Here is a 57,671-nt window from a genome sequence, read left to right as displayed (position 1 = left end):
CTCATCGCTTCCCGATTTTAGGCGTAGATTTTGGCATTTTAGGGGCTGATTGCATCTCGGATGAAGCCGTATGAATGGCTTTCCGAATACGGTCGTAGGTGCCACAGCGGCAGATATTTCCCTGCATAGCGATGTCGATATCTTCGTCGGTTGGTTTGGGCGTTTGTTTCAGCAATGCTGCCGCCGACATGATTTGTCCCGACTGGCAATAGCCGCATTGGGGTACCTGATGTTCAATCCATGCTTTCTGTACCGGATGGTCGCCGTTTTTAGAGAGTCCTTCGATCGTCGTTATTTTCTGCCCAACAACTGCCGATACCGGAACGCTGCACGAGCGAGTTGGATTACCATCTAAATGGACGGTACAAGCGCCACATTGTGCAATACCACAACCGAACTTGGTGCCTGTCAGGCCAACCACATCACGAATAGCCCATAGCAATGGCATCTCCGGATCTGCGTCAATGGTATGTGGCTGATTATTAATTGTCAATTTTAGGGATGCCATCGCCAATTACGGATAAGGATTGAATGAAATCTAGAACGCTGATTTTTATAATTTTTATGAGTAGTTATGATCTTTGGATCATTCTTGATCACACAGATTTTGAAAATCTGCGGTCCATTCTATTAGGAAAGATACGATTTTTACTAAATCAACAGACAAGCTAATTTATTAAGTAGCTTGCTCTGATAGTGACAAGTAAAAATAATGCAGCGAAAGTTTTACTATTCTGTATGACTTACATTGACCAATTACGGACTTACTATGAACGAGTAACCGAAGAGTGCGTATCTGGCCTATCGCTCGATTGCGTTATTTTCGGATTTCACGATACCCGGCTTAAAGTGCTGCTGTTGAAGTGGAAAGACACAAACGAGTGGAGTCTACCGGGGGGATTTATATACAAAAATGAGTCGGTCGATACGGCCGCCGGGCGGGTACTGCGCGAGCGAACGGGTCTGGATCAACTATTTCTGCAACAGTTTCACCTATTCGGTGATGCGGTTCGGTATGATATTGAGGATACCTGGCAACGGTTAAAAATGCCCATGAAATACGGCATTAACTGGCCCGACCGGACAATTTCGATGGGCTACTACGCGCTGGTCGACTATACGAAGGTGATGCCGACCGCCGATTTTATGTCGGACGAATGCTGTTGGTGGGATATTAGTGAACTGCCGTCGTTGCTGTATGACCATCAACATATTATTGAGGTAGCCCTGAAAACGCTTCGCCTTCAATTGAACTGGCAGCCCATTGGGCTCAATCTGATGCCCGAAAAATTCACCATACCTGAGTTGCAGCGACTCTATGAAGCCGTTTTAGGGCGCCCTTTGGATGCCCGAAATTTTCATAAAAAAATAACCGGGTTGAGTGTTCTAACCCGCTTAGACGAACGGCGGACGGGCGGAGCGCATAAGTCTCCCTATCTATATCAGTTCGATACGGTGAACTACCAGAAAGCGCTGATCAACGGCAATCTGAATTTTGTTTGAGTTCTTCTTTTGATCTCCCTGCCTCTGTGGTTAATACTTATCTTTGCCAAAAACGCTTTTTATGACTGCTCTCGATACTGTTTCACGCTATTACGACGCTTTTAATCGCAAAGATTGGGAAACCATGCTCAGCCTGCTTCACCCAGAAGTTCGCCACGACAGCAATCAGGGAGCCACACGCATCGGTAAAGACGTATTTAGCCAGTTTCTTCAACATATGGACGACTGCTACGACGAAACCCTGACCGATATCGTTGTTATGACCGAACCCACCGGAACACGGGCTGCCTGCGAATTTGTTGTGAATGGGGTCTATAAAAAAACGGACGGCGATTTGCCCGCAGCTACCGGTCAAACTTATGTATTGCCCGCTGGCTCGTTCCTTGAAGTTGCCGATGGCCTAATTACCCGCGTTACAACTTACTACAATCTACCCCTCTGGGAGTCATTGGTACTTGGGTAATAAGTTGACACTGGCGCGAGTATTTACCGCTCGGGCGGCCCCGTCGTGCCTGTTCATATAGCCAGTATTCACTGGCGTTCTATCTATAACACGTCAGCGAATGCTGACTTCATGAACAGGCACGACGGGGCCGCCCGAGCGGTAAATACTCGCGCCAGACGCACCTAGTCTCTATCTTCCATTGCCAAATAACAACCTAACCTTCCGCCGATTAACAGGCCCAGATTTCCGAACTGTCTTCGACGACTTAGCGGCCTTGCGGATCGCTGTTTTTTACGACTTCCCGTATTTGTATAAGGGAACGGTCGAGTATGAGAAAACCTATCTGGAAACCTATACTCGTGCTGAACGGTCATTTCTGTTTGCGGTTTACGATGGAGATCAGATGGTTGGCGCCACCACAGCTTTGCCCTTACGAGACGAAACTGCCGACGTACAAGCTCCTTTTCTGAAAGCAGGTTACGATCTTGATACGGTATTCTATTTCGGAGAAAGTATTCTGTTGCCTGCTTACCGGGGTCTTGGCTTAGGTAAGAAGTTTTTTGATGAGCGCGAAGCCCACGCCCGACAGTTTGGCCACTATACAATGACTTGCTTTTGCGCCGTACACCGCCCTGCGGATCATCCACTTCGTCCGGCAAACTACCAGCCCCTTGATAATTTCTGGACAAAACGGGGGTATCAGCGGGATGAAAGCCTACAAAGTGAATTCGTTTGGCCCGACCGAAACGAGACAATTGAAACTGCCAAGCCGATGATCTATTGGAGACGAGTGCTCGACTAATTTAAGCGATGAGCGAGCTCGAAAGTCTTCTTTTCCTAACATAAACCCGTTTTGGCAGTTGTTTTTGTGAATACAACACACAATATCATGAAAACAACTGCATCGGAAGACCGCACAATTGGGCTTGGCGTTATTGGTATGGGGGGCTTCGGATTGTTCGCCGTTCAGCAATTTTTACAGACTCCACATACAAAATTAGTTGCCATTGCTGGCTCAAAACGAGAGGAGTCTATTGTGGCTGCTAAACGGTTTGGTGCCGAGACCTTGGCGAGTATCGACGAATTGGTCAATCATCCTGACGTCGATCTGGTCTATATTGCTACCCCTCCGTTTATGCATTACGAGCAGGCTATGCTGGCCCTGAATGCCGGAAAACACGTCATTTGCGAGAAACCGCTGGCCATGAATCCGGAGCAAGGTCGAGAAATGATCGAGACGGCGCGGGAAAAAGGGTTGCTGATGGTAACCAACCTGATGCAGCGCTATAACCCGATGTTCGCTAGGGTCAAGCATCTGATTGATAAAAACTTGTTAGGCGATTTCCTGCATGGCTATTTTGAAAACTATGCAGGCGATGAAGGCCTTTCGCCCGAACACTGGTTCTGGGATCGCACGAAATCGGGAGGCATTTTCATCGAACACGGTGTTCACTTCTTCGACATGTTTACGGGTTGGTTGGGTGATGGAACCCTTAAAGCGTCGCAGGTTGTAAAACGCCCGAACAGCAAAGATATTGAAGATCAGGTGCAGGCAACGGTCGAATATGGCAATGAGGAAACGGGTAAGAAGCTGGTTAATTTTTATCACGGTTTCACCCAAACTGGCCGGATGGATCGTCAGGAAATGCGGCTGCTGTTTGAACGGGGCGATATTACCCTATTCGAATGGGTTCCAACCCGGATGATTATGCGCTGTGTAGTCGATGAAGAAACAACGCGGGCATTGATGGAACTCTTTCCGGGCGCTCAACTAAATGTAACGGCCAATATTGGCGGGAAAGATCGGCCGTTACGTGGTCGGCATAAAGAGTTCGATGCCTACCAGCAAATTGAACTTCGATTCGGCTTTGGCGATGAGAAGCAACACATTTACAGCGAATTACTGCGTCTGATGTTTCAAGATCAGGTCAGAGCCATTCATTATCCTGAAGCGCACCGGATCATTACAGAGCAGAATGGGCTTAACTCGCTGATCATTGCAACCGAGGCCGATACGCTGGCGCGGAGTTAAGAATTGTACGGAGAAGGGGAGTTTATAAAAAAATTTAAAATATTGAGCTTAGTCCGTAAAATACCTGAAAACTAGCCGAATTTTTTCGACCTTTGTGGCGTCTCATCTTTTCTCCGCATAGCGCATCATGATTACGGAGTCCACTCTGCTTGACAATCCGGACGGCCAATTGCCAGGAACAACCCCTACCGGTGGCCCCATTCAGGCCGCCATCACTTACGAAAAAATTCCAACTCACATCTACGCTGATGCTAAGGATGCATCGCGGGCTGTGGCTCAGGAAATTGCTGATTTGATTCGCCAGAAACAAAGCGAAGGAAAGCCTTGTGTTCTGGGGTTGGCAACGGGTTCTTCGCCCAAAACGGTTTATGCTGAACTGATTCGCATGCACCGGGAAGAAGGCCTGAGTTTTCACAATGTGGTATCGTTCAATCTGGACGAATATTACCCGATGGAGCCCGACTCCCTGCAAAGCTACTGGCGTTTTATGCGGGAGCAACTGTTCGACCATGTCGATATTCCTGCCGGAAATTACCATGTTCCAGACGGAACGCTTCGGACTGATAAGGTCGCGGAGTTTACGAAGGAATATGAAGCTGAAATTGAAGCCGCTGGTGGCCTGGATTTCCAACTGCTGGGTATTGGTGGTAATGGCCACATTGGCTTTAACGAACCGGGCTCATTGATCAATTCGCACACGCGATTGATGATGCTCGATAACTCGACACGGGCTGCCGCTTCAGTTGATTTTGGTGGTCTGCCTAAAACACCTCGTAAAGCTATTACGATGGGTGTTTCGAGTATTCTGGGTGCCCGGCGAGTGGTTTTGCTGGCCTGGGGTGAGCGGAAAGCACCCGTTATTCGGGGGGCTGTAGAAGGTCTGGTGACTGAACTAAATCCGGCATCGTATCTGCAAACGCACCCGAATGCCTTATTTGTAATTGATGAGGCTGCTGCTTCGGAGTTGACCCGCATGAAAACGCCCTGGTTGGTGGATTCGGTTGTTTGGGACAACAAGATGAAGAAAAAGGCAGTCACTTATTTGTCGCTAACGCTCGGGAAACCCGTTCTGAAGCTAACCGACCGCGATTATAACGACAATGGTATGAGCGATCTGCTTGCCCAATATGGTCAGGCATATGATATCAACATCGACGTTTTCAACCAGCTTCAGCACACCATTACCGGTTGGCCAGGTGGTAAACCCAATGCTGATGACACCAACCGTCCTGAACGGGCGTTGCCTGCTCACAAACGCTGCCTGATTTTCAGCCCTCACCCCGATGATGATATTATCTCGATGGGCGGAACCTTCCAGCGCCTGCGCGATCAGGGGCATGAGGTGCATATTGGCTATCAGACGTCTGGGAACATTGCCGTTGCCGATGATGAAGCACTCCGTTTCGCGGATTATGTCGTGGATTTTAACACGAAATTCGGGATTAAAAGCCCCGAAGCAACCCGAATTTTCCAGGATGCCGCAGCGTCGTTACGGGAGAAAAAAGACTCCGAAATGGACACCGCTGAGGTGCGCTATGTGAAAGGCCTGATTCGGATGGGCGAGGCTAAATCGACTTGCCGGTTTGTAGGTATCCCGGTTGAGAATGCACACTTTATGAATATGCCGTTCTACGAAACGGGAAAAGTGGCCAAAAAGCCGCTTAGCGAAGAAGATATCAAGATTACGATGGCGCTGATTGAGGAAGTGAAACCGCATCAGATCTATGCCGCGGGTGATCTTGCCGATCCACACGGAACGCATAAAGTTTGTTTAGATGCTATCCTGGAATCGGTTCGTCGGTTAAAACATAAGAATTTCATGAAAGACTGCTGGGTTTGGCTCTATCGCGGTGCCTGGGCCGAGTGGGATATTCACGAAATTGAAATGGCTGTACCAATGTCGCCGGATCAGGTCATGAAAAAGCGATTGGGTATTTTCAAACACCAGTCGCAGAAAGATGGCGTTGTGTATCAGGGCACCGATTCGCGGGAGTTCTGGCAACGGGCCGAAGAGCGAAACAGTGCTACGGCCGGTTTGTACAACCGACTCGGTTTAGCTGAGTACGAAGCCATGGAAGCATTTGTACGCTGGCGGTTTTAGGTAGAAAAGTTAATTAGTAAACACCCTACAAATTGTCTTCTAGCAATTTATAGGGTGTTTTTTTATGGCTATATCTTGCTGAATCTATAGTAACTAAAGTCTCGTGGGAAAGAATAAGTCGTTAAAAAATTAGAGTGTAGATAAGTTGTAATACAAAAATTGAATATACTTGCATATTTATATTGTAGTTGTATTATAATTCAAACACCAACGACCTCCTTTTTAGTGATATGACCAGACAGAATAGCCAGAGAACATTTCGACTTTTTGCGCTGCATGAATTTATCCAGGATCACTTCACTAAGTCGGACTGGATCAAGGTTGGTTATTTGACGGATAGTCTCGAAATAATCGAAGATCATCCCCGACTATTTCGTAGTCTGGATTTTAAGGATGATGATTATGAGGGAAATAGTTTACAGGTTTTATCGAAACTGATTAGCGAAAGCACCAGTAATCTGTACGAGATCGAACGATTTGTTGAAGCCAAAAAATCGACGATGCATCGGTCAATTCGGGAATTGCCGGAGTTTATCTCGACGGTTCAAACCGTTGTGCCCGAGCGAGTCATTACGTTTGCGCCTGATGTGTTTCGCGTGCCCGTGAAATCAGTTGAGTCGAATCTGTTATCAGTAATGATGCCGTTTGAGAGCCGGTTTTTGGGTACCTATGTGGCCATTCAGAATGTATGCGCCCGACTTGGTATCGAATGCAAACGGGCCGACAGTATTTGGGACAATAGTATTCTGATTCAGGACGTATTTGATCTGATTTTTACGTCAAAAGCGGTTATCACCGATTTCACCGACCGAAACCCGAATGTGTTTTACGAAACCGGCGTCGCACATACACTTGGTAAACTGGTCATTCCAATCACGCAATCGACTGGTGACATTCCGTTCGATCTCCGGCACCATCGGGCGTTGACCTATCTCTCGAATACAGAGGGCTTGTTGAAACTGGAGAAAGATTTAGAGAAAAAGCTGGAGAAGGTTTTTGGTTGATAACGTACCTACGGGCTGCAGCCCGTGATTTTATTTATAAAATATCTTTTTTACAACATTCACGGGCTGCAGCCCGTGGGTACGTTCAACGTTACATATTTTTCTTTGTTCGTCAGAGTCAGGAAGTTGGGACTAAACTCGTAACTTGATGATGAAGATAGAATATGCGCGTAATCTGCCCCATCTTCAATATGTTGGGGCTTCTTTTTTTGTGACTTTCTGTTTGAAAGGCTCGCTTCCGGCTGCTGTTGTTCGGGAGTTTATCGCCGAACGGGATCGAGTGATAAAAGCCATGAAGGAGAAAAATGCAGATGGGATTTCAGACGAAGTTTATCGGGAGCAAAAAAAGTACTTTGCCCGTATTGAGCGAACATTAGATGCTTGCCAGTATGGTTATGACTGGCTTAAGAATCCACTTGTTGCTGATGCGCTGGCTAAGCGAATTAAAGACATTGACGGAAAAGGGTATGAATTACTCGCCTATTGCATCATGCCAAATCATATACATTTGGTAGTTGATACCGCCAATCAACTGGATACGCTAGAACCAGATGAGGCCATCACAACAGACAACTATCGCCAATTGTATCAGACCCTGAGGTTAATTAAGGGCGGTTCAGCGTTTGAGGCTAATCGCCTATTGGGTCGTTCAGGTGCATTCTGGCAACCAGAAAGTTATGATCATTATGTACGTGATGCCGCAGAGTTAAAGCGGATCATAAATTATACGTTGCAGAATCCTGTTAAAGCTGGTTTAGTGAATGACTGGAAGGAGTGGCCGTATACGTATCTTAGCGAAGGATTTTGATCTGGGGATGCTATATGAAAACGACGGAATTTGAAATTAGTGCAGATAAATACGGGCTAAAGCCCGTAGGTACAATCCCAACCGCTTCATCACGGTTGCTCTCACTTGATTTCTTTCGGGGGCTGACTGTCGCAGCTATGGTTACAGTCAATAATCCTGGTGATTGGGGGAATATTTATGCACCTCTTGAGCATGCATCCTGGAATGGCTGGACGCCCACCGATTTAATTTTTCCGTTCTTTTTGTTCATTGTTGGCGTGTCGATCACTTTTGCGCTGGGGCGAACTGGTGGAATGGAAAAGGGTGTAATCGGGAAGATTGTCAAACGGAGCGTGACGCTGTTTTTGCTGGGTCTGTTTCTGAATTTCTTCCCGAAGTTTGATATCACAATCGTTCGGATTCCGGGTGTTTTACAGCGGATTGCCGTGGTTTATCTGGCCTGTTCGCTTATTTTACTGAAGACAACTCCTCGTCAGCAAGTCTATATTTTTTGCGGCATTGTTTTGGGATACTGGTTCCTGATGACGGTTATTCCGGTGCCGGGCGTAGGGTATGCCAATCTCGAACCCGAAACTAATTTGGCTGCCTGGTTCGACCGAATCATTCTAACCCCTGCGCACGTATACAAACCCGCGAAAGTTTGGGACCCTGAGGGGTTGCTAAGTACACTACCCGCCATTGGAACGGGCTTACTGGGTCTGCTAACCGGAACGTGGTTACGAAGCAATCGGGTGGCGGCCGAGAAAGTAGCCTGGCTTTTTGCCACAGGCTGTCTACTTACATTGCTTGGGCTACTCTGGGATGGCCTTTTTCCGATTAACAAAGCCCTCTGGACCAGTTCATACGTGCTTTTAGCGGGCGGCCTCGCCATGCTTGGTTTGGCTTTGTGCTACTGGCTGATCGATGTACAGCACTATAAGCGGGGCGTGTTGCCGTTTGTCGCTTTTGGTGTCAATGCTATTACAGTGTTCTTTTTGTCAGGGCTTATTCCGCGTATCATGAACCTGATTCATGTAACTCAGCCCGATGGTACCGAAGTCGGGTCGAAAGAGTATCTGTACCGAACCTTTATTGCCCCACATTTTGCTGACCCGAAAAATGCATCGCTGGCAGGGGCACTGACATTTGTACTGATCTGGTTCGGTATTCTTTGGTGGATGTACCGAAAAAATGTGATTATCAAGGTCTAGTACCTGCTTTTCTCTTCCAGCGCGATACGAATTAAATCGACGGTATTTTTGACGCCCGCTTTACGGATAATACTCGCTCGTTGATTGGCAACCGTATTCGGACTGATACCGAATCGATTGGCAATTTCGGGACTGCTCATCCCGTCGATCAGGCAGGTTAGGATCTGAGCCTCGCGGGAGGTGATTTTATTCCAGACCGATCCGCGCAAAGGCTCTGTCGCTCCGCCCTCTTTGCGCTGGGTTGCACCTGGTAATACTAAATGCTGAATGATTACAGACGAAGCGCTGGGCGGATAGTATAAATCTCCCGTGTGCACCGTCCGGACGGCGTGCAGGATTTCTTCCAGCCCCGTATCTTTTAATAGATAACCTGCGGCTCCGTGTTGGACGGCTTTTATAATGTAATCCGGGTTATTATGCATACTAAACATAATTGTTTTAACCCTGGGGTATTGCTGTGTAATGACTTTGAGCGCTTCAATACCCGACATACGAGGCATGGTTATATCGAGTAACAAGACATCCGTCTGAATGCTGGAAAGCAACTCGACTGCCTCGTCGCCATCTGAGGCTTCGCCAACAATCTGGATGTCGGCTTCATCTTCAAGTAGCATCCGAATTCCTTTTCGGACCACAGAATGATCATCGGTTATAAGAATTCGTATCGACATAGTTAGGTGAGATTTTCGGATAGGTTGACACTGACACGGATTTTCGTTCCTTTTTTGAGTTTCGAGCTAATGCTAAAATCGCCATTGAGCAAACGGGTTCGAGTGCGCATGTTCTCAAGACCATTCGTTGTTGATCGTCGCTTATCGTCGGTGGGTGATGCGTTTAGAACAAACCCTTTTCCGTCGTCGTCTATGGTTAGCAGCAGTTTTTGCGGACTCTGTTGCAAGTTAATTTTTATACTGTGTGCATCCGCATATTTCAGGGCATTATGTAGAGCTTCCTGAACAATACGGTACAACCCGATTTCCATAGCTGGGCTAAGCCGTTTGGCATCAGTAGTACCCGTAAAAACGACAGAAACGCCCGAAGATCGGGTTGTTTGTTCGGCCAGGAGCTGCAACGTTGATCCCAGTCCGAAATCACTTAGTGTCGATGGCATTAGGTTGTAAGAAACCTGCCGGGTTGTTTGAATCGTATCACCAATCAGCTCGCAAAGTTCGGCGAACCGGGCTCGTTGCTTTTCATCAGTAAAGGAAGTCGCCTTTAGTTTTTCGGCATGGAGTTTCAGGCCCGTAAGCATCTGGCCAATACCATCATGCAGCTCACGGGCAAAACGCCGTCGCTCTTCTTCCTGGCCTTCGAGCAGTGCAGCCGACCGAACCGTGTCTTCGGCTAGCTGCAATTGGTATTTTTCTTCGGTAGTACGAAGCAGTTCCTGTTGAGTTTCAACGAGTTTTCGGTTCGAGGCTGCCAGATTCTGATTTGTTGATTCCAGCTCCCGGTTGGCGATTTCCAGATGATTATTGGCTAACTGTAACGCTTTCTCTGATCGGGCCAGCCGACGAACCACGTGCCTGGTATGATTAACTACCGGCCTGAAAATAAATAGCCCTTCAATCAGTAGCGTTAGTAAGGTAGCGAGGGTGAGCAGCCATTCAATTTGTTCAAGACGTTTTACCTGATCAAAGCTTTCTGTATCGAACTGAAAAACAATGTCGTTCATCTGCTGGATGAACGAAAACTCATCGCGCAGAATAATTTGAAGCGATGCCTTCTTCTCTTCAATCGTACGTTTTGGGTCGTTGATACGGGAAAAGCTCTGGTAAATGGATTCGAATACGGGAGCAACACGCGTAAACATGCTGTCGAGTCGACTACTCTTTCGGACGACATACTTTTTTTCCATGTGCAGCATGCCGTTTCGTAACTGAATATGACTCTGGCTCCAGGAGTTAAGCAACGAATCGAAGGAAACCGTATCGGCCGTCGTAATGCCCTCAATGCGTAACATAGCCAGTTTGGTCAGGCGCTGACTCAACATCCGCTGCCGTCCGGCTACGTTCAGAATACGACTATCGTCATAATGTGTGCTGATCGTATGCTTGATGAACAGTAGCCCGCTCAACGATAGCACCGCTATGACAGCGAGTGCCAGCATATAAAACCGGGTTAGTCGACTAGCTACCTGTTGATCGAGTTGAGTCATGAATCCGTTTTTGGTTTTTGGTATCTGGTTTTCAGTTTACGGTAGCTGACGCATCCTAGGTTGCTCTCGCGTCAGCCACTGTAAACCGAAAACCAAATACCGAAAACGTTTACACCCCAATATACACCATGTCGTCGACTACTTTTATCGGGAAAGTCGCAATCTTATAGCCGTCGTCATTCAGGCAGTCGCCCGTTTTCAGTGAAAATGTCTTTTTATGAAATGGGCAGGCCACCTTCGGTTCATCGCTTTGTGTACCGATCATACCGCGCGACAAAACCATTTGCTGACGGTGCGGACACTCATTCTCCGTCGCATACCATTCGCCCCGACGGGAAAAATTAAAAATGGCGATTTGTCGCCCACCCAGTAGCACGCAAGCGCCCCCATCTTCAGGAATGTGGGCCGTGTTGCAGGCCGGATGCCAGGTTATTTCGTCTTTATGTATTGTCTTTGTTTCCATTGATAAGATGTTGACAGGCGCGAGTTTAAACTCGTGCCTATAATATTGCCAGTATTCACTGGCGTTCCGTCTAATATATGCGTCAGCGAATGCTGACTTCATTGACTGGCACGAGTTTAAACTCGCGCCAGTGTTCGCCAGTACTCAATGCTAAACCCACTCTTTTGCCCGTTTCTGATCACGCAACGAATCGAATTGAATGGTCGGGTCTTTTTGTTCGGGTACGTTTACAAAGTGGGTGAAGCGAGCGCGGAGGTTTGGATTGTCAACCACTTCTTTCCATTCGCACTTGAACGTATCGACCAATAGTTGCATTTCACGCTCCAGATCGCTGGCTATTCCCAGTACATCATCGACAACGACGGCGCGCAAATAGGTCATGCCACCTTCCAGTTTGTTGAGCCAGGTGGCAGTACGAGTAAGCGGGTCGGCGGTTTTGATGTAGAACATCAGGAATCGGTCGATGTAGCGGATGCAGGTTTCTTTGTCCACATCAGAAGCGAGTAATTGGGCATGCTGAGGTTTGGAACCACCATTGCCACCAACGTATAGATTCCAGCCTTTTTCGGTGGCGATGATCCCAAAGTCTTTACTCTGGGCTTCGGCACATTCACGGATGCAGCCCGATACGCCCGACTTGATTTTGTGCGGAGACCGGACGCCCTTGTAGCGTTCCTCGACTTCAATAGCGAACGAAACCGAGTCCTGTACACCATAACGGCACCACGTACTACCCACGCAGCTTTTTACGGTGCGTAGCGATTTCCCGTAGGCATGGCCGCTCTCAAAACCGGCGGCTATGAGTTCTTCCCAGATGATGGGTAAATCACCGACATGTGCGCCGAACAGATCAATCCGTTGCCCGCCCGTGATTTTGGTATAAAGGCCATATTTTTTGGCGACCTGCCCAATTACGATCAATTTATCAGGCGTAATTTCTCCACCCGGAATGCGTGGAACTACTGAATACGTACCCCCTTTTTGAATATTAGCCAAAAAGCGATCGTTGGAATCCTGAATGGTAGCCCGGCCTTTTTCCAGAATGTTCTCATTCCAGAGACTTGCCAGAATCGAGGCAAGAGCGGGTTTGCAGACTTCGCAACCGTCGCCCTTGCCGATGTGATCCAGTACGGCATTGAACGTTTTCAGGTTATTGATTTTTACCAGATCCAGCAGTTCCTGCCGGGTGAAATCGAAGTGCTCGCAAAGGATATTTCGGACGTAAACGCCCTTCTGTTTCAGTACGCCCTGGATAATATCTTTCACCATCGGCGTACAACCTCCGCAACCAGTACAGGCTTTGGTGGCCTTCTTGAGTGCGTCGACTGTATCATGACCATTCTCGCCAATCTCGTGGCAAAGCATAGCCTTGGTTACCGCTTCGCAAGAGCAAATCAACGCATCATCAGGTAAGCCCATGACGCCCGCACCAGCTTCTTCGCCACCCCGTGAACCCAGAATCAGGTCTTCGGGGTCGGGTGGGAGAATGGTCTTGTTCTTGCAGGTTTGCAGAAGCATATTATACTGCTCGGCATCGCCAACAAGAATCCCGCCCAACAGCTCTTTTCCATCGGCCGATATATTGATCCGTTTATAAACACCCTTTGCCTTATTTTCATAGACCACCGTTTTGCAGTTGGGTTCTGAAGCGAACGGATCACCGAACGACCCTACGTCGGTGCCGATAAGCTTGAGCTTCGTAGACATGTCATAGGGCTTGAACTCCTTTTCTTCGCCCAGTAAGCGCGAGGCTACTACTTCGGCCATTTCATAACCTGGAGCCACCAGACCGTATATCATGTGATGCACAACCGCACATTCGCCAATGGCAAAAATGGCGGGGTCGGAGGTTTGCAGGAAGTTATCGACAAGTATGCCCCCGCGCGGGTGTGTATCCAGTCCCGACGACTTTGCCAGCTCATCGCGCGGACGAATCCCTGCCGAAATAACCAGCATATCGACATCCAGACGCGAGCCATCGGAAAACTGCATGCCCGTAATGAAATCATCGCCCGTAATTTCCTGTGTACTTTTCGACAGGTGAATATTCAGTCCCAGCGATTCAAGCTGTCGTTGCAGGATACCCGAGCCCGCATCGTCAATTTGGCGGGGCATCAATCGAGGAGCAAACTCAACGACGTGGGCTTCTTCCATACCCAGATCGAGTAAGGCTTTGGCAGCTTCCAGACCTAAGAGACCACCCCCTAAAACGGCTCCTTTACGCGCCTTACGTGCGTAAGACTGAATGAGGTCGAGGTCTTCGATAGTACGGTAAACAAAGACACCGTCTTTCTCTACACCCGCTACCGGCGGAACAAAGGCTCCCGATCCCGTAGCTAATATCAGGTAGTCATAAGGTACTACAACACCATGATGCGAACGGACTTCTTTTCGCTCCCGATCGATGTCTATAACCGGGTCGGTGAGGTAGAGCGTAATGCCCTTTTCGGCATACCAGCTTTGGGGGGTAAGCGTCAGGTCATCGGCCGTTTTGCCATCGAAATAGGCGCTTAAGTGAACCCGATCGTAGGCTACACGTGGTTCTTCCCCAAAAACCGTTAGTGTAAATCGGTGCTCATTTTTTTCTTTGGCTACTAGCTTTTCGCAGAACTTGTAGCCTACCATACCGTTGCCAATGACGACGATATGCTTGTTTTTGTTTGTGTTCATAGTTGACTATGACTATAACATTGTGAAAACCCCGTTTTATTATTGTATTTATCTAATAAAGTGGCCTTATTCCTCCCAAAAAAGGCTAGTCAAAAATAAAAGGTGTTTTTGGTAAATCCTAATGTATTATTCCGTTTTAGATTGATTATTAAAGATATTTTTTTGAAAAAGACTTGTTTTTAAGAATTTCATCTCTACTTTTGAACCATAAATCGTCAATAAGGGCAACTAGTTAATAATAGTATAATACCACTATTGATCACTAAACGAAAAGCCAAATGATGCCAAAGCTAACACTCGTAGGGGCGGGTCCCGGCGACGGCGAATTGATCACCTTGAAAGGGGTCAGGGCGCTTCAGCAAGCCGACGTTATTCTATACGACGATCTTGCCAATTATACATTGCTGGAGTTTGCACCCGAACGGGCTCTGAAAATCTACGTGGGAAAACGGGCAGGAAAAGCCTCGTTTAGCCAGGAAGAAATTAATGAGCTGATTGTCCAATTTGCGCAGGAGTACGGTCATGTTGTTCGGCTCAAAGGGGGCGACCCATTTGTATTTGGGCGTGGCTACGAAGAGCTTGCGTATACCCGACAATATGGTATTCAGACCGAAGTGATTTCAGGAGTATCGAGTAGTATAGCAGCTCCGGCTTCGCAGGGTATTCCGGTAACGAGCCGGGGGGTAAGTGAGAGTTTTTGGGTTATTACGGGTACCACGCGTAACGGCGAGCTTTCGGAAGATATTCATCTAGCGGCTCAGTCGAAAGCAACCGTAGTGGTGCTGATGGGTATGCGTAAGCTAAATGAGATCTGTGCAATTTTTTGTGAGGCCGGACGCGGCCATTTGCCTATGGCAATTGTACAGAACGGTACGCGTGCCGATGAGCAGTGTGTAATAGGCCAGGTTTGGAGTATACCGCAGTTGGCGGCAGAGCAAGGCGTGGGGGCGCCCGCTGTGCTAGTCATCGGCGAAGTTGTTTCGTTGCATCCAGCTTATCTGGCCGAGTGTATGCGAAGTAGTTTTGGAGTTGTAGAGTTGTAAGGTTATGGAGTTATAGAGTTGTAAAGTTGCAGCGTGTAAATACTCTATAACTCTATAACCTTACAACTCTACAACTAAAAAAAGCCGATCCGGTGTGGGGGCACCTTTGGATCGGCTAAACGGGATTTGTCTATGCGAAAAACACAAACACTTCAAAGAAAATGAAAAATCACAGGTAAAGCAAATTGGCCTCAGCGCGGGACTAGCTAATCGATAGTCCGTCAGGCGTTTATCTTCTCGCCTTCAAAGTCACCATTCTGGTCTGTTCTACACGTCCTTACCCCACTTGGGTAGGTTGATTTCCTGTTGTCTCTACCGTTCATTTTCTTCTTTATCTGATTGCCTATTCTCATGAATTATACAATCAAACGACTGTTGTATGCTGGCATTAGTTTGCTGGTAACGCAGTCAACACTATTCGCGCAATTCTCACTCGTGGGGCAGTTGCGTACGCGAACCGAACTGCGAAATGGCGTTGGTAATCTGGCTCCGAAAGATGCGCCAGCGGCCTTTTTTACCTCGCAACGAACCCGACTGACATTCGGCTACAAATGGGAGCGCATCCAGTTTCAAACGTCCATTCAGGATATTCGGGTGTGGGGCCAGGATGCCGCCACAATCAATAATGCCGATGGAAACCGGCTGATGGTACATGAAGCCTGGGCCGATATTACCCTCGCCAACAGCGCCGATACAACGATCAAATTCAGACCGATTCAGAATCTATCGTTGAAAATCGGTCGCCAGGAAATGGTTTACGATGATTCACGGCTGATTGGTAATCTGGACTGGCTTCAGCAGGGCCGCCGATTCGATGCGGCCATTCTGAAAGGGCAGCATAAAGGTTGGGCCCTCGATTTAGGCGTTGGCTTTAATCAGAATACCGATGCCTTTGGCGTAGTGGGCGATTATTACACAGCTGGTAACGCACCAGCGTCGGCCCTGTCTACCCAAAACATAACACTCGCTATTCCGGCTGGTTTTCTGCCAACGTCGGGCAAAGGGGGAGCGCCTGTTTTATTGACGCCATTAAGTACGAACGGCCAGAATCAGCAGTTCAAATCGTTTCAGATGCTCTATCTGACGCGCAAGTTTAACACCACGAAATTCTCTGCCCTATTCTTCAAAGACGATTTCCAGAAGTACCGGATCGACAGTTTGGGTAGTGCTTCGCAGGGTTACGTATATGGGAGACGTTATGACGTTGCCGGTGTGAATTCCCGTGTAACCTACGGCGCTATGCTAGTTGGTCAGTTGGGGAAAGGGAAAGTACAGTGGCAGGCTTTTGCGTATGGGCAAAGCGGAAAAGATCGCGATGGACTGACGATCAAAAACGCGTATCACTATGGAGCTAACTTCATGATTCAGAAAGGCTTGCTGAGTTTCGGGCCTGGTTATGAGGTGCTTTCGGGGAATAATGCCACGACAATTCAATCAGGCGAAACCAGCCGATTTGATCCCTTGTATGGCACTCCTCACAAATTCCGCGGTTCAATGGATTATTTCTACGCCGGAACTGGCTCGCCAGCAGGTGGTGTGCAGGATGCGTTCCTGAAATTCAAATACACCGGCAAACGCCTGACAACGGGTCTGGATATTCACTATTTGGCTCTAGCCGCACCAACTTACAACAAAATGGCCGATGTACCCGCAGGCACGCTGTTATCGGCCAAACTCGGTATGGAGTACGACTTCATTGCCAACTACGCCCTGAACAAGTTCACCAACGTAGAATTTGGCTATTCCATCATGAATGGAACCAATAGCCTCGAATACGCCAAACAAGGCACGATGGATCAGAAAAGCAAGACGGGTACCTGGGCGTACCTGATGATCAACATTCGGCCCGATTTTCTGGCTGCCAAGCCAGCTCAAAAATAGACCTCCCAATCAATCATATACCTGTTTTCTAAACACATTCGACCATGAATTTCGATACGAATAAACCGCTTCAGAAGCTCAATATCTTCAGTGTGAAAGGTATTCAGATGCAAACTTTTCACATTACGTGGCTTACTTTCTTTGTCTGTTTCTTTGGCTGGTTCGGCCTCGCTCCGTTGATGCCTGCTATCCGGGCCGATCTGGGCCTGACGAAACCACAGGTTGGTAATACCATCATTGCCGCCGTATCGGCTACCATTCTGGCCCGACTGGTTATCGGTCGGTTGTGCGATACCTGGGGGCCACGTAAAACGTACACGGCCTTGCTAGTGCTGGGGTCGTTGCCCGTTATGTTCGTTGGTCTGGCCCACGATTACACGACTTTCCTGCTGTTCCGGCTGGCCATTGGCGTGATTGGGGCTTCATTCGTGATCACACAGTTTCATACATCGATGATGTTTGCGCCAAAAATCAAAGGCACGGCCAATGCGGTAGCAGGTGGTTGGGGTAATCTTGGCGGTGGCATTACACAATTAGCCATGCCCGTCATTATGGCAACTATTGTTGGGTTCGGCTACACCAAGCCCGAAGCGTGGCGACTGGCTATGCTTGTGCCGGGCGTGTTTATGCTTGTGATGGCCTTTGTTTATTACCGCTTTACGAAAGATACTCCCGCTGGCAACTACAGTGATATTGGGCATTCTGTTGCCAAAGCAGAAAAAGTAAGTTTCTGGGCAGCCTGCGCTGACATTCGTGTATGGGCGCTTGCATTGGCCTATGCATGCTGCTTCGGTATGGAAATCACGTTCGACGGCGTAGCAGCTCTCTACTTCTTCGACAATTTCAAACTGGAAGAAACACAGGCAGGCTTCTGGGCAATGCTCTTCGGTGGCATGAACATTTTTGCCCGTGCACTCGGCGGTATCGTAGCCGATAAAGTTGGGAACAAATACGGTATGCGCGGTAAAGGAGTTCTGCTGGCAGGTATGTTGGTGTTGGAAGGGGCAGGCATTATGCTGTTTGCTCAGGCCGGAAGCTTACCGATGGCCATTCTGTCGATGATTGCCTTTGCTCTTTTCCTGAAAATGTCGAATGGAAGCACCTACGCCATTGTGCCTTTTGTAAATCCTAAAGCCGTCGGTGTTATTTCGGGCGTAGTGGGGGCAGGTGGAAACCTCGGTGGTATGCTGATGGCCTTCTTGTTTAAGTCACAATCTATCAGCTACGGGCAGGCTTTTCTCTACATCGGCTGCATCGTAGCCGCTGCCGGATTGCTTTTGTTCCTGGTGAATTTCAGCAAAGAAACGGTGGTAGAAACAGCAGATGTTGAATTGCAACTGAATTAGGGGAGAAAGGAGGAAAGGGAAGAGAGGGAGGAAAGGAATAAAAATAATTTCCACTTCTATCCCTTTCTTCCCCCTCCTCCCTTTCCTCCCCTCTAAAATCATGACTCATCAAACGACCTGTTGCTATTGTGGTGTTGGCTGTGGAATCGTAGTCAAACAGGAACCGAACGGACGATTGACCGTTGAGGGCGATAAACAGCACCCGTCAAACAAAGGGATGCTGTGCTCGAAGGGCATGAATCTGCATTACACGGTCATGGACCAGTCGGATCGGCTACTGTATCCGCAGATGCGATTCAATCGGAACATGCCCATGCAACGGGTGAGTTGGGATACGGCTCTGGAACGAACAGCGGCTGTTTTTAAAACATTTATCAAGAAATACGGCCCTGACTCGGTGGCGTTTTATGTGTCGGGGCAGTGCCTGACCGAAGAGTATTATCTGGTCAACAAGCTTATCAAGGGATTTATTGGCTCTAATAACATCGATACGAATTCTCGGCTTTGTATGAGTTCAGCGGTTGTGGGATACAAACTGTCGCTGGGCGAAGATTCGGTGCCAGTTTGTTACGATGACATCGAAGAGGCTGATCTTTTCTTGGTCGAAGGAGCAAATCCGGCCTGGTGCCATCCCATTCTCTGGCGTCGAATTGAAGCCCACAAGGCGGCCAATCCAAACGTCAAAATCATTTGCGTCGACCCCCGCCGAACCGATACCGCCCGGTCTTCTGACTTGCATTTACCTCTTCGTCCCGGCACCGACATTGTCCTGAACAACGCCATTGGGAGATTATTGATTGAGAAGAACTACATCGATAACGAGTTCATTACCAATCATGCCGATGGCTTTCTGGCTTACCGTGAGCAGGTAATGCTTCGCTCGGTTGAAGAGGCTGCCGAGATTTGTGGGGTTTCAGTCGAAGCGATTCAAACCGCAGCAGATTGGATTGGTCGCTCGAAAGGGTTTCTGTCACTGTGGACAATGGGCCTGAATCAATCGGTGGTAGGCGTGAACAAGAACCTGTCATTGATTAATCTCCACCTGATTACGGGCCGGATTGGCAAACCGGGTAACGGACCATTTTCCTTAACCGGCCAGCCCAACGCAATGGGTGGTCGCGAAACGGGTGGCCTGGCCAATATATTACCCGCTCATCGCGAGGTAACCAATGCCGTCCACCGCGCCGAAGTCGAAGCCTTCTGGAATAGCCCAGTCAAGATTGCAGCTAAACCGGGCCTAACAGCCACCGAGATGTTCGATGCGTTGGCCAATGATCAATTAAAGGCCATCTGGATTATCAACACCAATCCATTGGTGAGTATGCCCGATGCGAATGCCGCCGAAAAAGCATTGAAAAATGCGCGTTTCGTAGTAGTTCAGGATGTTTCGAATCGAGCTGATACCGTACAGTTTGCTGATGTTGTATTACCCGCGGCTGCCTGGCTCGAAAAAGAAGGCACTATGACCAATGCCGAGCGCCGGATTGCTTACTTGCCCAAAGTGCTTGATGCCCCCGGTGAAGCCCTGCCCGATGCCGAAATTATCTGGCGTTTCGCTCAGAAAATGGGATTTGAAGCGTCCTTTTCCTACGCGAATAGCTCAGATATTTACGACGAATATGTTCAACTCACCGCCGGAACGAATGTCGATGTGACGGGCGTGAGCTATGATCTATTGAAAGAAAAACAAACCGTTCAGTGGCCGTATCCAGCAAGGAGCAAGGAGCAGGGGACAGGGGAGACGGACACAAAGCGACTCTTCACAGATAACCAATTTTATACACCCAATGGTCGCGCCCAAATCCACGCGGTACCCGACGAAAATACCTCTGAACCAACTGATAGTGACTTTCCGCTTGTCTTAACCACTGGTCGTATCCGCGACCAGTGGCACACCATGACCAAAACAGGTCGGGTGGCGAAACTGAATCAGCACATTCCGCAACCGTTCCTGCAAATACATCCCGACGATGCCAACGAACGCGGAATTCAGGACGGTCAGCTAGTTGAAGTTCGGGGACGGCGTGGTGAGGTACGCGTGAAAGCCCAACTGACTGACGATGTGCGGCCAGGTCTCTGTTTTCTGCCGATGCACTGGGGCAAGCTCTTGAACAGTAATCTCAATCGAGCCAATAACCTGACCAGCTCACTCGTTGACCCGCGTTCGAAAGAGCCCGATTTTAAGTTCTCAGCGGTTGAGGTGGTCCCGTATCGGAAACCCGTTGAGAAGATAATTATCATTGGCGCGGGCTCAGCTGGATTGGGTTTTATTAATGCGTATCGGAACCTAAATTCTGAGGATGAAATACACGTCTTCTCCAAAGAGATTTATCCCTTCTACAACAGGGTTTTGTTGCCCGATTATATTAGTGGCGAGCAGACATGGGAGCAGCTTGTCAAACTCCGAGAAGATCAATTTGCCGAAGCAAACATCACAGTTCATAAAGGTGTCGGTATTGCCCATATCGACCGAAACGCTAAAGTTGCCGTCGATACAAATGGTACGGAGCATTCGTACGACAAACTGATGCTAGGAATGGGTAGCCGCGCATTTATGCCAAAAGGTGTACCGAAGCTGCCCGGTATTTTCAACATGCGTTCGCGACTTGACGCTGATTCGCTCATGCCCTTTCTGAACGGCGATTCACCACAGGCCGTCGTGGTGGGTGGTGGCTTATTGGGTTTGGAACTGGCCGCTTCCTTACGTCAACTTGGTGTTCGCGTTTCGCTGATTCATCGGTCAGGTCGTTTTATGGAGCGCCAACTTGACCCACTGGCCAGCGAATTATTGTATCTGGAGCTATTGGATCGCGGCATCGATGTTTATTTCAACGAAGAAATTCAAACGTTTGCCGGAACTGATCGACTGGAAGGCGTTCAACTGAAATCGGGCCGGAAGCTGGATTGTCAGGTCGTTGTAATGGCTATCGGAACCGAGCCGAACATCGAACTCGCCCGTGCTGCCGGACTTGCCTGCAACCGGGGTGTTGTAGTCAACGATTATTTGCAAACCTCTGATCCTGATATTTTTGCGGCTGGCGAAGTTGCTCAATGGAACGGCCAAATGTGGGGTGTTACGCTAGCCGCCGAACAACAGGCCGAGACAGCCGCTCGTTTCTTGGCGGGCGATATTTCGCAACCTTATCGAGGCAGCCTTGCCATGAATATTCTGAAAATGGAAGGCTTGCACCTGTGCAGTATCGGTATCAGCGAAGTGCCTGCGGGACAAGGAGCCAATTTTGAAGAGATCGTCTTTATCGACAAGTCGAAACGGTATTACAAAAAGTGCATCGTTCACAACGATAAACTTGTCGGCGCTATTCTGGTCGGCGACAAAAACGAATTTGCCGAATTCCGCGACCTGATTGCCAATGGTATCGAACTGTCGGATAAGCGCCTTCAACTCCTGCGAGCCAGCAAAAAAGTTGATCCAGTAGAAGGCAAACTCGTCTGCTCCTGCAATACGGTAGGTCAGGGAAATCTGGAACGAGCGATTCAGGCGGGTTGCACCGATTTTCAGCAGCTCTGCCAGAAAACGGGTGCCGGAACGGGTTGTGGCTCGTGTCGACCGGAGGTGCGGAGTATACTCTTATCAATGATTGAATTAGTGAATGATTGAATTATTGAATAGGCTGACGCATACTCTATTCTGTCATTCAACAACTCAATCAGTCAATCATTAACCTATGCGCGACTATTATACCCTAAAAGTCAATCTGCCTGCCGGGATTGTTTCGCCCGGTACGTTGCAAACGCTGCTGAAACTGGCGTATGAGGCCAAGGTGCGCACTGTACGCTTTGGGGCACGTCAGCAGCTGCTCATGACGGTGCATTATGAAGACATGCGGTTTCTGGAAAAAGACCTGAAGCAGCACCAGATTACCTATGAACTAAACTCAGAGCAGTACCCGAATATTATCAGCTCGTATTGTGGAGAAGACGTGTTCAGAACCGGAGCGTGGCTGCGCGAAAGTGAATATCATACCGTGCTCGATCAGTTTGATTATCAACCACGGCTGAAAGTCAATCTATCCGATTCGAACCAGAGCTTTACGCCGTTTTTTACCGGAAACCTTAATTTCATTGCCTCGCCCGACCCTCATTTCTGGTATCTATATGTCCGCCCGAAACAAACGAATACACTCTTTCGATGGCCGGAATTGATCTATACCAATAACATTGGTCGACTGGCTAAAGCGGTTGAGGAGGCCATGTTAGGAGAGGGTCTTCAGGATGAGGAATTGCTTTATCAGGCCGTTACAGGAGCGCAGTCGTTTATTACACAACCTGCCGTGCAGGAAGTCGAATTGCCGGAATTTTCCTTGCCGTATTATGAAGGCTTCAATCGCTATGGGCAGCGTTCATGGTTGGGTTTATACCGCCGTGACGAACACTTTTCGATTGCTTTTCTGCTGGATGTTTGTGCACTCTGCCTGAAAACCCGAATCGGCGAATTGTGCGTGACACCCTGGAAATCGCTCATTATTAAGGGGATTGGTGAAAAAGATCGTGCAGCCTGGTCGTATGTATTGGGTAAACACAATATCAATGTGCGCCATGCTGCCAACGAACTTGCCTGGCAAACGGAAGATCATACCGATGAAGGAACCGAACTGAAAAACTACGTGCTGCGGTACTTCGCTAAAAACGACACCCGAACGTTTGGCCTGTGTTTTGGCGTTCAGACTCGCCCGAAATCAGAAGTATTTGGATCAGTGCTGGTACGTAAACGGCCGTTGCTTCGACTAGGTCAGTTAGCCTTATTCAGTGTTTACGACATCTATTGTACCGAAAACTTCAACCCCAATAGCCGCACGTATCGACTGTTTGAAAAAGGATTATTCAAACTTCATTTGCCCAATCAGCTAAATCGCCTGTGTCGGAAATTTAACGCTCGACGACTGGAAGAAGATGGTGAAACGGTACGCATCGATACCGAGAAAACCGAGTCTTCGCCCAATAAAGCCACAAGCATATATCAATGCCCACATTGTTTTACGGTCTACGATGAACAATATGGTGATACACGAAGTAATATTCCGGCGGGTACAAGATTCGATCAGTTGCCTGTCGATTATCAATGTTCAACCTGCGACGCTCCTAAAGCTGAGTTGCGCGAATTAACTGTAGAGTTAGTAAGCTAAAATAGCCTATGAAACCAGTTGCTATAGCTCCTATTTTCTTCGCTTTTGAGAGCGACTTTGTCGAAACGCTTCGGTGCATTCCGATGGTCGTTCGCTACAAACTGGATACGTGCGGCATCAAATTAAAGCTCCCTGAATGGGTGAAACTTACCGTTGATGACAAAGCTCGATTAGCAACGCAACCCTGTTATACACCTGCCGAAATTGCTCAATATCGACTTGATCTGATCAATCTTGTCCAGATCCGATGCCATCATCAGGTAAGTAATCTGGGCGAGGTTGATGCCAGTTGGGAGTGTTTAGGCGAAGTACCCAATGAGGTTCTACAGAAAGCACTGGAGTGGGAGTGCAACCCCATCACAATTCAACAATGGCTGCAACTCGATGTTTTACAGCGATTTGCCCTGGTGAAACTAAGTCGATCCGGCCACGAAGGCGCAAATTTCCCGAGAGCAATTCGGGAGTTTTTAGAGGATAAAAAAATGTATAATGAATAATGTAAAATGCATAATTACAGCGTGTTGCCCGCCTATGATTCTACATTTTACAGTATTCATTATACATTTTTTTACTGAAAAATCAGTAGTATTACTGTGTGAATCGGCATACGAATAACCTCAAACAGCAGATCGAGCGCGTCTTGCGCTGGGAACAATCGTCCCATTGGCGTTTCCGCGACTTTATGCAATTGAGTGAGCTTATTTATAAACATACCTACCGAGTTGTCGATGCACAAGAGTTACAGATCTTCTGGCAATCATCGACTGTTATTTCGTCTTCTTTTCTGGATACCCTCGCCCAATTCGTTGATTATGAGGACTGGGATGACTTTTGTACACGAAATTTCTACGGCACCGTAGAAGTCGATGAGGAAACAGAGATGCTTCACGCGCCCATGTGGGAAATTCCAACCCGTTGGGTCATCGCTATCTGTTGGTTCTCAGTCATTGCTTCGTTAGCTGTTACGATTCTCCTCATCTGGAAGCATTAAACGATTCGCCTTCTCCAATCGTTATTGTTGTGTACATTCGTTTCCAAAATCATAACCTAATTCAAACGACCAAATGGTACGTTTTCCACTCTCACTGAGTTTGTTCATGAGCGCTACGTTGATAGTGGCGCAACCGATTCCTAAATCTAAGACAACAGTTGCCAAACCTACTCCGAAGCCTGCTTCACAAGCTGTTTCTCCTAGTCTTAATGCCCTTATTCCACTCGATCCGGCAGTTAAAGTAGGCAAACTACCTAACGGGCTGACGTATTACATCCGCAAAAATGTTGAGCCGAAAAATCGCGCTGAATTGCGATTGGTTATTCGGGCAGGGTCGGTATTGGAGACTGATAATCAACAGGGATTGGCGCACTTTATGGAACACATGGAGTTTAACGGCACCAAGAATTTTCCAAAGAATGAACTGGTCAATTTTCTGCAATCGGCGGGTGTTCGCTTTGGCGCTGATTTGAATGCGTATACGGGTTTCGACGAAACGGTTTATCAATTGCCTGTACCAACAGATTCGGCCAATGTGTTTTCGAAAGCATTTCAGATTCTGGAAGATTGGGCGCATAACGCTACCATCGACCCAACGGAAGTTGATAAAGAGCGGGGTGTCATTCTGGAAGAACGGCGACTCGGGCGTGGCGCTGGTCAGCGGATGCGCGACAAGTATTTCCCACTTTTGCTGAATAATTCGCAGTACTCAAAACGCCTGCCCATCGGCACGGAGCAGGTGTTGACGACATTTAAGCCCGAAGTGCTACGGCAATATTATAAAGACTGGTATCGCCCTGACCTGATGGCCGTTATCGCCGTAGGTGATTTCGATATAAAGCAGGTAGAAGGTATTATTCGCGAAAAATTCGGACGAATTCCTACTGTGAAAAATCCGAAACCACGCACCGAGTACGAGATTCCCGCGCACAAAGACACGAAGGTGGTTATTGTGACTGATCCTGAACAACCTAACACGGTGGTGCAGGTGATTTACAAACGACCTGAAATCAAAGAGAAAACACTGAATGACCTGCGCGAGAGCATCAAGCGTGGCTTGTTCAACACCATGCTGGGCAATCGAATTCAGGAACTAACCCAACGTGCTGATCCGCCGTTTTTAGGTGGCTATAGTAATTATAGCGATTTTCTGGGTAATCTGGATGCGTTTACGTCTATTGCTGTGGCTAAGGAGGGAAATGTCGAAAAAGCCATTCGGGCCGTTTTGGATGAGAACGCGCGGGTGAAACAATTCGGTTTTACACCTACCGAATTGGCGCGTGCGAAGCAGGAATTCATGACCAACGTAGAGCAGGCATACAGCGAACGGAACAAAACCCGGTCGGTGAATTATGTAAACGAATACGTTCAGAATTTTACGGACAAAGAACCATACACCAGTATTGAGTTCTATTATGATTTCCTGAAAAAAGAGCAGGACGGTATCAAACTGGCCGAAGTAAATGCGCTGGTTGATCAATTCATCCACAACGATAACCGGGCAGTTATTGTCATGGCTCCCGAAAAAGACAAAGCTAAACTCCCAACGGAAGCACAAATTCTGAGTTACGTCGATGATGCCGGAAAAGGCTTGACCGCTTATGAAGACAAAACCATTGATAGCCCACTGCTGGCTACGCAACCAACCGGCTCGCCCGTTGTCAATGAAAAGAAAGTTGCCGACATCGGCGTAACAGAATGGACACTCAAAAATGGCGTTCGGGTGATCTTGAAACCAACAGATTTTAAGAATGACCAGATTCTGTTTTCGGCCAGCAGTTTCGGCGGTACTTCGCTCTATGACCTGAAGGATTTTCAGTCGGCTCGGTTTTCGTCTACCCTTACGGCTATGGGCGGTACGGGTGCTTACAATCAGATTCAACTGGGTAAATTCTTGTCCGGAAAACAGGTGAACGTGTTTCCGTATGTGGGCGAATTGAGCGAAGGTATCAACGGTAGCGCAGCTCCGAAAGATCTGGAGACCGCTTTACAATTGCTTTACAGCTATTTCACCCAACCGCGTAAAGATGCCGATGTTGTCAAGGGCTTTCTGTCGAACCAACGAAGTGCGTTACAAAATCGGATCAATACACCAACACCGCAAGGCGTATTTCAGGATACAGTCTCGGTTACACTCGGCAATCACAATCCCCGTCGATTACCACTTAAACCAGAAGATTTAGATAAAATTGATCTTGACCGTGCGTTGCAAATTTACCAGGAGCGTTTTGCCAATGCGGGCGATTTTACGTTCTATTTCGTCGGTAATTTCAAGGAAGATCAGTTAAAGCCGTTGGTCGAAAAATACCTCGGTGGTTTACCCGCAAGCGATAAGGCAGAGAAGTTTAAGGATCTGGGCATTCGCGCACCGAAAGGTGAAGTTAGCAAAACCGTTTATAAAGGACTTGACCCGAAGGCATCCGTACAACTGGTGTACACAGGCGACATCACCTGGTCGCCGGAAACCGCAACCCAGTTGGACGCACTGGCCGAAGTGCTTGAAATCAAATTGATTGAAAAGCTTCGGGAAGAGGAAAGTGGTGTTTACGGTGTTGGTGCCAACGCAGCTTACGCTAAATATCCGGTGCCCCGTTATACCTTCCGCATCAACTTCGGTTGCGCCCCCGAAAACGTTGATAAGCTCATTGCCAAAACGCAGGAATTGATTAACGATTTAAAACAGAAAGGCGCGCTCCCAGCCGACATCGCTAAATTCAAGGCCGAAACTCGCCGGGAAACCGAAGTGCAGTTGAAAGATAACCAGTTCTGGCTCGGCTACCTCCAGAATCAGTATTACAACGGCGATGCTCCCGACGAAGTCCTGCATGAAAGCGAGCAACTGAACAAAGTAACGGTTGAAAGCACGAAGGCGGCTGCCAATCAGTATTTTGGCTCGAATTACATTCGACTTGTGCTGATGCCGGAGAAGAAGTAGTACATGTGAGGTTAATTAGTTTTTTGCGACCTTTGTTAATTATAGATCCGTAAATTATGGAACTGAATAAGCAGATAATCCTTCAATTTATACGACGGAATCGGGCACAGATTAGAGCGTTCGGCGTTGAAAAGATTGGCTTGTTCGGATCGTTTGTTCGGGACGAACAGCGTCCTGATAGTGATATTGATTTATTGGTTGAATATGGAATCGGGCAAGCGTCATTTAAGAATCTAATGCACTTAGCTTTCTTTTTTGAGGATTCTCTGCATCGTAAAATTGAGCTTGTAACGCCCTCATCATTAAGCAATCGACTTAAGCAATACGTTGTCCAAGAAGTTGAATATGTCACGCTCACTGATTGAATATTTAGAGCATATTCCATGAAGTAAAAATATAAACTGAATGGCCTAACGTCAAATGATTTGACGTTAGGCCATTCAGTTTATTAAAGACCCAAGCTTCTATTTTTCCTCTTCTAAAATTACCGACGCTTTTACATGACCATTTGACGCAATAAGTCGTGCCTCTTCGGCCAATTGTTGAGGTGTGATAACAGAAAAAATGCTTTTTTTGATCTCTTTTATTGTCTCGAATTGTTTATGCTGAGGTGCCAGAATAGGGGGAGTTTCAGCAACTATCTTGAATTGACCAGGTCGGTTAAAATTAGCTTTTGAGTAAGAATTCAGTACGTCAGCTACCGCTTCATATTCATACAGGTTATTCGCTACAACAGCCTCTGTATTAGTAAAGTCGATTTGTTGATAAACGATCAGGACACCATGCGTAGTAAGCAGCGTTACATTGGTTGGTTTAAGCAAACCTTTGATTTTGCCCGGTTTCAACGGATAATAAATGTCAGCCTTTTGATCTAAACCTGGCACATCAAGTGTTTTTTTGACAAGCCGCGCAAAGGCACCGCGCCCACTAGCGGCTGGATTGTAGGGTTCTCCAACAAACTTTTCATACAAATCAACGAACTGTGTTCTCGATAGGCCACCAGCAAGGGGCATTGGTTCGCCAAATTGGAGAAGTCCGTTACTGTATTGACTTAATGTATTAATATACGATGCGTTGAATGCTGATAGTGCTTTACCAAATATCTCCTGTTTAAACGCTTTGTTGTGTTGCTTCACTGTCTCACGCAAGCTGCTCAGGCTATTCTTGATGAACTGGGCAACCGGCTTCCCAAGCAATTGCTCAGCGACGGATAGTTTATGATCGGACGTATGAAAATAGACGGCCTGCTCCGACACGCCCAAGAGCCCAAAGACGATTTTTTCAAGCGACAGCGGGTTAGTCTGTACAAATAAAGGCGTAATGAACGTATTCATAATGAACGGTCAATCAAAAGGGTATGGACTGATTAAGGAGTGTCTGAATAGCAATTCGTCTCTGATCGTTCAGTAAGAAATCGACCATTCGTGCCCGCAACGATGGTGGTGTTCCCCAAGAAGGCGGTAAGCTCGCAAATGCAGTATATATAGCTTGTTTTCCCCGTTCATAGCACAAAGATAGACAATCGTTGGCCACTGTGAAACGTCGGCTTGGTGTAATATGTTTCACAACCGCTTTGTAATAGGGGCTATTAAACAGACGATTTTGAGGTAGCAATGGCCAGTCTGGATTGAAAATGCGAAGACCATTTTCACCCCCGAATGTAAAGGCGTTATCAAACGCTACAAACTGAATCTTGCCTTCATGAGGTACACGAAGCAGATTGTAATTATACCCGCCCTCGAATGCTCGGCCCCGATCAATATTGTCTGTCCAAAGGTCAAACACGGCCAGACGAATCAGGTCGGTTGGGTTCAGTAAACGTTTAAAAGCACGGGTTGAACAGATGGCTTCTGTCTGGCGAACCAAATCAGCATGGGATAGGGCGCGAGAGCCAAAGCAAATAATGCCCGGTTTTATAAAACGACGATTCGCAAGTAATTGATCCGGGCGATACGATCCTGCCTGTACTTCCACCAGTGCGACATCAGGTGTTGGTAGATTAAGGGTACGTAATATCGTATGGCTGATTACTTCATAAGCCAAAAAATCCAGTTCAATAGCGTTTGACCGAATTCTATACTTACAGTAATACAGGTTGCCATCATCGCATAGGAACTTCATGGGACTGTGCCCATCGGTAGGTACTTCCTCAATAAGAGTACGCGTTCGGCAAGTATGCATTAATCTAAACGTTGACCAAGATTTATGGTAAATGTTACGCTTATTCTTCGACTGTAGACTGCCATTCAATAAAAATTACGTAACGACAATTCTGACTAATGGCATACTTGCGCTCCTGTTCTTTTGTTGTAACCTACTTTGTCAAGCAATTTGTTGATTTTAGCTTATTCTTTATCCTCTTTCTATGCCATCTATTAAGAATTCAAACAAACAAGGTCAAGGTAGGCACTTGACTTCAGTCTAACAATACAATTAATACTCGTGAAGAATTACTAACTAAAGCACCTATTAATGAGAAACAGGCGTATCGACTACAATCGGTACGCTTGTTTTTTTGATAGCCCCCATCCCGCCTTCTACGTTCACGACATTATCGAAGCCGCGCGCTTTCAGGATTGAGTTGGCGACCATCGACCGGTAGCCACCGGCACAATGTACATAAACCGGCTCCGTACGGCCGATAGCAGCCATATGATCGTTTAAATTGTCTAACGGCAGATTTTCAGCATCCTTAACGTGTTCTGTAGCAAATTCAACAGGCTTGCGTACATCCACAATTTGCATGGCAGGGTTTTGCTGCCAGCGTTGCGCAAACTCCTCGGCTGAAATGGATTCAATGGTGTCGATTTCTTTGCCTGATTCTTTCCAGGAATCGAATCCGCCGTTCAGAAAACCTATGCAGTTATCGTAACCAACGCGGGCTAGTCGCAGCACAGTTTCGCTCTCCTGATCTGTGGGAGTAACAAGTGCAATAGGTTGGGTTAAATCAGGGATCAACGCGCCAGCCCAGGGTGCAAACTGGCCATTCAGACCAATGTTGATTGAGTTGGGAATAAATCCCTTCGCAAAGTCTGCGGCATCACGAACGTCTAAAATCAGCGCGCTCGTTTCGTTAACCGCTGTTTCGAAGGCATCGGGCGAAAGTGCTTGACTACCCCGTTGCATAACACGATCAATCGATTCGTAACCTTCTTTATTGAGCCGGGCGTTTTCGGCAAAGTACGCTGGAGCCGTGGTTAGTCCATCGAGGACTTTTTCAATAAACTCTTCCTTCGATTTAGCGCGAAGGGCATAATTGAAACGCTTCTGATTGCCGAGTTTATCGGTTGTTTCCTTGCTCATATTCTTCCCGCAAGCCGAACCCGCGCCGTGAGCTGGGTAGACAATCACGTCATCAGCAAGGGGTATAATTTTCGTATGCAGGCTATCGTAGAGCATTCCGGCAAGATCGCGCTCGGTCAGATCGCCTTTAATGGCCAGATCTGGACGCCCTACATCGCCAATGAAAAGCGTGTCGCCGGTGAAAATAGCGTGGTCTTTTCCCGTTTCGTCGATGAGCAAATAGGTTGTGGATTCCTGTGTATGGCCAGGCGTGTGCAGCACTTTTATGGTCACGTCGCCTAGCGAAAAGGTTTCGCCATCCTGCGCATGATAAGCCTCATAACTTGTGTTTGCATTGGGGCCATACACGATGGTAGCCCCTGTTTTCTTGGCTAAATCAATATGTCCCGAAACGAAATCGGCATGGAAGTGTGTCTCAAAAACGTATTTGATTCGGGCAACCGCTTTTTCCGCTTTTCGGATATAAGGCGTCGTTTCCCGAAGTGGGTCAATGATGGCGGCTTCCCCGTTACTTTCGATATAATAAGCTCCCTGAGCCAGACAGCCCGTGTATAGTTGTTCGATGATCATGTTGTGTAGCGCGGGTGGAAACCCGCAGCTTCTGATTAAAATCGCGGGTTTCCACCCGCGTTACATTACTTCCCGGCTAATCATATATAGCGCAACCACTAACACAAACCAGCCAAATCCTTTTTTTAGTCGGTCAGGGGCTACGAAGCGGGCTAAATACATTCCCGCAAAAATCCCGATGATGGATAAACCCGTAAAGGGCAGCAGAAAATTCCAGTTTAAGCCTGTATGATGAATATCACCTAAAAAACCAACGAACGAATTAACGGCAATAATCAAAACAGAAGTCGCTACGGCCCGATGGATTGGCAAGCCAGCCATCAGGACTAGCATTGGTACAATCAAAAATCCACCACCTGCGCCAATAGTCCCTGTCAGTAAGCCCACCGCCAGCCCATCTAGGGCCAGACTGCCATAGCGTGGGCGCCCGTCGGCAGCTTCACCTTGCTCCGGGCGATCACTACGAATCATGGCTCTAGCAGCAATTACCATAACAATTGCGAAGAAGTATAAAATGGCGTCGCTCTTCGATAGTTGGAATCTTTCAAATTGGAATAACGGGTCTGGTAGAGCAGGAACCAGAAATCGGCGGCTTAAGTAGACAGAGATGAACGAAGGTAGTGCAAACGCAGCGGTAACATTTAAGTCAACCTGCTTTTTCCAGATATGATTGATTGATCCTACCAATGAAGTCGACCCTACAACAAACAGTGAATAGGTCGTTGCCAGAATGGGAGGAATACTGAAAATATAGACAAAAATGGGTATGGTCAGAATAGAACCTCCACCCCCAGCCAGACCGATCACTAAGCCTACTACCAGAGCTGAAGCATATCCGAATAATTCCTGTCCATTCATCGCAGAACAAAACTACACTTGTTTAGTCTATAGACTAATGAAAAATGCCCGCTAACTTAAAGCTAGCGGGCATTTTTCATTAAATGACACTATTAAAACCAGGAATTATTCCTGTGGCTTATTCAGGTGGCTATTCTTCCGGCTGTAGGTGAAATAAACAATCAGTCCGATGAAGCACCAAACCACAAATGATATTTTGGTGTCTGTACGCAGATTGTACATCAGATACAGGTTGGCGCAGATCCCCAATGTAGCGATCAAGGGTAGTACAGGTGTTTTATAAGGCCGTTCCAGATTAGGCTCCCGAACCCGTAACAACCAAACGGCACCGCAAATCATGGCAAAGGCCAGCAGTGTTCCCGAACTGGTTAACTCCGATACTTTATCGATTGGCGTCAAGGCCGCAACGATTGATACAATGATACCTACCAAAATCGTGCTTTTCCAGGGTGTTTTAAACTTAGGGTGAATGGCTGCAAACAAGCTCGGAGGGATCAAACCATCTTTTGCCATACCCAGGAAAACCCGTGTCTGACCGAGCATCATTACCAGCATTACAGAAGTTAGACCACCCAGCGCGGCAATGGTGATGATGTAAACGGCCCAGGTTAAACCTTTATCGGCAAATGCCTGCGCTACGGGGGCTTTCAAATCAAGACTCTTGAATGGCACCATACCTGTTAACACAAGCGAAACCAGAATATAGAGCACTGTACAGATAACAAGCGAAGCAATGATAGCGAAGGGTACGTCTTTCTTAGGGTTAATTGCTTCGCCGGCTTGCGTCGAAACGGCGTCAAATCCGATATAAGCGAAGAATACAATACTCGCTGCCGTTACAATACCATTGAAACCGTAGTGCTGTTGACCACCGCTATCAATAACAGGCTCAGGAAGGAATGGATGCCAGTTGGCTGTATCCACGTAAAAAGCACCGACAACAATCACGAAAATAACCACCGCTACTTTCACAATTACGATGATGTTATTCGTGCTGGCGGCTTCTTTAATACCCTTCACCAGAATGTACGTGACGACCAATACAATCAGGAAAGCGGGGAGGTTCATGGCGAAGGAGAAGTCTGGCACAGCCACGCCAGCCGCCCGAAGCGCTGCTGCTTTTTCCTGTGCTGTAACAGGATCGTTCATTAGCCAGATGGGAGGCTCAATATGAAAGAGATGGAGTAACTTCTCGAAATAACCCGACCAACTCACCGCTACGGTGGTAGCCCCCATCATGTATTCCAGAATCAGGTTCCAGCCAATGAGCCAGGCGAAAATTTCACCAACCGTTCCGTACGAATACGCATAGGCTGAACCTTCTACAGGAAGGATAGAAGCAAACTCAGCGTAACAAAGAGCGGCAAACGTACAGGCTACACCGGCTAGTACAAATGACAAGGCCAACGCTGGACCAGCCCAGTCGTGGGCTGCAATACCTGTTAATACAAAAATCCCACCTCCGATGACGGCACCAATGCCCAGCGAGGTCAATCCCCAGCGCGTTAATACACGCTTGAGTTCACTTTTCTTCATGTCGGCTTCATAAGCCGCAAGGGGCTTTTTACGCCAGACACTGGTATCAACAGGTTTTAATTTAGTTTCCATGTAGGGAAATAGAGTTTGGTGATTGTGTCGTTTGGAGAAATAATCTTAGGTTAAACGTCGGGAAAGATACGAAATAAAATGAGTGAATGAGTGGATGAGTGATTGAGCGAATTATTTCTCGCTACATTTTTTAGTCACTCAATCGCTCATTCACTCATCCACTCATACAACCGTTAGCTTACGATTGTGAAGGCCGAATCAGAGGCTTCTTTTCTTTCTTTTCCTTCTTGGCTGTGAATTCTTCTGGCGTAGCAGGAGCAGCCGTCGTGAAATCAGCAGGGATGGCATCAAAGCCCGTTTTCTTATCGCTGATCGTTGGGGTAATCACTTCTTTCTCCTGATCGCGGCTCAGGGCGTCAACCACAATCGGCGTAGCAACGAACAGCGACGAGTACGTACCAACCACAACACCAATCAGCATCGCGAACGAGAAACCACGAATGGTTTCGCCACCGAAGATGAAGAGGACTAACAGTACCAGAATGGTTGAGAAACCGGTTACAGCTGTACGGCTCAGTGTGCTGTTCAGGGCGTTGTTAATGATCGTGGCAATCGATTCTTTCTTGCCTTTGTTTTCGGCCAGATACTCACGAACCCGGTCAAATACCACAACGGTATCGTTCATGGAGTAACCCATGATTGTCAGCAAAGCGCCCACAAAAGCCTGGTCAACGTCAAGCGAGAACGGAAGGAATCCGTTGAAGATCGAGAAAATAGCCAGGATGATCAGTACATCGTGGAACATGGCCACAACCGCACCATAACCAAAGGCCAGTTTCTTGAACCGGATCAGGATGTACACAAATACGACTGCTACGGCCAGCAGAATAGACCATAAGGCCGATGTCAGTAAGTCATACGCAATGGTTGGACCGACTTTTTGTGAGCTTTCAATTTTAGCCGGATTGCCCTGAATGCTACTCAGCCCTTTATAAACCGTTGCTTCGGCTTTCTTATCGGCACCCTGCGAGTTATCGTCAACCAGATAAGGCGTCGTTACTTTAACCTGATTGGCACCAATACCTGTACCACCGTAGGTTTTTACTTCTGGCGATCCACCTAAAACGGGTTCTAACGCGTTCCGAACGTCATCAGTACTTACTGATTTTTCGAAACGAATTACGTAAGAACGGCCACCTTTAAAGTCAACGCCTAAGCCGAAGCCCCGGAAAACGGCAGAGATGATACCTAAACCGATAATGACCGACGAAACGGTGTAGTACAGTTTCCGTCGGGATACGAAATCAAAATCAGAATCAGCAAACAGTTTCTTTGCCCAGTTTGAGCTAAAGGTTAGCGTCTTACCATTGCGGATATAATATTCCAGCAACAGGCGAGTAATGAAGATAGCTGCGAATAACGACGTTAGAATACCAATAATCAGCGTTGTGGCAAAGCCTAGAATCAGACCTGTACCGAAAATGAACAGTACGATACCCGTCAGGAAGGTCGTTACGTTTGAGTCGATAATCGACGACATTGCGTTCTTGAACCCATCGGCAACGGCTACTTTAAAGCTCTTACCTAGCTCCAGCTCTTCCTTAATCCGTTCGAAAATAAGTACGTTCGCATCTACGGCCATACCGATCGACAGTACGATACCGGCAATACCTGGCATAGTCAATACCGCTCCCAACGACGCCATAACGCCCATCAGGAAGAACAGGTTGACAATCAGGGCAGCATCAGCAATAAGACCAGCACGGTTGTAGTAGAACACCACAAAGCCAAGTACTAACAAAATACCGATAATCGACGAAAGAACCCCAGCACTAACGGCTTCTGAACCCAACGTAGCACCCACAACGCTTTCTTCAACGATGTTGGTTGGCGCAGGCAGTTTACCGGCCTTCAGTACGTTGGCCATATCCTTGGTTTCTTCTACGGTGAAGTTCCCCGAGATGCTCGAACGACCGTTTGGAATTTCATTCTGTACGTTTGGAGCCGTGTAAACCAGGTTATCAAGCAAAATAGCCACTGGACGACCTACGTTTGCTGCCGTCAGGTTCCGCCATTTACGGGCACCTTCTGGGTTCATGTTCATTGTTACTTCCGGACGGCCACGATCATCATAATCGTTAGCAGCATCCGTAATTACATCGCCTTCCAATGGAGCACGACCACCTGATTTTTTTAGGAAATACAGGGGTAAAATTTCTTTGCCATCTGTTGCTTTGAATGTCTTACGATCCCAGGCGAAGAATGCATCAGCAGGGAATAGTCCTTTTACTTCAGGGGCGTTCAGAACGGCATTGGCACGGGCAGTATCTTTCAGGTAAACGCCTAGCTGATCCTGACCAACGGGCAAGAATAACTGAGTCAGCGCTGTACCCTGAGCAGCGGCAGCCGCTGTGTCATTTTTCGCAGTCGAATCTTTCTTGCTTCCCTGTGCTAATTGCGATTCAAGGCTTGATGCGCCTTTGGCAGCCGAACCAGCAGCAGGTGCTGTCGTTTTAACAGCCGATTTACGAGCCGCTTCCTGCGCTAACAGATAAGCGCCAATGCCTTCAATAGCTGGAGCTAATTCGTTCAGGCGATAAACTTCTGTAAACTCAAGTTTAGCTGCACCCGTTAATAAACGGCGAATACGTTCTGGGTTATCAACGCCCGGTAATTCAATCTGAATCCGGCCTGAACCTGGCAACCGTTGGATGTTTGGGTTAGCTACCCCAAATTTATCGACCCGTGCCTGAATGATCTGGAACGCCCGCGTGGTAGCACCATTCACCTCGTCGTTCAGCAATTTCCGTACTTCGGTATCCGATGATTGGTAGTTGATTTTGCTACGGTTAGCACTCGTAGCGAACACAGAGGCCAGTTTAGTATCGGGAGCCAGCTTCTTAAACGCACTCGCGAACAAATCGACGAAGCTCGTGTTGCTGGTTTTCTGATCTTCCTGCGCTTGTTTCAGAGCCTGACTGAATTTTGGATCACGGTTGTTGCCCGACAAGCTGCGAAGAATATCAGCAGGTGATACCTCCAGCACAACGTGCATACCGCCTTGTAAATCAAGGCCAAGGCCTAATTCGCGTTCGGTTACTTCCTGAAGCGTACTTCCTAAATAAACGGGTTCTTTCCAGAGCGAATCGAGATAATGTTGTTTTTTGTTACGGTCAACTACGCCTGCTTTGTCAGTGGCATAAGCCTCTGCGTCGGATTTGATGTTCCGCGAGACGAATGTAAACGACAGGAAGTAGATGCAGATGGCTGCAATGACGCCTGTCAGAATGAGAATTCCGGTTTTGTTTTGCATTGGGATACACAGGCTACGCCCGTGATTTGGCTATAAATTACTAGGGTGATAAATAATGAAGTCGGCCACTGGTGGGCATAGACTCAAACGGGAATAAATAAGGCCATGGCAAGGCTGCGTGGGCCTAAACGCGCACTCTAGGGGGCATTTGTGGCTATATGATGGCCAAAAACGTGCTTGAAATAAGAAAAATAGAAATGCGGAAACGTGAAGGACCGCAGGAGCGGAACGCTCAACAACAATAAAATCAGGAGCGTTGGTGCAGGAAGCAAAAAGGCGCTCTGGCCTGACTCTCCCAATTGAATCGCGGGAGTAACGACTGCCTCAAATTGGGCCGTACTTAGCTTAGCCGCAGCGGGCGCATCAGTCGATTTACCTGATTTCGTCTGTTCGGCAACGGCTTTAGGCGCTATAGCGGTCTTGGCATGAGTCACATTGCCATAACCCCAAACAGCTGTAAATAGCAGCAGGGAGGCTAGCATGAGGCTCGAAAGACGTTGTATAATGCGCGGTTGCTTCATAGATTCCTTTTGCGGATGACAAATTTCGTACCAATATTGGAAGAATGCAAGTATAAATTGTATAGAGTTTCAAAAAACGGGTTGTAGTCTCCTGATAACTATACTAAAATGCGGTAAACGGTTTAACTTTCAGATTATCAGTGCGTTTTAGTTAAACGGCATGGGTTTTGTGGGTAGGTGAATAACCTCAAACACCATCTATGTTCAAACTACTACTTACCTTCCTCTTTGTCCTTATTGCCACCATAGGGCACACCGCAACCACTCCCGTTCGCCTTAAAGTTGTATCCATTACACCCAGCGAAAACACAGGCCAGGATTATTCGCCCTGGCTCAATGATGATGTTAGTAAGCTCGTACAGAGTGCCTGGTCGGATAATGCCAAATGGGTTCAGGTCACGCTCAAGCTGGAGAAAAAAAGCCTGATATCAAGCCTGTCGCTGTATGACTACGATGGCTCATTTCCCGATCAACCTGCTTTGCTCTATGCCATGAACGGGACCCAACGGGTGCTGATTGGCTCGTTTGATGGCTCTACGTACATGAACTGGGTAACGCTCACCCCGTTTCAGGGATTGGTAGCCGATGCCATTATGATTTATAAGTATGGCAACAATATCCCGCAAAAAATCAAGGTATTTGGCCAGCCTATTACATCCGCAACCACAATTCCCAAGCCACTCGATTTGCTTACGCTTGTTTCGGCAAAAGACAAACCCGTTACGGGTGAAGATTATTCGGCTTACCTGAATGATAATCTGGCTAATCTGGTGCCTTCTTACTGGCAGCCGTCTAATTTTCAATGGACGGATGTGACCGTCAAATTCAGCAAAAAGAGTTTATTGACTAAACTTGACTTGTATGATGCGGAGGGAACATTTGAATCGTCACCAGCCCAGATTTATGCACTGAATGGCAAAGAGAAAACCTTGATCGGTACGTTCACGGGCGACAAATACATGGAGTTCAAATCCTATGCCTTAACGGAGCCGATGGTTGCCGAGGGTATCGTGATTCATAAATACTGCAATAACATCCCTGTCAAGATTCGGGCATATGGGAAGGTACTACCCGACGATCCGCTCGATGCTATTTTATATGCTCAGGAACGGGTGAATGTTACGAGTGTAGTATCGAATCTAGCTACTCCACAAAACTACACGCCCTACCTCAACGATGATATGAGTAGCCTGGTGAAAACCGACTGGAGCAGCGACAATTGCCGATGGATGGATCTGACACTTAAGCTAGAAGCCAAAAGCACCCTGACTAAGTTGGAATTGTACGACGGCGAAGATCAGTTTTCGAGTACGCCAGCCTTGATTTACGCCCTCAACGGAACGCAGAAAACCCTGCTTGGCTCCTTTACCGGACCCGATTACATGAAGTGGCAGGAGTTATCGTTTCCGTCGATAGTCGCTGAGGCTATCGTGATTCATAAATACTGTAATGCACTACCCATTAAAATTCGGGTGTATGGGCATCCGGTTGGGGACGCTGGAACAGTAACCACACCGGTTAGCACAACTACAGCCGCACCAGTCGTATTGGGTGATAAAATTCCCATCGACGCCAGTCGCTGGTATCAACTTAATAATGTTAGCAATGGGCTGAATGCCTTGTTTGATGGCAATACAAGCGATGAGGTACAAACGGGTTGGGGCAAAATATTGAATACGTACGATGCTTATTACCCTTTGCTACCGGGTGAATCGATGGATATTAAAGCCATTAAACTATATGACGGAAATGGAAGTAATTCCTCAAGTCCAATGCGATTGTCGATCATCACCAGTGATTGGCGACGAATTGAAATCGCTCAATTCCAGGGGCTCGAATACGATACCTGGGTAGGCCCTTACCCAACCCGAAGTACACAGGGAGATGCTAAGTTTCTGCTCGACAATGTGGTGGCCGGAGCACGTTACCTGGTGATTAATACAACAGATTTCTGGCCACGTGAACTCGAACTCTACGGCTCCTATCAAGTTGGGAATAGAACCGCCAGTTCATTACCGGCTAAAAACCCAACTTTTAAAAACCTGCTTGGTATAAACGCGTTTGAATGGGATTTTTATCAGACTGGCGTTTCGGGTATTTCGGTCCCTAAAGTAAAGGCGATGCAGTCGTTCGGGGTGATGCGGCACTATATGGATTGGGAGAAACTGGAACTGACCGAAGGCAATTACACATTCAATCCAACGCATTCGGGTGGCTGGAATTATGACCTAATGTATGAGCGCTGCAAATCAGACGGCATTGAGGTAATGGCCTGCCTGAAAGATATGACCCCTTGGATGAACGCCACCTACCCCGCCGACCAACAGGGTAGCGATAACGTGCCAGTACGGTATGGAAAAGATTATTCGAATCCATTGTCGTACATCGAACAGGCAAAGGTAGCCTTTCAATATGCTGCCCGTTACGGAAAGAATACATCCGTCGATCCGGCTTTGGTAAAGGTAAATACTAACCCGCGCTGGACGAATGATCCGCCCAACGTCGTGAAAATCGGCCTCGGTCTGATTAATTACATGGAGTGCGATAATGAGCGTGACAAATGGTGGCGGGGGCGGGTGGCCTACCAAACCGGTCGTGAATACGCGGCTAATATGTCGGCGTTTTACGACGGGCATAAAAACACGATGGGCGCTGGCGTTGGCGTGAAAAATGCCGACCCAAGTATGACCGTTGTGATGGGTGGTTTATGCTCAATTGCTAATGGCACGGATTATATCCGGGGAATGATTGACTGGTGTAAAGAATTTCGTGGCTACAAACCCGATGGACGTGTTGACCTTTGCTGGGATGTTATCAATTATCACCTCTATCCCGATAATTCCAGTTCGATGCAAAATGGGAGTGGGGCTTCGGCACGAGGGGCAGCCCCAGAGTTGTCAGTTGCGACGCAGGTAGCTCGAAACGTACTGAAACTGGCACACGATGCCTGCTACGATATGCCGGTTTATATATCAGAAACAGGTTACGATTTAAACCAGGGAAGTCCGCTTCATACCATCGCCATCAGTAACAAATCAGCAACCACCACACAGGCCGACTGGAATTTACGAACAGCGCTTCTGTACGCTCGGGAAGGGATCGATCGAGTTGATTTTTACCAGACTTATGACCTGAATCTGGATTGCTCCACGCAGTTCTGCTCAATGGGTTTTATTAATGCCGATTTTACCCGCAAACCCACCGCCGACTATTTCTATCAGGCAAAAAAACTCATGGGCGATTATGTATTCAAGGAGTCGCTAAGTACAAATCCAAATGTGGATCGATATGAACACAATGGCCAATCAATGTATGCTTTATGGATTCCAGATGAAATTGGGCGTACTGGGTCGTACACACTGGATTTGAAGACGGGAGCGGTGGCGAATGTATATACACCTAAAGCTGGATGCGATACGATGGCGTTGCAGGTAAAGCCAACTGTCAATAATCAGATTGCACTTACGCTCTCCGAAACGCCCATATTCGTTTCGGTGGGTGGTTCGGGCGCTGCGCGTCTGGGAACGGGTTCAATTGATACTGAATCAATTCGTGTTTACCCAAATCCGTCGAGCGATCATGTCGTTCTCCAGCTCAATAGCCCATATGTAGGCAATGTGGATGTCAAGTTGATTGATGCTAATCTGGGCGTATCGCGGCAGCAGGTTACGCTGCAAAAAAACTCGACGACCTTTTCGGAGAAAGTCGATTTATCGGCGCTTCCTTACGGCATTTATTTGCTTGAAATTAATCAGGGCGCTGACCGAACCATCCGAAAAATTTTGAAAGTGCATTAACTAGTTTTCCCGCCTAAAGCCGTGCCACGGTTCTATTGAGGGGATGACAAACCTTGGCACGACTTTAAGCGGGAAAACTCGGGCCATAAACAAAAAAGACTGATCAACCGATCGGTCTTTTTTGTTTATGAGGCAGAATCAATTCCGCTCTGCCGTAATTCTGTCAGAAAAGAATAATCTACTTACCTTGCGCTTATGAACTTGCACGAATTTATTCAATTAGCCTTAGCCGAAGATGTCGGTGATGGTGATCACACATCGCTCTCAACGATTCCTGCCGACGCCCAGAAGCGCGCTCGCTTGCTCGTCAAAGAAACGGGTATTCTGGCAGGGGTAGAAGTGGCTCAGGCCATTTTTGCCGAAGTCGATCCAGCCTTCGAAGTCGACGTGTTGATGCACGATGGGGCCAGTATCAAACCTGGGGATGTTGTACTCACTGTTAGCGGAAACGCCCGTAATATCCTGACCGCCGAGCGATTGGTACTCAACTGCATGCAGCGCATGAGCGGTATTGCAACTCACACCCGCGAATTGGTAAATCTATTGGAAGGCACACGGGCCAAACTATTGGATACCCGTAAAACCACTCCAAACTTCCGTATTTGTGAGAAAATGGCAACCAAAATAGGCGGAGCTGTGAATCACCGATTCGGATTATATGACATGATTCTCATTAAAGATAATCACGTCGATTATGCTGGAAGTATCGAAGCCGCTATTACTAAAGCGGTTGCGTATCTGAAAGAAACGGGTCGGCAATTACGCATTGAAGTCGAAACTCGGAATCGGGCCGAAGTGGAAGAAGTGCTTCGGGTTGGACAAGTCGATGTGATTTTACTCGATAACTTTAGCCCCGATGGCATCCGCGATATGGTTCGCCTGATTAATGGACGATTCATTACCGAAGCATCGGGTGGAATCGATGAGACGAACCTTCGTGCCTATGCCGAAACCGGTGTTGACTTTATTTCATCGGGAGCCTTAACTCACCAAATCAAAAGTTTGGATTTGAGCCTGAAGGCGTATTAAAGGATAGGGGATGGTTAAGGGTGGTCAGGTATTGTCAGGAGTTGTAAATGTAGTAGCTGTTTAAACTTTTTAGATTACTCTAAAATTGAATTGTTTTTTGTCATCCCGACTTTAGGAGGGATGACAAAAAACAGCCTCTGACTTTGCTTATAGTTTTACAATCCGCTTCACGAGTTGTTTATTATCCAGTTGGATTCGTAGGTAATAATTTCCACTTGCATACCTATCCAGATTTAGCACATTGGTCTCCCGTTGACTGGTGTATTTTTGTAAAGATCGGCCAGTTTCATCAACTAGTTCCAGATTAGCCGGATGTTGGGCCGAAACCCCACTAACCTGTACCGTTAGCCAGGTATTCACGGGATTGGGATACAACTGACTGTGAGTTTCTAGCCAAGAGTCCTCTAGACCAAGTAAGGGATTGACACGCACAGTGATCGCCGTTCGATCCCCTTCGCAGGCGCCTACTTTTTGGGCTACATAATAGGTGAATTCCCCGGTCTGGTTGGTGGGGGGCAGAGGAGCGGCTAATGAGCTGGTGCCACCAGTGGCGTTCATGCCATACCAGACCAAAGTTGAGGTACTATCCGTGGCCGAAGCACTCAAGGGCGTTGAGGGTTGTCCCTGATAGTATTCAATCAGGCCAGTAGTGGCAACGGGCTTGGTCGGCGTTGGCGTAACGGTCACTTTTACATACGTATAGGTAAGCAGATTCTCATTTCCACAGCCTTTGCTATAATCAATTGGAAATAGATTCATGCTATAAACCATGTGACCGGGTTGACTAGTATCCGGCGTAGGTGGAATGAAGGTACGAGGCTGATATAAGGGATCTCCTAACCAGTAAGCGACTTGAAAATTCTCGGGTGGTGGCAGATGGCCATTGACATTCAAAGGAAGAGCCTTTTCTCCCTGGCAATAGCCAACCTGCCCATAACGATAATTGTCTTTCATGGGGTTGAGTACCCCTGGTCCACCACTCGCTTTCCAGAGAATGCGCAGCTTGCTGGCAACCGGCTCACTCTCACAACCATCGATTAGCTGGGTTAGGTAATAAATATGTTCCGAAACGGGGTAGACGTAGGTGGTTGACGTTGCACCCGTTTTGTTAAGTTGAAAATAGCCATACTGCTTATCGCGGACATAGTCTCCAGAGGGTAGTTTGGTTTCATATGGAAACTCCGCATAGTCGGTAAAACTGCCTCCTGGCTCGTTATAATAAAGCCGGGGGGTAGCGTTGGGAGCGAGTCGAAATGATATGTCTGAATATAATCCAGCCATGGAGGACCGATTGGTAGACATACAATCCACATTCAGGGAGTCGACAAGTGGTGGAGAAGGAATAGCCGCCTGGCCTTTAATGATTAACCTGGTTGGACTGGGCGTACCCGTGTAGTCCGGGTTTTTTATCGTCATACGAACCGAATAAGTCCCTCCGGGTGCTAACGACTTTGGCAGGCTAGCACTTAGTCCCAGACTGGCATTTCGAGTTTTACTGGTTGGAATATCGAAATAATCGCCCCCAATGGCTATTTGTACAGAATAGGTCGTAGCCGCTGTGACATACCTGTACGTGTCGTCAGGCATTATAAAGCGAACGTCTATTGTCGATCCAGGACAAGCAACGGTAACAGACAGGGGCAGGGTTGTTAAGGTAGTCTGACTGTAAACCGATGGACTCAATAGCGATAGCCAACAAATGATTCCTACTAAACGTTGATGATTCATTGGAGTTGAAGGATTACTAACTCTCCTTTATCGGCTAAAGCATGATTTGGTAAGTCAAACTAGGGATGAAGCTTACGTTCAACGCTTGACAATACCTAACCACCCTTGACCATTTCCTAACAGTATTCTACTTCGCTGGGTTTTCATCGATACCCAATCGGGGCAATGCCGGATTGAGAATTCTTGGGATGATTTTAATCCGGAAAATCCGCATGTCGGCCATATGGAAATCGCAGCTATAAAAACTTCTGAGCTTTACTCCCCTGTAAACAGCCATGTAATTGACTTTGGGTGGCCAGTTATTTAAGGCCAACTCCGCTGTAATAGCATCTACAGCTTTGCGGAGATTAGAAAAGAAGATGACCGTTGGCTCTCGTTGACGAATGGTCGATAATGAGCCTGTATACTGAATGGTCACCTCATAAATGGTGCGACCTGAAGGGCGCAATGCGGTAGTTTTAGCCAAGGGAATATCTGATTTTATTCATGTTACGATTATATTGAAAAACTATTTCATTATTTTTCAACTGCTAAACTAAAATTATACTTCAGGCGTTTTACCTACAATTGCATCAATCAATACCCGGCCGCTTCAAAACGACCGGGTATTTTTGTTTATAACAAAACAAAAAAAGCGTTGGCTGATGAGGCCAACGCTTTTTTTAGTAATGCGGGTTTCCACCCGCATTACTTACTTCTTATACATAACTGCCTCTACCGCTTGCAACGTGCGCTTCACGTTTGGCAGAATAGCTTCAATCAGTGTTGGTGCGTAAGGCAAGGGTAAATCCATGCTGTTCACACGTACAACTGGTGCATCTAAGTAATCGAAGGCATTCCGTTGGATGTTGTAGGTCAACTCCGACGAAATAGCCGCCAGCGGCCAGGCTTCTTCAACAATCACACATCGGTTGGTTTTCTTCACCGAGTTGATAATAGTCGCGTAATCAATCGGACGAACCGAGCGAAGGTCAATTACTTCTGCCGAAACTCCATTTTTCGCTAGCTCATCAGCGGCAGCTAAAGCTACTTTCATGATTTTACCAAACGACACGATTGTTACGTCGTTTCCTTCGCGAACAATTTTGGCTTGCCCAATTGGAATTAAGTATTCTTCTTCGGGTACCTGACCTTTGTCGCCGTACATCAGCTCCGACTCCATGAAAATAACAGGGTCGTTATCGCGGATACATGATTTCAGAAGACCTTTGGCGTCGTAAGGATTGGATGGAACAACCACTTTCAAACCCGACGTATTGGCAAACCAATTCTCGAAGTTCTGCGAGTGTTGTGAGGATAGCATGCCCGCATTACCCGTTGGACCCCGGAACACGATAGGACAAGAATACTGCCCACCTGACATCGACATAATTTTAGCTGCCGAGTTAATGACCTGATCAATCGCAACCAGCGAGAAGTTAAAGGTCATAAATTCGATGATTGGTCGCAGACCATTGATGGCTGAACCAACACCTATACCGGCAAAGCCAAGTTCGGCAATGGGGGTATCGATTACGCGCTCCGGACCGAATTCGTCCAGCATACCCTGGCTAACTTTGTAAGCACCATTGTATTCGGCGACCTCTTCGCCCATCAGATAGACCAGTGGGTCCCGGCGCATTTCTTCCGTCATGGCCTCCCGCAGGGCTTCGCGGAACTGTATTTCTCTCATGCTGAGTGTGTTGCTTTCGGTTAGTTACCTGCCTGATCGAAATCAGGCCAGATGGCTGAAAAATTGATCAAAAGTAGGCAAAATGACCTGATTCGTCAAATGCGGGTTGGTAGCTTCTTTAGGTATGTGAGAAAATACCGTGAGAAATACAGTTTATTTCAACAGCAGAGGTTACCGGACAACCGCCAGTTTCCCCCGAAGCCCTTCTGAACCATCGGCTGTAACGACCACAACTAAATAAATACCTGTTTGTGCCTGCCTGCCCCGATAATCGCGGAGATTCCAGGTCGCGGTACCGCCTTGTGACTTGGTTTCGTAGACTAACTGGCCTCCGGCATCAAGGATTTTTACGGTTGAGTTTTCGGTAAGCCCATTAATCCCGACTGTGCCATTAAAATCAGGACGAACTGGATTTGGAAAAATAGTCAGCTCCGATAGCGCTTCGGCAGGTTCTGTGGCTGGTCCCTGATAGGATACCAATCCGTTGGAACTGCCTGAGGCACCCGTTTCGATAAATACTTTGCCAGTAGTGGGTTCAATAGCTAGTGCTTGAACAAGATTATTCGGTAGAGGACTGTTATCTGCCGTGAACGTATCCAATAGCTGTGAGCCATCGGCCGCAACGTGATAGATTCCCTTTTGTGTACCTATCCATTTTCGATTGCCCCCGTCTACGGCAATGGCTGTGATGAGTTCATTAGCTAGCAATCGTCTTCGGTTAAGTAGGGGAGGCTGAGCGTCAATCGTTGCATCGAAGGCTGCGTATGGGCTGTCGAAGACAGTTGGGCCAAGATCGGTGCCTGTCCAGATTGATCCATTGCGATCTTTCACCAATGCCCGAATGCTATTGGAAAGCAAACCTCCTTGCCCTGTTTGTGTCGTCAGAAATCGGGTACGATTGTTTTGAGGATCAACAACGAGTAACCCACCGCCCAGATCGGGGCGAAGCCAGAGAAAGCCGTTGTCGTCGGGAACGATTTGTACAATATTTGTCTGACTGACAATAGGGAAAGATTGGAACGTGCCATCCGTTCGTCGAACGTGCAAAGTTGCTTGTTGTGAGGCAGGTGTTTTACCCGTTGTTAGCCACAAGTTTCCATCGGTATCGGTAGCCAGGCTACTGATATAGGGACTTATAGTCGCCGGCAATGTGACAGGTGTTGGTGTTTCTCCCCCGGTTTGAGTCCATAAGCCACCGCCAAAACTGCCCAGGTAGAGTTTCTGCTCAGTGGGCAAATAGGCCGCCGAATTAAAGCCGTAACTTAATCCTGTTGGTAAGGAATTAACCCACCGGGCATCCGGTACTGAAAAAAGCTCATAAGGAGGCTGGTTGGCGGTTAGCAATGTGGCATCAAGGGGGCCATTAGGTAAGGCTGCCAATGCCTGAGGGTATGTATATAGATTAGCAAACGAATCACGGGTTGGACCTTCGGGGGCAATCCGCTGAAATTGACCTGCATTTCCGAGCAGCAATCCATTTTTAGTATCGGCAACCCATATTGTATTGCCGTCGGCTACAACCTCGCGTGGGTCAGTTAAAAGTGAGCCTGAAAATGAGCCGGAACCAGGCGAGGTAATAGCTTTATCTGTAGCTAACAGTAAACCAGTTGCTGCTGGGAATTGCCGAATAATAGCATTCGTCAGGGATTGCGTTAGTGCCCATTTCCCATTTTGCCGCTCATAAATGCCCGTTCCACTAACCGTGGCAGATAACCGCCCTTGATTGGTTACAATGGATGAGACTTGTGTACCGGGTTCAATTACTGTTCGCCAGTTGGCTGGGTCAACAATGTTGACACTGGTGGCAAAGCGAACCGCGCGGAGTTTAAAGCCCGTGTTTGTCGCGCTTGCTGGACCGGTTAACGCATATAGACTATCGTTAGTGACCGCTGTCTGGTAAATGGGTAAAGGCGTGCCATCGGCGCGTTGACTAAAGTAGGTGTCCCGTATTTCATTCTTACCCAAGTCCAACACAACCAACCCAAAATCGGTACTGAGATAGGTGTTGTTGTCAATACGATTCAGATGGTTTATACCGCGTGCTGTTGGTAAGGTTGATGCCGAAACAATTGTGTTGATGTTGGTTACGGTGCCCGGTTCGCCAGTGGCGGTTAGTGTTAAAAGATCCAGATTGCCGTTTCTGTAGGCAATGAGCAACTTTTTCTGATCAGCTAGGTAGAGGAGTCGGCTGATACCTACATCGCTCAAGCCCGAGGTTTTACTGAGCGTGGTTATTTCGTTGGTGGCTTTGTCGTAGTAGAAAAAACCATTCTGCGTGGCTGCATATATTTTCGTCCCAACTACTGCCACTGACTGACCCGACTGGTAGCTGACATGCGTTTGCCATAGGCCAATTTGACCAAGTGCTGAATACTGAGTGAGTGCTAAATAAAATAATACCAACAAAAAGCAGGACTTAGAAAGTGATTTCTTGAGTCCTGCTTTTTTTATCTGTATATCGATAAGCCTATTCATCATTCGTAATGTTTTCGTAGGCCCACTCCTTGCGGCCAGCCTCGTTGCCAAGGTTAAAACAACGTCGGCAGCGGGCTTCGTAACTGTCGGTTTCGCCGAGTAGTACGCGTTCTTTTGATGGAACGAGTCGGTAGGAGTACTGAGCAATATCGCCACAGACTACGCAAATAGCATGGACCTTTGTGACGTATTCAGCAATGCTCAAAAGCTGGGGCATACAACCAAAAGGCTGCCCCGAAAAGTCCATATCAAGGCCAGCGACTATAACGCGTTTTCCCTGATTGGCCAGTTCATTACAAATAGTTGTGATGTCTTTATCAAAAAATTGGGCTTCATCTATCCCTACTACATCACAATCACCGGCTAGCGCGAGAATCTGGCCCGCTGTTTGCACAGGAGTTGAATGAATGGCCATTTCAGAATGAGAAACGATATTTTCGGCGTGGTAGCGTGTGTCTATTGCAGGTTTAAAGATTTGAACATTCAGTTTTGCAATACGAGCCCGTGTAAGCCGACGAATTAATTCTTCGGTTTTACCAGAAAACATAGAGCCGCAAATCACTTCAATCCAACCTGTGCGTAGGTGGGGTGGTTCGCGTCGTCGGGAGGGTTCAATAAACATTAGTTAAACGCAATAAACTGAGAAGATTAGTTAATCAACTGCAACCTGCCGTGAACAAGAGGAATGAATATTGTTTTATTTATCCACATGGTTTACCCGTTGTGGGCTTAAACCATGGGGCGCATCCCGCTGCATTTGATTTCTTTATTGACACCAATCGGTTTGTAGCCGAAAGTTATATATTTACAAAACAAAGGCTTTTCCTAATGTCGAACAAGTTTAACGCCAACGCCCTTACTGAATATAGTAAATCCTACGCTCGTCGGATTGCCTCTGATTTCTATCAACAGCATGCGACTATGAATGGTAAGCAAATCCTTTCGCTTACCCCTATTAGCCAAATTAACCTGTTTATTATCAGTAGTTTGTCGGATAAGTGGCAGGCCGATGCGGCAAAGTTCCGGAGTCCTTATTTTGACTTTACCAATGAGGAAGTCCAGGAGGCTCTACAGAACTTTATGAATGTGGTGTCGCAATATATTTCGGTTCGACGGGAGCATTTGGAACCACTTCTGGCGGATGCTACCCGGCGCGCAATTATCCTGATTTTTGACCCTCGTTCTTACTTTGATGATCTCCTGCGGGGACAACCCGATTTTACGGTAACATCGGCTGCGCTTAAGCAAATAGTGCGTTATACGAAGATCAACCAGTTCATTCCGGCGCATATCACCCAACGGATGAATGGGAAATCGTTTATTTATGTGAATCAGGCTTTGATTTACCTGGATGAAGCCTTGACTCAGAAAGGACACGAAATTGAGCAATATGACAAATTTGTTGCTCAGTTTTCGGAGAAGTTGCCAATGGACGTATCGGCGTTGTTGCGCAGTCATGTACCCGATAGTATCCCTGCTGCCCCGCTCCGCTCATTTTTTGATACAGCTATAGAGTCTACCGTTCCGCCAGCGCCACTAGTAGCAATAGAATCGTTAGCTGAAACAACCAGCCCTGCTATTCCACCCCGGCCAGACTTAACGCCTGCGCCAGATTTAGTGGAGGATTTCAGCTCGTCTGGGACTAAATTTATCGATGGCACGTCGGGCGGACCAGAACCCGTTGCGCCTATCAGTCAGCCATCACCGTTGCAAACAGGGGCAATTACAACACCTACTGAGGTTAAACAACCAATTATTGCTGTTGATACGCCCCCTTCTCTGAACGATACGTTGCGAGACACAGCACCTGCTGAACCATCGACCGTTGCCGAAACTTTCCATCGGGCGCCAATTGAGAGTGTTGCCCGGAGTATTTCGTTAAATCAGAAATTCCGGTTTATCAATCAACTTTTCAACGGGAATTCAAGCGCCTACAATCAGGCTGTCGAGGAAATCGATACGTTGAATAACTATGGCCAGGCGTTAGATCTGATTTCCTATCGCTATGCGTCTCAGTATCTATGGGATATGAGTAGTGATGAAGTCAGTGAATTGGTTGAAATCTTAAAAAGACGCTTCTCTTAATAAGCAAAATGTACGTATATGTATATTTTTTGCTTTGAATAGTATCTTTATTGGGTTGTTTTCGTCTCACTTGCTAGCAGACTTTCTAGCGATCAAGTTATGGCGAAGACAAACTGTACTGTACTTGAACAAAAAGGATTTTTACGAACTCTTTGTCTACTGATAGCGGTCGGATTTGCGACCGCTATTCCTGTTTTTGCGCAATCAACTACATCTGTTGGTCGGAATGCGGATCGTTCGGATGATATTAGTCGATATCTTCAGGATCTGTTTCCTGTACAAACTGAGGGTATTGATTATCAGTCTGTATATGACGCGCTGACCCAACTTTACGCAAATCCACTCGATCTTAACGTGGCGAGCCGAGACGAGCTAGAGACTACGTATCTTCTTACGGAACGCCAATTAAGCAGTCTGGCTGCTTATAGAGCCGAATTTGGTGATCTGTTATCCATTTATGAGCTACAGGCTGTGCCGGGTTTCGACTTGCCAACGATTCGTCGGTTGCTACCTTTCGTTACAGTAGCTGGAACTCCGAGCTTATTTGGCGCTTTGCCGAATCCAACGGATAACTATCTAATTGTCCGTTACGAACAGGTTCTGGAGCAGCAAAAAGGGTTTTCTGGGGCTGAACCTGACAAAAAGGGTAATCTGCCAACTCGGTATTTGGGTAATTCTGGTCAGTATTATGCCCGCTATCGCTACAGTCGCCCTCGAATGTTCAGCATTGGCCTAACAGCGGAAAAAGACCCTGGTGAATTGATAAACTGGCAACCTTCAACCCGACACTATGGGGCCGATTACATTTCGTTTCATGCCCAATTACAAAACCGGGGGCGCTGGCGGAATATACTCGTGGGCGATTATCAAGTACAAGTCGGGCAGGGGCTCGTCTTATCGGCGGGATTTGTTCTGGGCAAAAGCGCCGAAACAGTTCAGACCGTTCGTCGACCAACACTAGGCGCCCGACCTTATACTTCGCTTACAGAATATGGTTATTTCCGGGGCGCAACGGCCACTTATTCGTTGCATCGAACGGTAGATATAACACTGTTAGCTTCCCGAAACCATCGTGATGCTAATCTAACTGCCGATAGCCTGGGCGAGACTACCGCTACCTCGTTGCAAACGTCGGGCTTACACCGAACACAAGCTGAGATTGACGATCAGGGAAGCTTGCTCGAAACGAACGTTGGCGCGCATCTTCTGTATCATAATCGTCGCCAGTTTCAACTTGGGTTAACCTTCCTGCGAACGACGTTTGATAAATTTTTTCAGAAGCGAGATCTTCCATACAACCAGTATGAATTTACAGGAAAGCAAAATCTCGTTGTGGGTGTGCACGGGAGCTACATCTGGCGAAACTGGAATCTATTTTCTGAAGTAGCCCGCAGCAGCGGTTCTGCTACGAATTCAGGCGGAATTGGGGCAGTGGGTGGCGCACTAGCCAGCCTGACTAAAAAGATTGATATGGCTATTGTGTTGCGACATTACGACCGCAGCTTTCACAGTTTCTATAGCAATGGCTTTAGTGAAGGAAGCCGAACAATTAATGAGTCGGGCGCGTACCTGGGTTTGAAATATACCGTTTATCGGAAGCTGACTATAGGCGGCTTTTTCGACTATTTTAATTTCCCGTGGCTGAAATATCTGGTTGATAAACCGTCGGACGGATTCGATTACTTATTTCAGGCACGGTACACTCCTAATCGAAAAACGGCGTTTTATGCTGTCTACCATGAAGAGCATAAGCAGAAAAATCTGACGATTGGCAAGGTCAAAGATGTTGTTGGTACTACGCGACGGAACTACGCCCTCAATGCCGAGTATAAGCTCATGCGTGGTTTATCGTTGCGATCGCGAGCGCAATGGGGTGGGTTTGCGTATTCAGGGCAACCCGTTTCTCGTGGATTCGTTTTGGTTCAGGATGCCACGCTGGATTATCGACGCCTTAGTTTAAGCGGTCGGGTTGCCCTGTTTGGTACCGATGATTATGATAGTCGGCAGTATGTCTATGAGCGGGATGTCCTCTATGCGTTCTCCTTTCCAGCTTACTTCGACCGAGGTATCCGCCATTATTTATTGATGCAATACGGCTTGAATCGCCATTTGGACGTCTGGGTTCGTTGGGCCAGAACCGATTTGACCAATCAGACCACCGTTGGCTCTGACCTCGACCAGATTGATGCTCCGCATAAAACGGAAGTGAAGGTGCAGGCGCGTTGGCGGTTCTGAACAATTCACGTTTAAACTTTTTATCTTTACAAAAATGCCTAATTCTCACGCCGATGAAGAAAGCCAAAGAGATCGAATTGAACGACTTCCACAAAGCGTTGAACAATCGATTGATCAAGAAAATCTCCGAGCAGCCCTTGATGTCACAAGAAGAATTCATCGAACAAACGCGTCGCTTAGCCCAGCAATCCAAGCGGGACACAGTGAAATTTGGCGATTAAGCGAAGAAATAAAACTTCTTGAAGCCGAGGCTTTGTATGCGTGGTCAATAACAGCTAATTGTGTTTGGGATGCAGATGATTTTACCAACCGTTGGTATGATTCTGGCTGTATAGAAGGTGGCGAAAACCAAGTTATTCATGCTGGAAGTCTTGTCTACAAGCGTAACAACTTAGCTTTTCACACAAGTTATCTGGAATATTTTGAGCGCTTAACTCTGCATAATTGGCTATTCCCCGGAACGCTATACAGATTTGAAGGGATGATGGTGGTCGTTGAGTCGGGTGATGAATTTCCTCAACTACGGCCTGTTGTTTCACAGAAAGCGTTACGAGCTGTTCGAGGAGCAACTCGAGATGAAGTTGAACGTCTGATGAATCAATTAGGGTTTTTGCGTCGGTATGAAGATAACTATGCCAATGCTGACCGGACCCTATTTATCGAAGATTTGCACGACCAGAATGTTCTGGTCGATGCTACTGGTGACCTACTTGTTTTTGATCCGGTTATCTATCTCACTAAGCCAGCATTATAGAAGCAGTCATCTTTTTACTTCTCCATTTCCCGAATAAGCTTATTCGCGTTGATGAACTCGTTCAACTCTTTTACATCCGAGTGGATAAGTGTATCGCTATTTCCTTCCCACAGTTTTTTGCCCTGATAGAGAAACATAATTTTCTCGCCAATCTCCATCATTGAGTTCATATCGTGCGTAATAACCACGGTTGTAATCTGATACTCATCCGTTATTTCAGAGATAAGCTGATCTATTTTTATGGATGTCAGTGGGTCGAGACCAGAGTTGGGTTCATCACAGAAAAGGTATTTAGGATTCAGCACAATAGCTCGCGCAATACCGACCCGCTTTTTCATACCACCACTGATTTCCGACGGCATCCGATCGGCGGCAGCTTCCAGACCAACGCGTCGTAAACACTCTTTGGCCCGATCTACTTTTTCCCGTTCGGGTTGATCGGTCAGCATATCGAGCGGAAACCGAACGTTTTCCAGAACGGTCTTTGAGTCAAACAAAGCTGACCCCTGGAATAAAACGCCCATCTCTCGTCGAATTGCTTTCTGTTCGTCCAGATTACTGGTTAGAAAGTCCCGTCCGTCGTACAATACCTGTCCTGAATCGGGTTTGATCAAGCCAATCATACACTTAAGCAGCACGCTTTTACCCGTGCCGCTTCCGCCAATAATCAGGCTTGTATCACCAGGTTTGAACGTTCCATTGATGCCAGCCAAAATCTGCCGATCCCCAAACGTCTTCGATATATTTTTAATGTCAATCATTGGCCAATGATTGAATGACTGGGTGATTGACTGGTTGAATAAATCGCTTCTTTGCTATTCAATCAGTCAATCAGTCAATCATTCAAAATTAAGTTAACAGCATCTGAGTCAGGATAAAGTCGGCGGCTACGATGGCGATACAACTGTTGGTTACGGCGGCTGTAGAGGCCGCACCGACTTCGAGGGCACCTCCGCTTACTTTATATCCTTGATAAGCTGAAATTGTTGAGACAAGAAAAGCGAATACAACTGTTTTGATTAGTGCGAACGTAACCCCAAACGGCTTATACTCGAAACGTAGGCCCGATACATAGTCTTCGGCCGAAATAACGCCCGCTAACGTTCCGGCGATATAACCACCTAAAATAGCCAGAAAGCCAGCCATAATAACCAGTAACGGGAACATCAGAACAGAAGCAATTACCTTGGGCAAAATTAGATACGAACTGGAATTGATACCCATTACTTCGAGCGCATCAACCTGTTCTGTAATACGCATAGTCCCTATTTCGCTGGCAATATTAGAGCCTACTTTACCGGCCAGTACAATACACGATAACGTTGGTGCTAACTCCAGAATTGAGCTATCCCGCACGATAAGGGCGATAATATTTTTAGGGACGAAAGGATTGGTTAGGTTATAAGCCGTTTGTACACAGGTAACAGCGCCAATAAAGGTGTTCACCAACGCGACAATAAAAATGGAACCGACACCAATAGAGGTACACTCGTTCAGAATAAGACTCAGATAAACCCGGAGCTTCTCCCGATTGCGGAAGAGCGTTCCCAAAAAGATAAAGTAACTGCCTAATCGTGACATAAATCGAGTAGCGAAACAAACCGACTTTAGGTAGGAGCAGGTCGGTATTATATACCCGGAAGAACCCCGGTAAAGATAGAATGGTTTCTATGTAACTTGCGTCCTGAGCTAAACCTTCCTGATTGAAAGAAGTAAAGAGGCAAGAAACATAAAAGATTTTTTAATGAATCCACTAATCATTGTAACAGGTGGCACCAAAGGTATCGGCCGCGCCATTGCCGACCGATTTGTTGCCGAAGGATTTGATGCTGTTATCTGCGCTCGTTCGGTTGACGGTATACAAGGAGAAAATCTGTTGCCTGTTGCGGCAGATTTGTCAACAAGAGATGGCGTAAATGTCTTACTTGACTACACCCAGTCACTCAATCGGCCTGTAGAAGTGCTGGTCAATAATACGGGTGTGTTTCAGCCGGGTCAAATTCACAACGAGGCCGAGGGTACATTTGAGTTACTGATGAATACGAACGTTGCCAGCGCTTACCATCTCTCGCGTGGGTTAGTTGGCGGAATGATTTCTCGTCGGCAGGGACATATTTTTATGATGTGTTCCACCGCCAGTATTACACCCTATACGAATGGTGGTTCCTATTGTATTTCAAAATTTGCCCTGTTGGGAATGAGTCGGGTCTTGCGGGAAGAGCTGAAACCACATGGCGTGAAAGTAACGGCTATTTTACCGGGCGCAACCCTGACAGCGAGTTGGGAGGGTAGTGATTTGCCCGAAGAGCGTTTTATGAAGCCTGAAGATGTAGCTAACAGCGCCTGGGCGGCTTATTCGCTCTCAAAAAGTGCCGTTGTCGAAGAAATTCTTATCCGTCCTCAACTGGGTGATATTTAGCGTTAGCCATTAACGGCTAAGGTTTCGTATCTTGCGCCCTGCTTCATCGTTCCTGAGCTCTGAAAATTGTTCACTGATAAACTGATTATTGCTACGAATGGCTTCCGTTGAGTATTTGGGTATTGACGTCGGCGGCACGAACGTCAAAATGGGTATTGTCGATGCGAATACCGGTAAAATTTCCAATTTCTATAGCCACGACACCATTAGCTGGCGTGAATCGGGCCATTTTGTCGATCGCTTTGGTGATGCGGTTGCGCTCCAACTGCTAAATAATAAAGATGTAAAGATGGTTGGAATTGGTTTGCCCGGTATGTTAAACCGTGAACGAACAGTTCCTCTTGAAATTACCGCCATTCCAGAAATCAATGGCGTTCCGATGGTAGAAATCCTAAGCAAGCGATTTCCTGGTACCCAATTTTTTCTGGCTAATGATGCCAATGCAGCCGCGTTGGGCGAATATTATTTTGCCGAAGAGAAAATCACGGAAAATTACATTTTTATTACCCTGGGCACTGGTGTAGGTGGTGCGGCTATCATCAACAAGAAAATTTTCACCGGTGGCGATGGCAACGCCATGGAGCCAGGCCATATCCCTTCCCGTAACGGTCGGGTACTGGAGCGAAATATTGGCAAGAAAGAATTGCTGGATTTAGCTAATCTGCGCCGAAGCGAATTTAAAGGCGACACGCATTTGCCTAATGATGGCAGTATCTCAACAACCGGTTTGGTTGCTGCTGCCGCTGAAAATGACGAGCTAGCGTTACAAATCTGGACCGAAGTTGGTGAAATACTGGGTGAAGGCTTAGCGGCACTGATTAAAATATTGGATATCAAGCAGGTGTTGATTGGCGGTGGGCTATCTGCCTCGTTCGATTATATTATACCTGCCGTTAATAAAACGCTTGACTACTGGCTCAACGATTATTACAAAAATGGCTTGAGCATTAAAAAAGCGACCTTAGGAAACGACGCGGGCTTGCTTGGCGCGGCTTCGCTCTGCTTTGAGTAAGATAAAGGGCTAAAATCGTAGGGGGAGGAAGTTTTGCCAACGGCATCAACTTCCTCCCCCTACGATTTTAAACAATATTGACTTCTGGAGAGATACTAACTCCGAATTTCTCCTGCACCGATTGCTGAACTTGTTTGGCCAGGGATATTATTTCGTCGCCTGTAGCAGTACCATAGTTGACCAATACCAATGCCTGTTTGGCGTGAACGCCTGCATCGCCGGAGCGATAGCCTTTCCAGCCAGCCTGTTCAATCAACCAACCCGCCGGAACCTTTACCTGTTCATCTCCAGCGGGATAGCCGGGGAGGGTTGGATAGTCGGTTTTTAGGGTATCGAATTGAGCTTTAGGAATCTCAGGATTCTTGAAAAAACTTCCCGCATTGCCAATTTGGGCAGGATCAGGTAGTTTACTACGACGAATCTGAATAACAGCATCGCTAACCGCCTTAATCGTCAGCTTATCTTCCGATACACCCATAGCGGTCAGTGTTTCCTGAATAGCTCCGTAACGAGTATGAAAAGTAGGCTGCTTATCTAGCTGAAACGTAACACTTGTGATAATGTACTGACCTTTCAACTCTCGCTTAAAAACGCTCTCCCGATAACCGAAAGCGCAATCGACGTGAGTAAATGTTCGT

Annotated in this window: 45 protein-coding genes (2 of these 45 cut by a window edge); 24 read left to right on the top strand and 21 right to left on the bottom strand. The window is 47.2% G+C overall.

The features are described from left to right. Positions 1-5: the beginning of a xanthine dehydrogenase family protein molybdopterin-binding subunit gene (locus tag H3H32_RS29800; RefSeq protein ID WP_182459358.1), read on the bottom strand. The gene continues 2,200 nt to the left of window position 1, outside the view; only the first 5 of its 2,205 coding nucleotides appear in the window; the start codon lies at positions 3-5; its stop codon lies beyond the left edge, outside the window. Then, the gene (locus tag H3H32_RS29795; RefSeq protein WP_182459357.1) at positions 2-508 is read right to left on the bottom strand and encodes a (2Fe-2S)-binding protein; all 507 of its coding nucleotides are present in this window, start codon (positions 506-508) and stop codon (positions 2-4) included. Before H3H32_RS29795 ends, H3H32_RS29800 begins: the two co-directional genes overlap by 4 nt. 230 nt (positions 509-738) lie before the next feature. Between H3H32_RS29795 and H3H32_RS29790 the strand changes: the two genes are divergently transcribed. The 8 genes from H3H32_RS29790 to H3H32_RS29755 all read left to right on the top strand — a co-directional run bounded on the left by H3H32_RS29790 (position 739) and on the right by H3H32_RS29755 (position 9,083). Then, positions 739-1,503, top strand: coding sequence for an NUDIX hydrolase (locus tag H3H32_RS29790; protein ID WP_182459356.1), 765 nt, complete (start codon positions 739-741; stop codon positions 1,501-1,503). A gap of 61 nt (positions 1,504-1,564) precedes the next feature. Beyond that, positions 1,565-1,966 (top strand): ketosteroid isomerase-related protein, encoded by a 402-nt coding sequence (locus tag H3H32_RS29785; protein ID WP_182459355.1) that lies wholly within the window; start codon positions 1,565-1,567, stop codon positions 1,964-1,966. A 181-nt stretch (positions 1,967-2,147) separates the two neighbouring features. Continuing rightward, positions 2,148-2,750, top strand: a complete 603-nt coding sequence (locus tag H3H32_RS29780) for a GNAT family N-acetyltransferase (protein ID WP_182459354.1) — start codon at positions 2,148-2,150, stop codon at positions 2,748-2,750. An 87-nt stretch (positions 2,751-2,837) separates the two neighbouring features. Next, positions 2,838-3,980 (top strand): Gfo/Idh/MocA family protein, encoded by a 1,143-nt coding sequence (locus H3H32_RS29775; protein ID WP_182459353.1) that lies wholly within the window; start codon positions 2,838-2,840, stop codon positions 3,978-3,980. 127 nt (positions 3,981-4,107) lie between these two features. Next, positions 4,108-6,081, top strand: coding sequence for a glucosamine-6-phosphate deaminase (gene nagB / locus H3H32_RS29770; RefSeq protein ID WP_182459352.1), 1,974 nt, complete (start codon positions 4,108-4,110; stop codon positions 6,079-6,081). 230 nt (positions 6,082-6,311) lie between these two features. Continuing rightward, entirely contained in the window at positions 6,312-7,085 is a 774-nt protein-coding gene (locus H3H32_RS29765; protein ID WP_182459351.1) for a hypothetical protein, read from the top strand. Positions 7,086-7,233: 148 nt separating this feature from the next. Continuing rightward, positions 7,234-7,893, top strand: a complete 660-nt coding sequence (locus tag H3H32_RS29760; protein ID WP_220472571.1) for a transposase — start codon at positions 7,234-7,236, stop codon at positions 7,891-7,893. A gap of 14 nt (positions 7,894-7,907) precedes the next feature. Then, positions 7,908-9,083 carry an acyltransferase family protein gene (locus H3H32_RS29755; protein ID WP_182459350.1) on the top strand — a complete coding sequence of 392 codons (1,176 nt, stop codon included), beginning with the start codon at positions 7,908-7,910 and terminating at the stop codon, positions 9,081-9,083. On the opposite strand, the gene H3H32_RS29750 is transcribed toward H3H32_RS29755, so the two are convergent. The 4 genes from H3H32_RS29750 to nirB form a co-directional block, all read right to left on the bottom strand. Further along, positions 9,080-9,754, bottom strand: a complete 675-nt coding sequence (locus tag H3H32_RS29750; protein WP_182459349.1) for a response regulator transcription factor — start codon at positions 9,752-9,754, stop codon at positions 9,080-9,082. The genes H3H32_RS29755 and H3H32_RS29750 overlap by 4 nt on opposite strands. A 2-nt stretch (positions 9,755-9,756) precedes the next feature. Then, complete coding sequence (locus H3H32_RS29745; RefSeq protein ID WP_182459348.1) at positions 9,757-11,241, bottom strand: ATP-binding protein; 1,485 nt, start codon at positions 11,239-11,241, stop codon at positions 9,757-9,759. 109 nt (positions 11,242-11,350) lie between these two features. Beyond that, positions 11,351-11,704 carry a nitrite reductase small subunit NirD gene (gene nirD / locus H3H32_RS29740; RefSeq protein ID WP_182459347.1) on the bottom strand — a complete coding sequence of 118 codons (354 nt, stop codon included), beginning with the start codon at positions 11,702-11,704 and terminating at the stop codon, positions 11,351-11,353. A gap of 150 nt (positions 11,705-11,854) precedes the next feature. Then, on the bottom strand, positions 11,855-14,374 hold the full coding sequence (gene nirB, locus H3H32_RS29735) for a nitrite reductase large subunit NirB (RefSeq protein WP_182459346.1): 2,520 nt from the start codon (positions 14,372-14,374) through the stop codon (positions 11,855-11,857). 278 nt (positions 14,375-14,652) lie between these two features. Here nirB and cobA point away from each other — a divergent pair, with 278 nt between their 5' ends. From cobA to H3H32_RS29690, 9 genes are all read left to right on the top strand, one after another. Continuing rightward, positions 14,653-15,417, top strand: a complete 765-nt coding sequence (gene cobA / locus H3H32_RS29730; RefSeq protein WP_182459345.1) for a uroporphyrinogen-III C-methyltransferase — start codon at positions 14,653-14,655, stop codon at positions 15,415-15,417. Positions 15,418-15,768: 351 nt separating this feature from the next. After that, positions 15,769-17,298: an alginate export family protein gene (locus tag H3H32_RS29725; RefSeq protein WP_182459344.1), complete on the top strand. Its 1,530-nt coding sequence runs from the start codon at positions 15,769-15,771 to the stop codon at positions 17,296-17,298. A 44-nt stretch (positions 17,299-17,342) separates the two neighbouring features. Beyond that, positions 17,343-18,644, top strand: coding sequence for a NarK family nitrate/nitrite MFS transporter (locus tag H3H32_RS29720; protein ID WP_182459343.1), 1,302 nt, complete (start codon positions 17,343-17,345; stop codon positions 18,642-18,644). 100 nt (positions 18,645-18,744) lie between these two features. Then, complete coding sequence (locus H3H32_RS29715) at positions 18,745-22,263, top strand: nitrate reductase (protein WP_182459342.1); 3,519 nt, start codon at positions 18,745-18,747, stop codon at positions 22,261-22,263. A gap of 67 nt (positions 22,264-22,330) precedes the next feature. Beyond that, the gene (locus tag H3H32_RS29710) at positions 22,331-23,788 is read left to right on the top strand and encodes a rubredoxin domain-containing protein (RefSeq protein ID WP_182459341.1); all 1,458 of its coding nucleotides are present in this window, start codon (positions 22,331-22,333) and stop codon (positions 23,786-23,788) included. Between the two features lie 8 nt (positions 23,789-23,796). Next, a complete protein-coding gene (locus H3H32_RS29705) occupies positions 23,797-24,285 on the top strand; it encodes a nitrate reductase associated protein (RefSeq protein WP_182459340.1) in 489 nt (162 codons plus the stop codon). Between the two features lie 98 nt (positions 24,286-24,383). After that, positions 24,384-24,779, top strand: coding sequence for a hypothetical protein (locus H3H32_RS29700; RefSeq protein ID WP_182459339.1), 396 nt, complete (start codon positions 24,384-24,386; stop codon positions 24,777-24,779). 73 nt (positions 24,780-24,852) lie between these two features. Continuing rightward, positions 24,853-27,714: a M16 family metallopeptidase gene (locus tag H3H32_RS29695; RefSeq protein WP_182459338.1), complete on the top strand. Its 2,862-nt coding sequence runs from the start codon at positions 24,853-24,855 to the stop codon at positions 27,712-27,714. 56 nt (positions 27,715-27,770) lie between these two features. Further along, a complete protein-coding gene (locus tag H3H32_RS29690; RefSeq protein WP_182459337.1) occupies positions 27,771-28,079 on the top strand; it encodes a nucleotidyltransferase family protein in 309 nt (102 codons plus the stop codon). 99 nt (positions 28,080-28,178) lie between these two features. Here the strand turns inward: H3H32_RS29690 and H3H32_RS29685 are convergent, their stop codons facing one another. From H3H32_RS29685 to H3H32_RS29655, 7 genes are all read right to left on the bottom strand, one after another. Further along, a complete protein-coding gene (locus tag H3H32_RS29685) occupies positions 28,179-29,048 on the bottom strand; it encodes a hypothetical protein (RefSeq protein WP_182459336.1) in 870 nt (289 codons plus the stop codon). Between the two features lie 13 nt (positions 29,049-29,061). Further along, positions 29,062-29,895 (bottom strand): HipA family kinase, encoded by an 834-nt coding sequence (locus H3H32_RS29680; RefSeq protein WP_182459335.1) that lies wholly within the window; start codon positions 29,893-29,895, stop codon positions 29,062-29,064. Positions 29,896-30,183: 288 nt separating this feature from the next. Then, positions 30,184-31,587, bottom strand: a complete 1,404-nt coding sequence (locus tag H3H32_RS29675) for an MBL fold metallo-hydrolase (protein ID WP_182459334.1) — start codon at positions 31,585-31,587, stop codon at positions 30,184-30,186. A 60-nt stretch (positions 31,588-31,647) separates the two neighbouring features. After that, positions 31,648-32,445: a sulfite exporter TauE/SafE family protein gene (locus tag H3H32_RS29670; RefSeq protein WP_182459333.1), complete on the bottom strand. Its 798-nt coding sequence runs from the start codon at positions 32,443-32,445 to the stop codon at positions 31,648-31,650. 105 nt (positions 32,446-32,550) lie between these two features. Then, a complete protein-coding gene (locus H3H32_RS29665) occupies positions 32,551-34,053 on the bottom strand; it encodes an APC family permease (protein WP_182459332.1) in 1,503 nt (500 codons plus the stop codon). Positions 34,054-34,231: 178 nt separating this feature from the next. After that, positions 34,232-37,306, bottom strand: coding sequence for a protein translocase subunit SecDF (secDF, locus tag H3H32_RS29660; RefSeq protein WP_182459331.1), 3,075 nt, complete (start codon positions 37,304-37,306; stop codon positions 34,232-34,234). A gap of 137 nt (positions 37,307-37,443) precedes the next feature. After that, positions 37,444-37,788: a hypothetical protein gene (locus tag H3H32_RS29655; RefSeq protein ID WP_182459330.1), complete on the bottom strand. Its 345-nt coding sequence runs from the start codon at positions 37,786-37,788 to the stop codon at positions 37,444-37,446. Between the two features lie 239 nt (positions 37,789-38,027). Here H3H32_RS29655 and H3H32_RS29650 point away from each other — a divergent pair, with 239 nt between their 5' ends. After that, the gene (locus H3H32_RS29650; RefSeq protein ID WP_182459329.1) at positions 38,028-41,624 is read left to right on the top strand and encodes a T9SS type A sorting domain-containing protein; all 3,597 of its coding nucleotides are present in this window, start codon (positions 38,028-38,030) and stop codon (positions 41,622-41,624) included. Positions 41,625-41,819: 195 nt separating this feature from the next. Next, positions 41,820-42,653, top strand: a complete 834-nt coding sequence (gene nadC, locus H3H32_RS29645) for a carboxylating nicotinate-nucleotide diphosphorylase (RefSeq protein ID WP_182459328.1) — start codon at positions 41,820-41,822, stop codon at positions 42,651-42,653. A 147-nt stretch (positions 42,654-42,800) separates the two neighbouring features. Here nadC and H3H32_RS29640 read toward each other — a convergent pair whose 3' ends face one another. The 5 genes from H3H32_RS29640 to H3H32_RS29620 all read right to left on the bottom strand — a co-directional run bounded on the left by H3H32_RS29640 (position 42,801) and on the right by H3H32_RS29620 (position 49,150). After that, on the bottom strand, positions 42,801-44,381 hold the full coding sequence (locus H3H32_RS29640) for a T9SS type A sorting domain-containing protein (RefSeq protein WP_182459327.1): 1,581 nt from the start codon (positions 44,379-44,381) through the stop codon (positions 42,801-42,803). Between the two features lie 127 nt (positions 44,382-44,508). Further along, positions 44,509-44,847, bottom strand: coding sequence for a hypothetical protein (locus tag H3H32_RS29635; RefSeq protein WP_182459326.1), 339 nt, complete (start codon positions 44,845-44,847; stop codon positions 44,509-44,511). Positions 44,848-45,072: 225 nt separating this feature from the next. Continuing rightward, complete coding sequence (locus H3H32_RS29630; protein ID WP_182459325.1) at positions 45,073-46,053, bottom strand: pyruvate dehydrogenase complex E1 component subunit beta; 981 nt, start codon at positions 46,051-46,053, stop codon at positions 45,073-45,075. A gap of 171 nt (positions 46,054-46,224) precedes the next feature. Next, positions 46,225-48,531, bottom strand: a complete 2,307-nt coding sequence (porZ, locus tag H3H32_RS29625) for a type IX secretion system anionic LPS delivery protein PorZ (RefSeq protein ID WP_182459324.1) — start codon at positions 48,529-48,531, stop codon at positions 46,225-46,227. Further along, positions 48,521-49,150, bottom strand: coding sequence for a thymidine kinase (locus tag H3H32_RS29620; protein ID WP_182459323.1), 630 nt, complete (start codon positions 49,148-49,150; stop codon positions 48,521-48,523). Before H3H32_RS29620 ends, porZ begins: the two co-directional genes overlap by 11 nt. A 206-nt stretch (positions 49,151-49,356) precedes the next feature. Here H3H32_RS29620 and H3H32_RS29615 point away from each other — a divergent pair, with 206 nt between their 5' ends. From H3H32_RS29615 to H3H32_RS29605, 3 genes are all read left to right on the top strand, one after another. After that, positions 49,357-50,613, top strand: coding sequence for a DUF8457 domain-containing protein (locus H3H32_RS29615; protein WP_182459322.1), 1,257 nt, complete (start codon positions 49,357-49,359; stop codon positions 50,611-50,613). A gap of 99 nt (positions 50,614-50,712) precedes the next feature. After that, on the top strand, positions 50,713-52,848 hold the full coding sequence (locus H3H32_RS29610; protein ID WP_240543535.1) for a helix-hairpin-helix domain-containing protein: 2,136 nt from the start codon (positions 50,713-50,715) through the stop codon (positions 52,846-52,848). Between the two features lie 34 nt (positions 52,849-52,882). Next, positions 52,883-53,602 carry a putative polyvalent protein kinase domain-containing protein gene (locus H3H32_RS29605; RefSeq protein ID WP_182459321.1) on the top strand — a complete coding sequence of 240 codons (720 nt, stop codon included), beginning with the start codon at positions 52,883-52,885 and terminating at the stop codon, positions 53,600-53,602. A gap of 14 nt (positions 53,603-53,616) precedes the next feature. On the opposite strand, the gene H3H32_RS29600 is transcribed toward H3H32_RS29605, so the two are convergent. After that, positions 53,617-54,363: an ABC transporter ATP-binding protein gene (locus H3H32_RS29600; protein WP_182459320.1), complete on the bottom strand. Its 747-nt coding sequence runs from the start codon at positions 54,361-54,363 to the stop codon at positions 53,617-53,619. Positions 54,364-54,451: 88 nt separating this feature from the next. Beyond that, complete coding sequence (locus tag H3H32_RS29595; protein WP_182459319.1) at positions 54,452-55,183, bottom strand: MlaE family ABC transporter permease; 732 nt, start codon at positions 55,181-55,183, stop codon at positions 54,452-54,454. A 163-nt stretch (positions 55,184-55,346) separates the two neighbouring features. Between H3H32_RS29595 and H3H32_RS29590 the strand changes: the two genes are divergently transcribed. Together H3H32_RS29590 and H3H32_RS29585 are read left to right on the top strand one after the other, a co-directional pair. Beyond that, positions 55,347-56,021 carry an SDR family oxidoreductase gene (locus H3H32_RS29590; protein WP_182459318.1) on the top strand — a complete coding sequence of 225 codons (675 nt, stop codon included), beginning with the start codon at positions 55,347-55,349 and terminating at the stop codon, positions 56,019-56,021. Between the two features lie 97 nt (positions 56,022-56,118). Then, positions 56,119-57,033: an ROK family protein gene (locus H3H32_RS29585; protein WP_182459317.1), complete on the top strand. Its 915-nt coding sequence runs from the start codon at positions 56,119-56,121 to the stop codon at positions 57,031-57,033. Between the two features lie 67 nt (positions 57,034-57,100). On the opposite strand, the gene murB is transcribed toward H3H32_RS29585, so the two are convergent. Further along, a protein-coding gene (gene murB / locus H3H32_RS29580; RefSeq protein ID WP_182459316.1) for a UDP-N-acetylmuramate dehydrogenase crosses the window boundary here: on the bottom strand, positions 57,101-57,671 show its 3' portion. It continues 455 nt past the right edge of the window; 571 of the gene's 1,026 nt are visible here — the last part of the coding sequence; the start codon falls outside the window, past its right edge — the gene reads right to left on this strand; the stop codon is at positions 57,101-57,103.

The organism is Spirosoma foliorum, assembly GCF_014117325.1.
Taxonomy (GTDB): domain Bacteria; phylum Bacteroidota; class Bacteroidia; order Cytophagales; family Spirosomataceae; genus Spirosoma; species Spirosoma foliorum.
Note: the sequence above shows the minus strand (reverse complement) of the source record. Positions and strands in the feature narration are given on the sequence as shown.

What these genes read in the sequence shown, in the direction of transcription:
- H3H32_RS29795 (WP_182459357.1), bottom strand. Translation starts at nt 508, where the DNA reads ATGGCATCCCTAAAATTGACAATTAATAATCAGCCACATACCATTGAC.
- H3H32_RS29790 (WP_182459356.1), top strand. Translation starts at nt 739, where the DNA reads ATGACTTACATTGACCAATTACGGACTTACTATGAACGAGTAACCGAA.
- H3H32_RS29785 (WP_182459355.1), top strand. Translation starts at nt 1,565, where the DNA reads ATGACTGCTCTCGATACTGTTTCACGCTATTACGACGCTTTTAATCGC.
- H3H32_RS29775 (WP_182459353.1), top strand. Translation starts at nt 2,838, where the DNA reads ATGAAAACAACTGCATCGGAAGACCGCACAATTGGGCTTGGCGTTATT.
- nagB (WP_182459352.1), top strand. Translation starts at nt 4,108, where the DNA reads ATGATTACGGAGTCCACTCTGCTTGACAATCCGGACGGCCAATTGCCA.
- H3H32_RS29765 (WP_182459351.1), top strand. Translation starts at nt 6,312, where the DNA reads ATGACCAGACAGAATAGCCAGAGAACATTTCGACTTTTTGCGCTGCAT.
- H3H32_RS29760 (WP_220472571.1), top strand. Translation starts at nt 7,234, where the DNA reads ATGATGAAGATAGAATATGCGCGTAATCTGCCCCATCTTCAATATGTT.
- H3H32_RS29755 (WP_182459350.1), top strand. Translation starts at nt 7,908, where the DNA reads ATGAAAACGACGGAATTTGAAATTAGTGCAGATAAATACGGGCTAAAG.
- H3H32_RS29750 (WP_182459349.1), bottom strand. Translation starts at nt 9,754, where the DNA reads ATGTCGATACGAATTCTTATAACCGATGATCATTCTGTGGTCCGAAAA.
- H3H32_RS29745 (WP_182459348.1), bottom strand. Translation starts at nt 11,241, where the DNA reads ATGACTCAACTCGATCAACAGGTAGCTAGTCGACTAACCCGGTTTTAT.
- nirD (WP_182459347.1), bottom strand. Translation starts at nt 11,704, where the DNA reads ATGGAAACAAAGACAATACATAAAGACGAAATAACCTGGCATCCGGCC.
- nirB (WP_182459346.1), bottom strand. Translation starts at nt 14,374, where the DNA reads ATGAACACAAACAAAAACAAGCATATCGTCGTCATTGGCAACGGTATG.
- cobA (WP_182459345.1), top strand. Translation starts at nt 14,653, where the DNA reads ATGATGCCAAAGCTAACACTCGTAGGGGCGGGTCCCGGCGACGGCGAA.
- H3H32_RS29725 (WP_182459344.1), top strand. Translation starts at nt 15,769, where the DNA reads ATGAATTATACAATCAAACGACTGTTGTATGCTGGCATTAGTTTGCTG.
- H3H32_RS29720 (WP_182459343.1), top strand. Translation starts at nt 17,343, where the DNA reads ATGAATTTCGATACGAATAAACCGCTTCAGAAGCTCAATATCTTCAGT.
- H3H32_RS29715 (WP_182459342.1), top strand. Translation starts at nt 18,745, where the DNA reads ATGACTCATCAAACGACCTGTTGCTATTGTGGTGTTGGCTGTGGAATC.
- H3H32_RS29710 (WP_182459341.1), top strand. Translation starts at nt 22,331, where the DNA reads ATGCGCGACTATTATACCCTAAAAGTCAATCTGCCTGCCGGGATTGTT.
- H3H32_RS29705 (WP_182459340.1), top strand. Translation starts at nt 23,797, where the DNA reads ATGAAACCAGTTGCTATAGCTCCTATTTTCTTCGCTTTTGAGAGCGAC.
- H3H32_RS29695 (WP_182459338.1), top strand. Translation starts at nt 24,853, where the DNA reads ATGGTACGTTTTCCACTCTCACTGAGTTTGTTCATGAGCGCTACGTTG.
- H3H32_RS29690 (WP_182459337.1), top strand. Translation starts at nt 27,771, where the DNA reads ATGGAACTGAATAAGCAGATAATCCTTCAATTTATACGACGGAATCGG.
- H3H32_RS29685 (WP_182459336.1), bottom strand. Translation starts at nt 29,048, where the DNA reads ATGAATACGTTCATTACGCCTTTATTTGTACAGACTAACCCGCTGTCG.
- H3H32_RS29680 (WP_182459335.1), bottom strand. Translation starts at nt 29,895, where the DNA reads ATGCATACTTGCCGAACGCGTACTCTTATTGAGGAAGTACCTACCGAT.
- H3H32_RS29675 (WP_182459334.1), bottom strand. Translation starts at nt 31,587, where the DNA reads ATGATCATCGAACAACTATACACGGGCTGTCTGGCTCAGGGAGCTTAT.
- H3H32_RS29670 (WP_182459333.1), bottom strand. Translation starts at nt 32,445, where the DNA reads ATGAATGGACAGGAATTATTCGGATATGCTTCAGCTCTGGTAGTAGGC.
- H3H32_RS29665 (WP_182459332.1), bottom strand. Translation starts at nt 34,053, where the DNA reads ATGGAAACTAAATTAAAACCTGTTGATACCAGTGTCTGGCGTAAAAAG.
- secDF (WP_182459331.1), bottom strand. Translation starts at nt 37,306, where the DNA reads ATGCAAAACAAAACCGGAATTCTCATTCTGACAGGCGTCATTGCAGCC.
- H3H32_RS29655 (WP_182459330.1), bottom strand. Translation starts at nt 37,788, where the DNA reads ATGCTAGCCTCCCTGCTGCTATTTACAGCTGTTTGGGGTTATGGCAAT.
- H3H32_RS29650 (WP_182459329.1), top strand. Translation starts at nt 38,028, where the DNA reads ATGTTCAAACTACTACTTACCTTCCTCTTTGTCCTTATTGCCACCATA.
- nadC (WP_182459328.1), top strand. Translation starts at nt 41,820, where the DNA reads ATGAACTTGCACGAATTTATTCAATTAGCCTTAGCCGAAGATGTCGGT.
- H3H32_RS29640 (WP_182459327.1), bottom strand. Translation starts at nt 44,381, where the DNA reads ATGAATCATCAACGTTTAGTAGGAATCATTTGTTGGCTATCGCTATTG.
- H3H32_RS29630 (WP_182459325.1), bottom strand. Translation starts at nt 46,053, where the DNA reads ATGAGAGAAATACAGTTCCGCGAAGCCCTGCGGGAGGCCATGACGGAA.
- porZ (WP_182459324.1), bottom strand. Translation starts at nt 48,531, where the DNA reads ATGATGAATAGGCTTATCGATATACAGATAAAAAAAGCAGGACTCAAG.
- H3H32_RS29620 (WP_182459323.1), bottom strand. Translation starts at nt 49,150, where the DNA reads ATGTTTATTGAACCCTCCCGACGACGCGAACCACCCCACCTACGCACA.
- H3H32_RS29615 (WP_182459322.1), top strand. Translation starts at nt 49,357, where the DNA reads ATGTCGAACAAGTTTAACGCCAACGCCCTTACTGAATATAGTAAATCC.
- H3H32_RS29610 (WP_240543535.1), top strand. Translation starts at nt 50,713, where the DNA reads ATGGCGAAGACAAACTGTACTGTACTTGAACAAAAAGGATTTTTACGA.
- H3H32_RS29605 (WP_182459321.1), top strand. Translation starts at nt 52,883, where the DNA reads ATGCCTAATTCTCACGCCGATGAAGAAAGCCAAAGAGATCGAATTGAA.
- H3H32_RS29600 (WP_182459320.1), bottom strand. Translation starts at nt 54,363, where the DNA reads ATGATTGACATTAAAAATATATCGAAGACGTTTGGGGATCGGCAGATT.
- H3H32_RS29595 (WP_182459319.1), bottom strand. Translation starts at nt 55,183, where the DNA reads ATGTCACGATTAGGCAGTTACTTTATCTTTTTGGGAACGCTCTTCCGC.
- H3H32_RS29590 (WP_182459318.1), top strand. Translation starts at nt 55,347, where the DNA reads ATGAATCCACTAATCATTGTAACAGGTGGCACCAAAGGTATCGGCCGC.
- H3H32_RS29585 (WP_182459317.1), top strand. Translation starts at nt 56,119, where the DNA reads ATGGCTTCCGTTGAGTATTTGGGTATTGACGTCGGCGGCACGAACGTC.